Source organism: Empedobacter sedimenti (assembly GCF_030005555.1).
Lineage (GTDB): Bacteria > Bacteroidota > Bacteroidia > Flavobacteriales > Weeksellaceae > Empedobacter > Empedobacter sedimenti.
Genome location: NZ_JASCQG010000013.1, coordinates 57,672 through 112,336 on the forward strand (window position 1 = coordinate 57,672; position 54,665 = coordinate 112,336).

Annotated in this window: 59 protein-coding genes and 1 tRNA gene (1 of these 60 only partly in view); 41 read left to right on the top strand and 19 right to left on the bottom strand. The window is 30.7% G+C overall.

The window, feature by feature from the left end:
• Both QHG34_RS12700 and QHG34_RS12705 read left to right on the top strand, forming a co-directional pair.
• Nucleotides 1-1,572 carry the 3' portion of a T9SS type A sorting domain-containing protein gene (locus QHG34_RS12700; RefSeq protein ID WP_282630581.1) on the top strand. 852 nt of this gene lie to the left of the window's left edge, so 1,572 of the gene's 2,424 nt are visible here — the last part of the coding sequence; its start codon lies beyond the left edge, outside the window; it ends in the stop codon at nucleotides 1,570-1,572.
• 163 nt (nucleotides 1,573-1,735) lie between these two features.
• Nucleotides 1,736-3,067: a metal-dependent hydrolase family protein gene (locus QHG34_RS12705; protein WP_282630583.1), complete on the top strand. Its 1,332-nt coding sequence runs from the start codon at nucleotides 1,736-1,738 to the stop codon at nucleotides 3,065-3,067.
• A 5-nt stretch (nucleotides 3,068-3,072) separates the two neighbouring features.
• Here the strand turns inward: QHG34_RS12705 and QHG34_RS12710 are convergent, their stop codons facing one another.
• Nucleotides 3,073-3,282: a helix-turn-helix domain-containing protein gene (locus QHG34_RS12710; protein WP_282630584.1), complete on the bottom strand. Its 210-nt coding sequence runs from the start codon at nucleotides 3,280-3,282 to the stop codon at nucleotides 3,073-3,075.
• A gap of 3 nt (nucleotides 3,283-3,285) precedes the next feature.
• A complete protein-coding gene (locus QHG34_RS12715; RefSeq protein WP_282630585.1) occupies nucleotides 3,286-3,903 on the bottom strand; it encodes a DUF2975 domain-containing protein in 618 nt (205 codons plus the stop codon).
• Nucleotides 3,904-4,132: 229 nt separating this feature from the next.
• Between QHG34_RS12715 and QHG34_RS12720 the strand changes: the two genes are divergently transcribed.
• Both QHG34_RS12720 and QHG34_RS12725 read left to right on the top strand, forming a co-directional pair.
• Nucleotides 4,133-4,477, top strand: a complete 345-nt coding sequence (locus tag QHG34_RS12720; RefSeq protein WP_282630586.1) for a CidA/LrgA family protein — start codon at nucleotides 4,133-4,135, stop codon at nucleotides 4,475-4,477.
• Nucleotides 4,474-5,172, top strand: a complete 699-nt coding sequence (locus QHG34_RS12725) for an LrgB family protein (RefSeq protein WP_282630587.1) — start codon at nucleotides 4,474-4,476, stop codon at nucleotides 5,170-5,172. Before QHG34_RS12720 ends, QHG34_RS12725 begins: the two co-directional genes overlap by 4 nt.
• Before the next feature lie 213 nt (nucleotides 5,173-5,385).
• On the opposite strand, the gene QHG34_RS12730 is transcribed toward QHG34_RS12725, so the two are convergent.
• Both QHG34_RS12730 and QHG34_RS12735 read right to left on the bottom strand, forming a co-directional pair.
• A complete protein-coding gene (locus tag QHG34_RS12730; RefSeq protein WP_282630588.1) occupies nucleotides 5,386-5,946 on the bottom strand; it encodes a DUF4256 domain-containing protein in 561 nt (186 codons plus the stop codon).
• A gap of 42 nt (nucleotides 5,947-5,988) precedes the next feature.
• Entirely contained in the window at nucleotides 5,989-7,488 is a 1,500-nt protein-coding gene (locus tag QHG34_RS12735; protein WP_282630589.1) for a hypothetical protein, read from the bottom strand.
• Nucleotides 7,489-7,621: 133 nt separating this feature from the next.
• On the opposite strand from QHG34_RS12735, the gene yiaA reads away from it, so the two are divergent.
• The gene (gene yiaA / locus QHG34_RS12740) at nucleotides 7,622-8,095 is read left to right on the top strand and encodes an inner membrane protein YiaA (RefSeq protein WP_282630590.1); all 474 of its coding nucleotides are present in this window, start codon (nucleotides 7,622-7,624) and stop codon (nucleotides 8,093-8,095) included.
• Between the two features lie 36 nt (nucleotides 8,096-8,131).
• Here yiaA and QHG34_RS12745 read toward each other — a convergent pair whose 3' ends face one another.
• Nucleotides 8,132-8,785, bottom strand: a complete 654-nt coding sequence (locus QHG34_RS12745; RefSeq protein WP_282630591.1) for a hypothetical protein — start codon at nucleotides 8,783-8,785, stop codon at nucleotides 8,132-8,134.
• Between the two features lie 226 nt (nucleotides 8,786-9,011).
• On the opposite strand from QHG34_RS12745, the gene QHG34_RS12750 reads away from it, so the two are divergent.
• The 11 genes from QHG34_RS12750 (at nucleotide 9,012) to QHG34_RS12800 (ending at nucleotide 20,209) form a co-directional block, all read left to right on the top strand.
• Entirely contained in the window at nucleotides 9,012-9,584 is a 573-nt protein-coding gene (locus QHG34_RS12750) for a helix-turn-helix domain-containing protein (protein ID WP_282630592.1), read from the top strand.
• Between the two features lie 10 nt (nucleotides 9,585-9,594).
• The gene (locus QHG34_RS12755) at nucleotides 9,595-10,419 is read left to right on the top strand and encodes a DUF3347 domain-containing protein (protein WP_282630593.1); all 825 of its coding nucleotides are present in this window, start codon (nucleotides 9,595-9,597) and stop codon (nucleotides 10,417-10,419) included.
• Nucleotides 10,420-10,439: 20 nt separating this feature from the next.
• Nucleotides 10,440-10,868: a hypothetical protein gene (locus QHG34_RS12760; RefSeq protein WP_282630594.1), complete on the top strand. Its 429-nt coding sequence runs from the start codon at nucleotides 10,440-10,442 to the stop codon at nucleotides 10,866-10,868.
• Nucleotides 10,869-10,880: 12 nt separating this feature from the next.
• Nucleotides 10,881-13,130, top strand: coding sequence for a multicopper oxidase domain-containing protein (locus QHG34_RS12765; protein ID WP_282630595.1), 2,250 nt, complete (start codon nucleotides 10,881-10,883; stop codon nucleotides 13,128-13,130).
• A gap of 36 nt (nucleotides 13,131-13,166) precedes the next feature.
• Entirely contained in the window at nucleotides 13,167-13,754 is a 588-nt protein-coding gene (locus tag QHG34_RS12770; RefSeq protein WP_282630596.1) for a Crp/Fnr family transcriptional regulator, read from the top strand.
• Between the two features lie 89 nt (nucleotides 13,755-13,843).
• Entirely contained in the window at nucleotides 13,844-14,722 is an 879-nt protein-coding gene (locus QHG34_RS12775; RefSeq protein ID WP_282630597.1) for a pirin family protein, read from the top strand.
• A 194-nt stretch (nucleotides 14,723-14,916) separates the two neighbouring features.
• On the top strand, nucleotides 14,917-15,450 hold the full coding sequence (locus QHG34_RS12780; RefSeq protein ID WP_282630598.1) for a YceI family protein: 534 nt from the start codon (nucleotides 14,917-14,919) through the stop codon (nucleotides 15,448-15,450).
• A gap of 67 nt (nucleotides 15,451-15,517) precedes the next feature.
• Entirely contained in the window at nucleotides 15,518-16,207 is a 690-nt protein-coding gene (locus tag QHG34_RS12785; protein WP_282630599.1) for a hydrolase, read from the top strand.
• Between the two features lie 62 nt (nucleotides 16,208-16,269).
• Nucleotides 16,270-18,045, top strand: a complete 1,776-nt coding sequence (locus QHG34_RS12790; protein WP_282630600.1) for an amidohydrolase — start codon at nucleotides 16,270-16,272, stop codon at nucleotides 18,043-18,045.
• A 44-nt stretch (nucleotides 18,046-18,089) separates the two neighbouring features.
• The gene (locus QHG34_RS12795) at nucleotides 18,090-19,463 is read left to right on the top strand and encodes an alginate export family protein (RefSeq protein WP_282630602.1); all 1,374 of its coding nucleotides are present in this window, start codon (nucleotides 18,090-18,092) and stop codon (nucleotides 19,461-19,463) included.
• Nucleotides 19,464-19,474: 11 nt separating this feature from the next.
• Entirely contained in the window at nucleotides 19,475-20,209 is a 735-nt protein-coding gene (locus QHG34_RS12800; RefSeq protein WP_282630603.1) for a M17 family peptidase N-terminal domain-containing protein, read from the top strand.
• A gap of 71 nt (nucleotides 20,210-20,280) precedes the next feature.
• Here the strand turns inward: QHG34_RS12800 and QHG34_RS12805 are convergent, their stop codons facing one another.
• The 3 genes from QHG34_RS12805 to QHG34_RS12815 are packed head-to-tail and all read right to left on the bottom strand — an operon-like array spanning nucleotide 20,281 to nucleotide 22,247.
• Nucleotides 20,281-20,859 carry a TlpA family protein disulfide reductase gene (locus QHG34_RS12805; protein WP_282630604.1) on the bottom strand — a complete coding sequence of 193 codons (579 nt, stop codon included), beginning with the start codon at nucleotides 20,857-20,859 and terminating at the stop codon, nucleotides 20,281-20,283.
• 2 nt (nucleotides 20,860-20,861) lie between these two features.
• Nucleotides 20,862-21,833, bottom strand: coding sequence for a TQO small subunit DoxD (locus tag QHG34_RS12810; RefSeq protein ID WP_282630606.1), 972 nt, complete (start codon nucleotides 21,831-21,833; stop codon nucleotides 20,862-20,864).
• Nucleotides 21,834-21,884: 51 nt separating this feature from the next.
• A complete protein-coding gene (locus QHG34_RS12815) occupies nucleotides 21,885-22,247 on the bottom strand; it encodes a hypothetical protein (protein ID WP_282630607.1) in 363 nt (120 codons plus the stop codon).
• Between the two features lie 85 nt (nucleotides 22,248-22,332).
• On the opposite strand from QHG34_RS12815, the gene QHG34_RS12820 reads away from it, so the two are divergent.
• Genes QHG34_RS12820 through QHG34_RS12830 form a run of 3 tightly spaced genes read left to right on the top strand, consistent with a single transcriptional unit; the run spans nucleotide 22,333 to nucleotide 24,981 of the window.
• Entirely contained in the window at nucleotides 22,333-23,337 is a 1,005-nt protein-coding gene (locus QHG34_RS12820; RefSeq protein ID WP_282630608.1) for a FecCD family ABC transporter permease, read from the top strand.
• A complete protein-coding gene (locus QHG34_RS12825) occupies nucleotides 23,334-24,323 on the top strand; it encodes an ABC transporter ATP-binding protein (protein WP_282630609.1) in 990 nt (329 codons plus the stop codon). Before QHG34_RS12820 ends, QHG34_RS12825 begins: the two co-directional genes overlap by 4 nt.
• Entirely contained in the window at nucleotides 24,292-24,981 is a 690-nt protein-coding gene (locus QHG34_RS12830) for an SDR family NAD(P)-dependent oxidoreductase (RefSeq protein WP_282630610.1), read from the top strand. The genes QHG34_RS12825 and QHG34_RS12830 overlap by 32 nt, the downstream gene beginning before the upstream one ends.
• 49 nt (nucleotides 24,982-25,030) lie before the next feature.
• On the opposite strand, the gene QHG34_RS12835 is transcribed toward QHG34_RS12830, so the two are convergent.
• The 4 genes from QHG34_RS12835 to aroB are packed head-to-tail and all read right to left on the bottom strand — an operon-like array spanning nucleotide 25,031 to nucleotide 28,380.
• Nucleotides 25,031-26,362: an MATE family efflux transporter gene (locus tag QHG34_RS12835; RefSeq protein WP_282630611.1), complete on the bottom strand. Its 1,332-nt coding sequence runs from the start codon at nucleotides 26,360-26,362 to the stop codon at nucleotides 25,031-25,033.
• 9 nt (nucleotides 26,363-26,371) lie between these two features.
• Nucleotides 26,372-26,758 carry a hypothetical protein gene (locus QHG34_RS12840; protein ID WP_282630612.1) on the bottom strand — a complete coding sequence of 129 codons (387 nt, stop codon included), beginning with the start codon at nucleotides 26,756-26,758 and terminating at the stop codon, nucleotides 26,372-26,374.
• Nucleotides 26,759-26,803: 45 nt separating this feature from the next.
• Nucleotides 26,804-27,340, bottom strand: coding sequence for a peptide-methionine (R)-S-oxide reductase MsrB (gene msrB, locus QHG34_RS12845; protein ID WP_320416884.1), 537 nt, complete (start codon nucleotides 27,338-27,340; stop codon nucleotides 26,804-26,806).
• Nucleotides 27,328-28,380 (bottom strand): 3-dehydroquinate synthase, encoded by a 1,053-nt coding sequence (aroB, locus tag QHG34_RS12850; RefSeq protein ID WP_282630613.1) that lies wholly within the window; start codon nucleotides 28,378-28,380, stop codon nucleotides 27,328-27,330. The genes msrB and aroB overlap by 13 nt, the downstream gene beginning before the upstream one ends.
• A 161-nt stretch (nucleotides 28,381-28,541) precedes the next feature.
• Between aroB and QHG34_RS12855 the strand changes: the two genes are divergently transcribed.
• The 7 genes from QHG34_RS12855 to QHG34_RS12885 all read left to right on the top strand — a co-directional run bounded on the left by QHG34_RS12855 (nucleotide 28,542) and on the right by QHG34_RS12885 (nucleotide 36,437).
• Nucleotides 28,542-29,696 carry a GlmU family protein gene (locus QHG34_RS12855; protein WP_282630614.1) on the top strand — a complete coding sequence of 385 codons (1,155 nt, stop codon included), beginning with the start codon at nucleotides 28,542-28,544 and terminating at the stop codon, nucleotides 29,694-29,696.
• Nucleotides 29,697-29,824: 128 nt separating this feature from the next.
• Complete coding sequence (locus tag QHG34_RS12860; RefSeq protein WP_282630615.1) at nucleotides 29,825-30,862, top strand: PLP-dependent cysteine synthase family protein; 1,038 nt, start codon at nucleotides 29,825-29,827, stop codon at nucleotides 30,860-30,862.
• Between the two features lie 102 nt (nucleotides 30,863-30,964).
• A complete protein-coding gene (locus tag QHG34_RS12865; RefSeq protein WP_282630616.1) occupies nucleotides 30,965-32,224 on the top strand; it encodes an aminotransferase class I/II-fold pyridoxal phosphate-dependent enzyme in 1,260 nt (419 codons plus the stop codon).
• Between the two features lie 161 nt (nucleotides 32,225-32,385).
• Nucleotides 32,386-33,456, top strand: a complete 1,071-nt coding sequence (gene serC, locus QHG34_RS12870) for a 3-phosphoserine/phosphohydroxythreonine transaminase (protein ID WP_282630617.1) — start codon at nucleotides 32,386-32,388, stop codon at nucleotides 33,454-33,456.
• An 87-nt stretch (nucleotides 33,457-33,543) separates the two neighbouring features.
• Nucleotides 33,544-34,494: a D-2-hydroxyacid dehydrogenase gene (locus tag QHG34_RS12875; RefSeq protein WP_282630618.1), complete on the top strand. Its 951-nt coding sequence runs from the start codon at nucleotides 33,544-33,546 to the stop codon at nucleotides 34,492-34,494.
• Between the two features lie 32 nt (nucleotides 34,495-34,526).
• Nucleotides 34,527-35,774 (top strand): DUF1015 domain-containing protein, encoded by a 1,248-nt coding sequence (locus tag QHG34_RS12880; protein WP_282630619.1) that lies wholly within the window; start codon nucleotides 34,527-34,529, stop codon nucleotides 35,772-35,774.
• A 3-nt stretch (nucleotides 35,775-35,777) separates the two neighbouring features.
• Complete coding sequence (locus QHG34_RS12885; RefSeq protein WP_282630620.1) at nucleotides 35,778-36,437, top strand: YggS family pyridoxal phosphate-dependent enzyme; 660 nt, start codon at nucleotides 35,778-35,780, stop codon at nucleotides 36,435-36,437.
• Between the two features lie 70 nt (nucleotides 36,438-36,507).
• On the opposite strand, the gene QHG34_RS12890 is transcribed toward QHG34_RS12885, so the two are convergent.
• Nucleotides 36,508-37,443, bottom strand: a complete 936-nt coding sequence (locus QHG34_RS12890; protein WP_282630621.1) for a pyridoxal-phosphate dependent enzyme — start codon at nucleotides 37,441-37,443, stop codon at nucleotides 36,508-36,510.
• A gap of 2 nt (nucleotides 37,444-37,445) precedes the next feature.
• The gene (locus tag QHG34_RS12895; protein ID WP_282630622.1) at nucleotides 37,446-37,823 is read right to left on the bottom strand and encodes a RidA family protein; all 378 of its coding nucleotides are present in this window, start codon (nucleotides 37,821-37,823) and stop codon (nucleotides 37,446-37,448) included.
• A gap of 105 nt (nucleotides 37,824-37,928) precedes the next feature.
• On the opposite strand from QHG34_RS12895, the gene QHG34_RS12900 reads away from it, so the two are divergent.
• Nucleotides 37,929-38,426, top strand: a complete 498-nt coding sequence (locus tag QHG34_RS12900; protein ID WP_282630623.1) for a MarR family winged helix-turn-helix transcriptional regulator — start codon at nucleotides 37,929-37,931, stop codon at nucleotides 38,424-38,426.
• A gap of 57 nt (nucleotides 38,427-38,483) precedes the next feature.
• On the opposite strand, the gene QHG34_RS12905 is transcribed toward QHG34_RS12900, so the two are convergent.
• A complete protein-coding gene (locus QHG34_RS12905; RefSeq protein WP_282630624.1) occupies nucleotides 38,484-40,892 on the bottom strand; it encodes a TonB-dependent receptor domain-containing protein in 2,409 nt (802 codons plus the stop codon).
• Between the two features lie 83 nt (nucleotides 40,893-40,975).
• A complete protein-coding gene (locus tag QHG34_RS12910; RefSeq protein ID WP_282630625.1) occupies nucleotides 40,976-42,223 on the bottom strand; it encodes a MutS-related protein in 1,248 nt (415 codons plus the stop codon).
• 73 nt (nucleotides 42,224-42,296) lie between these two features.
• On the opposite strand from QHG34_RS12910, the gene QHG34_RS12915 reads away from it, so the two are divergent.
• The 5 genes from QHG34_RS12915 to QHG34_RS12935 all read left to right on the top strand — a co-directional run bounded on the left by QHG34_RS12915 (nucleotide 42,297) and on the right by QHG34_RS12935 (nucleotide 46,338).
• Nucleotides 42,297-43,334, top strand: coding sequence for an o-succinylbenzoate synthase (locus QHG34_RS12915; RefSeq protein ID WP_282630626.1), 1,038 nt, complete (start codon nucleotides 42,297-42,299; stop codon nucleotides 43,332-43,334).
• Nucleotides 43,331-43,936 (top strand): DUF1684 domain-containing protein, encoded by a 606-nt coding sequence (locus QHG34_RS12920; protein ID WP_282630627.1) that lies wholly within the window; start codon nucleotides 43,331-43,333, stop codon nucleotides 43,934-43,936. The genes QHG34_RS12915 and QHG34_RS12920 overlap by 4 nt, the downstream gene beginning before the upstream one ends.
• Before the next feature lies 1 nt (nucleotide 43,937).
• On the top strand, nucleotides 43,938-44,960 hold the full coding sequence (locus QHG34_RS12925) for an AMP-binding protein (protein ID WP_282630628.1): 1,023 nt from the start codon (nucleotides 43,938-43,940) through the stop codon (nucleotides 44,958-44,960).
• 96 nt (nucleotides 44,961-45,056) lie between these two features.
• Nucleotides 45,057-45,929, top strand: a complete 873-nt coding sequence (locus QHG34_RS12930; RefSeq protein WP_282630629.1) for a tetratricopeptide repeat protein — start codon at nucleotides 45,057-45,059, stop codon at nucleotides 45,927-45,929.
• Nucleotides 45,930-45,957: 28 nt separating this feature from the next.
• Nucleotides 45,958-46,338 (top strand): hypothetical protein, encoded by a 381-nt coding sequence (locus QHG34_RS12935; protein WP_282630630.1) that lies wholly within the window; start codon nucleotides 45,958-45,960, stop codon nucleotides 46,336-46,338.
• Nucleotides 46,339-46,407: 69 nt separating this feature from the next.
• Here the strand turns inward: QHG34_RS12935 and QHG34_RS12940 are convergent, their stop codons facing one another.
• On the bottom strand, nucleotides 46,408-46,746 hold the full coding sequence (locus QHG34_RS12940) for a hypothetical protein (RefSeq protein ID WP_282630631.1): 339 nt from the start codon (nucleotides 46,744-46,746) through the stop codon (nucleotides 46,408-46,410).
• Nucleotides 46,747-46,890: 144 nt separating this feature from the next.
• Entirely contained in the window at nucleotides 46,891-47,649 is a 759-nt protein-coding gene (locus tag QHG34_RS12945; protein ID WP_282630632.1) for a tetratricopeptide repeat protein, read from the bottom strand.
• 77 nt (nucleotides 47,650-47,726) lie between these two features.
• On the opposite strand from QHG34_RS12945, the gene mce reads away from it, so the two are divergent.
• The 5 genes from mce to QHG34_RS12970 all read left to right on the top strand — a co-directional run bounded on the left by mce (nucleotide 47,727) and on the right by QHG34_RS12970 (nucleotide 52,031).
• Nucleotides 47,727-48,125, top strand: a complete 399-nt coding sequence (gene mce, locus QHG34_RS12950; protein WP_282630645.1) for a methylmalonyl-CoA epimerase — start codon at nucleotides 47,727-47,729, stop codon at nucleotides 48,123-48,125.
• Nucleotides 48,126-48,214: 89 nt separating this feature from the next.
• Nucleotides 48,215-48,288, top strand: a tRNA-Ile gene (locus QHG34_RS12955).
• Between the two features lie 138 nt (nucleotides 48,289-48,426).
• Complete coding sequence (locus tag QHG34_RS12960; protein WP_282630633.1) at nucleotides 48,427-49,698, top strand: hypothetical protein; 1,272 nt, start codon at nucleotides 48,427-48,429, stop codon at nucleotides 49,696-49,698.
• Between the two features lie 335 nt (nucleotides 49,699-50,033).
• A complete protein-coding gene (locus QHG34_RS12965; protein ID WP_282630634.1) occupies nucleotides 50,034-50,204 on the top strand; it encodes a helix-turn-helix domain-containing protein in 171 nt (56 codons plus the stop codon).
• Nucleotides 50,205-50,531: 327 nt separating this feature from the next.
• Nucleotides 50,532-52,031 carry a hypothetical protein gene (locus tag QHG34_RS12970; RefSeq protein WP_282630635.1) on the top strand — a complete coding sequence of 500 codons (1,500 nt, stop codon included), beginning with the start codon at nucleotides 50,532-50,534 and terminating at the stop codon, nucleotides 52,029-52,031.
• A 38-nt stretch (nucleotides 52,032-52,069) separates the two neighbouring features.
• Here QHG34_RS12970 and QHG34_RS12975 read toward each other — a convergent pair whose 3' ends face one another.
• On the bottom strand, nucleotides 52,070-52,321 hold the full coding sequence (locus QHG34_RS12975) for a helix-turn-helix domain-containing protein (protein WP_282630636.1): 252 nt from the start codon (nucleotides 52,319-52,321) through the stop codon (nucleotides 52,070-52,072).
• 169 nt (nucleotides 52,322-52,490) lie between these two features.
• On the opposite strand from QHG34_RS12975, the gene QHG34_RS12980 reads away from it, so the two are divergent.
• From QHG34_RS12980 to QHG34_RS12995, 4 genes are all read left to right on the top strand, one after another.
• Nucleotides 52,491-53,180, top strand: coding sequence for a hypothetical protein (locus QHG34_RS12980; RefSeq protein ID WP_282630637.1), 690 nt, complete (start codon nucleotides 52,491-52,493; stop codon nucleotides 53,178-53,180).
• Between the two features lie 52 nt (nucleotides 53,181-53,232).
• Nucleotides 53,233-53,613: a lysozyme inhibitor LprI family protein gene (locus QHG34_RS12985; RefSeq protein WP_282630638.1), complete on the top strand. Its 381-nt coding sequence runs from the start codon at nucleotides 53,233-53,235 to the stop codon at nucleotides 53,611-53,613.
• A gap of 30 nt (nucleotides 53,614-53,643) precedes the next feature.
• The gene (locus QHG34_RS12990) at nucleotides 53,644-54,402 is read left to right on the top strand and encodes a hypothetical protein (RefSeq protein ID WP_282630640.1); all 759 of its coding nucleotides are present in this window, start codon (nucleotides 53,644-53,646) and stop codon (nucleotides 54,400-54,402) included.
• A gap of 30 nt (nucleotides 54,403-54,432) precedes the next feature.
• Nucleotides 54,433-54,665 (top strand): transposase (locus QHG34_RS12995; RefSeq protein ID WP_282630641.1); only part of this gene is annotated, 233 nt, incomplete at its 3' end.

Sequence of the window (54,665 nt, forward strand, 5' to 3'; positions counted from 1 at the left end):
AATGTGTTTGTATCTTTAAAAGATGTCGTAAATAATGTTAATTTAGGAGCGAGATATTCTAATTTAAATTGGATTAGTGATCGTACAGGCGTAGTTAGATTGTATTTGCATTCGAACGAAAACTGTGAGTTATTTACAGAAAAAACGGATCTTACATTATTAGTCAGAAATCCAAATAGAAATCCAATAAACGAACCATGTAATTTAGGAATACCGAGTGTTAATTTTCAATTAACAAAAGAATTAGGTGGAACAACCAATCAAGAAATTGCTTTAGATTTAAACGCTTATTCTGGACGAGGAGCAACAATTTCTGGTATAAAACTTAATCTTCAAGGTGATGCTACTAAAGTGGATTTTGAGCTATTAGAGGATACAAATGGCTTGCCTTCTACAACAACAAATAAAATTGTTGGTAAAATAGTTTCAAAGAATTTAATCGGTACTTTTAATGGAAAGAAAAGTTATCAATATGACATAGATTTTGATAAACCAATAGTCTTAGACGCCTTAGAATCTGAAGCTCCTGTAAAAAAATGGTTAAAAATTGTGACTGATGCACAAGCTTTAGAAGTTAATACTAACTTTGTTATTAACTCAACTTTAGCAATCAAAAATTCTAAAGATAGCCAAGGTAAATGGAGTTTAGATGTAAATAGTGAAGCCGTTTATCAATTAAAATCTGAGTGTCAGTATAATATGTGTAAACAAACTGTGCCAGATAGCCCTAACATTGTTGAGAATGGAATAGATATGCCATATCTTGAGATAACGCCTGACAGACCTGTGGTAATAGATGTAATTGCCAAAAAAGGTAGTAAACTAGAAATTACAGGAATGGACATTTCAGCTTGGAATATGCTTTCTTCTATATTTGGAGGATCTATTACAGATGGACCTTCATCTTTTAAGTTAAAATTATTAAGCATTGACCCTAAAACAGGAAAAATGCATAATATGAATGATGTTGGAGCATTAAAGGAAATAGAAATAGCTTCTACAGAGAACGAAAAAATACAATCATTAGTTTATAACATAGCTGAAGGAGCAATAGCTGTTCTTATAAAGAAAAAAATTAAAGTGAAATTTTCTCAGCCATTAATTTTAGATGGAGATAAAAGTGAAAAATATTGGTTGGTGCTTAATGATACTCAAAATATTTCATTTTGGGATACTAATGCAAATGTTGATGCTGTAATAGGTGATTATCCTAAAAAGTTTGTTTTAGAAGCTTCGCCACCAGATAGACCTACTGATGATTATCTTGATCAAAATAGTGAAATCGTTTATAAATTAAACACAGTATGTGGCAATTTAGGAACTACAGAACTACAAAAATTAGAGAAAGTAAAAGTATCTCCTAATCCGTTTAAAGATCAAGTTGTAATAGAATCTTTTGATAATATTAAACAGTTAGAAGTTTACAACATGGCAGGACTTCGCGTTACTACAAAAGAAACGAATAGCAAAACTGTTCAGTTAAATCTAGGTCATTTATCACCAGGTGTTTATATTGTTAAAATAGTTGATGATAAAGGAAAAGTAAATACTCAAAAAATAATAAAGAAATAAGAGTAATCTTAATTCTCATATCTATGTTAACAAGAGGAGTGAATAGTCACTCCTCTTTTTTTGTGTTTGATAAAATTAAATTTCAGTTATATTAAGATATAAAAAAGTTTAATAAGTATTTATAATCGTATATTGCTGATTCAAACTAATAACCTTGTATAAGATGAATTTTAAATTTATTGTTTCATTTATACTCTTCTCTACCTCATATACATTCGCACAAACAAAACAAATTTTAATCGAAAATGTTCGAATTTTAGATCATAAATCGGCTTCACTCACAACTCCGATGAATGTTTTAATCTCTGATCAAAAGATTGAAAAAATTAGTTCTACATCTATTTCAACAAAAAATCAAGATGTTGTAAAGATTAACGGAAAAGGAAAAACATTGATGCCAGGACTTATAGATGTCCATGTACACATGGTTTTTGGTGCTCTAACAATGCAACAAATGATGTCGGCAGATATGACTGAAGAAATGTTGATGAGCAAAGTTGCTGAAGGTTCTCAGAAGATGTTAATGAGAGGTTTTACAAGTGTTCGTGATGCCGGTGGACCAATTTTTCCACTCAAAATGGCAATTGATAAAGAAAAAGTTGTAGGACCACGTATTTGGCCTTCTGGCGCTACAATAAGTCAAACAGCTGGTCATGGAGATTTTAGAACTCCTGATGAACGATCTCGTCGATTTTTCGGAAAACCATCTCGCGCAGAACTATTAGGAGCTACTTTTATTGCTGATGGTCGAGATGAGGTTTTGACAGCAACAAGAGAAAATTTACGTTTCGGAGCAAGTCAAATTAAATTGATGGCTGGTGGAGGAACTTCTTCTGCCTATGATCCGATTGATGTAACACAATATACTTTTGATGAAATGAAAGCAGCTGTAGATGCAGCAGAAGATTGGGGAACGTATGTAATGGTGCATGCTTATACTCCAAGAGCGGTACAAAGAGCAGTAGAGGCTGGAGTAAAATCAATAGAGCACGGACAAATGTTGGACGAAGAAACTCTTAAAATTCTTGCTAATAAAGGTGTTTGGTTAAGTCTTCAGAATTTGATGGACAATAATGATAACATGGATGCTCAACGTAAAGAAAAGCGTAAACCAGTTTTAGATGGACAAGATAAAGTATGGCCTTTAGCTAAAAAACTAGGTGTGAAATTAGCTTGGGGAACAGACTTTTTGTTTGAACCTGAACTAAATGATGAGCAAAATAGTTATATTTTACGTTTACAAAAATGGTTTACAAATGCTGAAATCCTAAAAATGATCACGCAAGATAATGGTGAATTATTGCAGTTATCAGGTTTGCGTAGTCCATATCCAGGGAAATTAGGTGTTGTAGAAGAGCAGGCGTTAGCCGATTTGCTATTGGTTGACGGAAATCCATTAAAAGATTTATCAATCATCACAAATCCTGAGAAAAATTTTCTGGTTATTATAAAAGACGGTCGTATTTATAAAAACACAATGAAAACGAATAAATAACCTGTTTACGAGATATTTTCGTAATCTATAATATCACCAGGTTTACAATCTAATGCTTTGCAAATGGCATCTAATGTCTCGAAGCGAATTGCTTTTGCCTTTCCATTTTTCAGAATGGAAAGGTTAGAAAGCGTTATACCAACTTTTTCGCTCAACTCGTTTAATGACATTTTTCGTTTTGCCATCATTACATCCAAATTAATAATAATTGCCATAATCTAAATTGTTAAGTCGTTTTCTTCTTTGATATCTAAACTTTGTTTCAAAGCTACGGCAAATGCAAGAATTATTAATCCCGTAATAATAGAAGAAATATCAATCATATTATCCGTCGCTAAGGTATAATTTGAGTTTTGAATATATTTTTCCAATTGATAATTCTTGATGAAATTTAGACTCGAATCAATCAATGTAAAAGCAATTAGCGAAAAACCATTATACAATAATGTGTTATAAGTGCTTTTTTCAAAAAGTTGTCCTTTAATAAAACGTTTAACTAAACGAATAATAGAAACAAGGTAGAAGATAAATGCAAAAGCAGCTAACATATATAAAACCCAAATGTAAAAAGGGTAAATATTCAAGCTTTTGTCTGTGTGAACTTCTAAATCAATTTTACTTGCCGTAATATCTCCATTGATATTCGGGATTTGAATAGTTGAAGTTTTGTCTGAGTTTGGGACAACACTAAAATATACATAAGATTCTTTTGAGTTTCCCTCGTTATACCCTCTTTCAAAATCACTGTAATGCCCATTAACGACAAGATCTGCAAATGGAAGAAGAATTAATAATAATCCAATTATTTTTAAGTACAGCTTAGAGTTTGTTTTCATATTAGATGTTTTTGTTGTACAAATATAAAAGTAAATTTTTCGTAATTCAAAATAAATTTATTGTAAAACGATAAATTTATTTTGAATTGCAATATTCATGTTTCATCTTAACTATCAACTAAATCGAATAATTTCTACAAAAATTATAAAGAAGAATGATCAAAATAATGCCTAGATAGTTATTCAGAAAAGTCAATTCATTGTAACTTTGCAACACAAATTTAGAACAATGAATTTAGTAAAACAGGTTGCAATTATCTTTGGTTGCTTGGCATTTGGCGAGCTTGTTGTTTACCTTACACATATTAAAATGCCTTCTAGTATTATTGGTCTTATTTTACTTTGGACGCTACTAAAAACCAAAGTGATAAAAGTAGAAGACGTAGAATCTATCAGTAATTTTTTGATTAAGAATATGGGGATATTTTTCGTGCCGCCTTGTGTTGCAATGCTAAATTATTTCGGAATTTTAAGTCAATCCATTGTTCCTATTTTAGTAGCTACTTTAGTAAGTACAATTTTAGTGGTTTTATTTACTGGATTAACACATCAATTTTTAAGAAACAGAAAATGATATTCTTCTCAAATCCAACGTTTTTATTATTCTTGACTTTAGCATTATACGCTTCTGGAGTTTATTTGAGCGAAAAATACAAATGGATTATATTCAATCCAATTATTTTATCAATGTTTGTATTAATCGTTTATTGTTTAGTTCTCAATGTATCGTATGACCAATATGAAAAAGCTGGTCAATACATCGATTTTTTTCTAAAACCTTCTATTGTTGCTTTAGCAATTCCGTTGTATTCGCAATGGGACAAAATTAAAAAACAATTAGTGCCAATACTTACAAGTCAGATAGTTGGTTGTTTGGTCGGTATTTTATCTGTAGTGATAATTGCTAAATTATGCGGAGCAGAAAAAGAAATTATTTTGTCTTTGGCACCAAAATCTGTAAGTACTCCAATTGCATTAGAGGTTTCGAAATCTGTGAACGGAATACCGTCAATAACTGCTGCAGCTGTTATGATTACAGGTATTTTTGGAAGTATGGTAGGCTTCAAAATTCTAAATCTTTCACGTATTACAAAACCAATGTCGCAAGGTATTGCAATGGGAACTTCTTCTCACGCAATGGGAACGATGCGAGCGTTAGAAATTAGTGATAAATATGGTGCTTTTGCTTCTGTCGGAATGATTTTTAATGGAATTTTAACTGCAATCTTAGCGCCAATAATTCTTCAGATTTTGAGTGATTATTTGTAGAGTATTATAAATTCAGAAACTTTCTTAAAGCTGAACTTCTTATCAATTTGATGAAGAATAAAAGTATTGCGCTAATTTTTATTACACTACCAATAAACAAAATCAGATTTGCGGAAATAAAGGGATTATAATGTGTGATTTTACATAAAGCGCCAATTGTAATAACAATAATTCCTGTTATAAAAAGAAGTAGAATGTATTTTATCTTCATGTTTATAATTTTAATTTTCCTCTAAAACCACGAGCAGCATAGTAAGATTGAGCTCCGTTGTGGTAAATAAAAACGGTCCCGTAACGATAATCGCCAAAAATAGCACCGCCTAGTTTGCGGATATTTTCGGGTGTTTTTAACCAACTTGATGTTTTTTGATCTACAACGACAACTTTTTGTAAAGCGCGATAATCTTGTTCTGTTAACAATTCAATTTTCATGGTTTTAGCTAAATCTATTGCGTTATTTTTGGGCTGATGTTCTTTACGAGAAATCTGTCCTTCGTAATCATAAGAAAAGCTTCGTCTTTCTTTTGGGCTTTCTGCAGAACAATCTGCAAAGTAAATTTCGTTATTGTTTTCAAGAAAAATAACATCAGGTTCGCCTCCTGATATTTCCATTTCATTCAGAGACCAAACTTTTTCTGGTTGATTGACTATTTTTTCTTCTACAATTTTCCAGTCCAAACCTTCATGTCTAGATATGTTTTTTTCGAATCGTTGTTTCAGAATTGAGATTAATTCAGTTTCCTTTTCTTTGGTCAATATTTGATTTTTTGCCATAAAATAACTTTGTATTAAAGATATAAAGTTTAATTCTATAAATTAATCTTCATTGTTAATTAACTTCATAGTAGCTTCGTATGGCGTAACATTCTGTTTTATTGCAATCATCCATCCCAAGAAACTTTTCAAGAAAATATCACCTTTTTGTTCATTATTAATCAAGTTATTTAGTTTTTCATTAAAAGAATGATGTTGAATAATTTCTGGTTTAAGTAAGTATTTCTCGATAATTAAGATGTAATCCATTACAATTTGTTCTTTGGTTTGATATAAATAATTTTTGTAACGACGCTTGAAACTTTTGATGCGAGATAAAGCATAATCAGTGTGTTCGAATTGCGAGTGTATCAAAATTTCCATCATATTTTTTCTGATTGTCCACAGCATTCCCATTTTTTTCTCGTACCAAGCATCTGTGTGAGAAAGTTTAGCAATTATTTTTAAAGCATTTTTGTCTAAAAGTTGACCTAAAATCATAGCTTGCGTTGCGACTAAATCGTCAATGTCTTCTTGTTTTGTGTTTTTATTTTTCGTTTTTAAAGTATTTTCAATTGTTTTAATAGCTAAAAACGAATTGTTTGTAAAATGATAAAGTAAACTGAAGAGTAGTTGGTAACGAGGGTTATAAACAGAAAAATAAATATTGTTTTGTTTTTGCATTAATGTCAACATTTCATTTAAGTAAGTTTTACATTCGTCAAATTTTTGACTTCTAAAACTATAATTAGCTAAGTAATAAATTATCTGAATGTGGTAAAAAAGATGATTGTCAGCAGAATCTTTTTTGCTTTCAATAAATTGTTGAGCGGTTTTAATGAAACTTTCTATAAGTTGATAATTTTGTTTGATTGAGGCATATTCATTGGCAATGAAAAGTATCTGAACCAAGGATTTGTATGTCAAAATATCTTCTAAAGAATGGTTGAATTGTCGTAATGTTGAAGAAAGTAAATCATTCAGGTTAGTAATTTTTCCTTTTAACTGAATTTCCTGAAACTCTTTTCTCAATAAAGCATAAATAACATTTAATTTTGCTTCATTCTTAATTTGTTTTTGATTAAATTCAAACTCTATTGTTAATTTATTCAAATCCTCTGCAGGATTGAGATGAGCGTATTGTAATCGAGTTAAATAGATCTCGTTCAATAAGCTGTATTGTTCTAGTTTTTTTGCAAATTTTTCCGCTTTTTGTAAAGATTTGAAAGCAATTTTATTCCACTCATTCTCAAAAAAATATCTACTTACAATCAATAATCGTAACGCTTCGTTTCCTTCAGCATTATTTTTCTCAAAAGTTTTGTTTGAAAGGAATAGGATTAATGCATCTGATAATCTTTTTCGTAAAGCATGGTAAGCATCATTACTAATTTTTGCTTCAGCTTTAAACTTGTTTTTATTATTTATATCATCAGTTTTTAAATATTTTAATAACTGAATATTTTTAGTGTCATTTCGTTTATTCTTCTTTTTTAAAAACGTTTTAAATTCTTTTATATCAGTTTTATTTAAGCTATTTATTAAGTCAGATAATGAATCCATTTTGATGTAGTTGAATGTATATTTAAAAATAATAAATATTATTTAATCGTCAGTTTTTAATTGAAATTGATTTTGAAGAATTGTTTACTTCTCAGAAATTTGCTTCATAATTAATCATTAAAAAACTGAACTTATGGAAACAATTCAAAACACAAATGAAACTGAACAAAAAGTAAAATCTACAAAACGTGATAATGGTAGAAGTCCTCTAAAACCTACGCCTGCATTTATTGGTGCGTCTTGGTTAGCCTTGTTTGCTGGTACAATTGGTTATTGTGTCGGATTATGGAATGCAACAATGCAATTGAATGAAAAAGGATATTATTTTACAATTCTACTATTTGGATTATTTTCGGTAATTTCTGTACAAAAAAGTGTTCGAGATAAGGCGGAAGGTTTACCTGTAACAGAAATTTATTATGGTTTGAGTTGGTTTGCTACAATTGCATCAATTGTATTATTAACGATAGGTTTATGGAACGCAGATTTATTGTTGAGCGAAAAAGGATTTTACGGAATGTCTTTCGCATTGAGTGTCTTCTCTGCGATTGCAGTTCAAAAAAATACACGTGATTCAAAAGTAATTGATTCAAAAGAAAAATTATAAGTCAAAAAAAGCAAGTTTTTACAACTTGCTTTTTTTTTATTTTGCTACAACAGGTTCTTTTTGCAAAATCTGTATTGCACCACTTGCTGTATTTCCGTAAAGTTGAATAAAAACATCGTCGCCATTTGTTCTTCTAATAGCATAAACTCTGTATGGTCCTCCCCAATAATCAATAGATCCTTCTTCGCCTAAATATCTAGCATTTTCTTTCAAGAAATTTGTTTGCTGATCTGTTGCTTTTCCCTCGTAGATTAATTTCCCACCCAATTTTGTAATCGCTTCGTCGTACATTTTTTCAAAATAAGGTAATGACCAATCTGAGGTTGAATCATCGCTTTTAACTAAATAAGTTTTGAATGATTTTCCTCCAACTTTTACAAAATTATTGTTTGGTCCAAGTGGAAAAAAAATTTCATCATATTCTCGTAAAAGTGGTTTGTTTTGAAATTGAATATTTTTTGGAAGTGCTAAGAATGGAAATTCTCCTAATTCTGCATTCGAAACTGGAATTGTTGAAATATCAAATGCTATTGTATCCGTTTTTAACGGAATCTTTGTTGTGATAGTATCATTTGTTTGAACATTTTCAACAGAATTTTCTTCAATTGGTTTTTCATCTTTTTTTGAACAAGAAAATACGAAGAAACAGAAGCTAATTAGTGTAATTACTTTAATTGAGTTTTGGTTCATTTGGATAGTTTTAAGTGTTATTGTATCGAATTTATGAAATATTTTATTGATTATTAATGGTTTGGTAAATATTAATGATTTGATAATTTTGAGAAACTTGATTTTTAAGAATCTGTAAATTTTATACAAGCTCTTGCGAATTGTATAAACTTTTCTAACAAAAGAAGAACGAAATTTGTCTCAGATATTTTGTAATTTTAATATACTCTCAAAAAAAATAATTCAGATGGAAACAATAGATAAACTATTCATAAAAAATATGGTGTGTCATCGCTGTAAAGTAGTGGTTGGACGAATTTTGAAAATGAATAAAATCGAAGCAAACCATATTGAATTAGGCGAAGTTGAGTTGAAAAATCCGATTGATTCGAGTCAATTAGAATTAATTCGAAATGAATTAGAAGAGGTTGGTTTTGAGTTAATTGATGATAAAAGAAGTAAATTAATTGAACAAATTAAAACATTGATTATTCAGTTGGTTCATCAAGAAAATAATGAACTTAAAGTTAATTTATCTGATTATTTGAGCGAACAAACGAAGTTAGATTATAAATATATTTCGAATCTTTTTTCGGAAATGGAAGGACAAACAATTGAGAAATATTTTATTCAACAAAAGATCGAAAAAGTCAAAGAATTAATGATTTATGATGAATTATCATTGAGTGAAATTGCTTTTCAATTGAATTATTCGAGTGTGGCACATCTTAGTGCGCAATTCAAAAAAGTAACTGGTTTAACGCCTTCTGTTTTTAAACAATTGAGCAAACATACGCGTCGACCAATTGATAAAATCTAAATTAAAAATCATGAAAAAGTATAGTTTTTTAATCATCGGAAGTTTTCTTGCTTTTGCTGCAAATGCACAATTTAAAAATCAAGAAACCAAACAATTTCAAGTGAAAGGAAGTTGTGCAAATGCGAAAGAATTAATCGAAAAAGCTGGAAATCAATCTCGAATTTCGAAAGTAGATTTTGATGCTTCAACTCAAACAGCTTCTATTTCGTACAATAAAGCAAAAACAAATTCGAACGAAATCTTGAAAAACATCGCGCTAGCAGGTTTTGATAATGCAGAATATATGGCGCCTGATGAAGCTTATGCGAAATTGGGAAAAGATTGTCAATATACACGTGATAAAAAAATGACAATGAATCATCAAGAAATGGATCATTCTAATCATAATCAAACTGAAAATTCTCAACAAAAAAATCAATTATCACAGGTTTTTGATACGTATTTTTCGTTGAAAGATGCTTTTGTAAAAGCAAATGAAAACGAAATTTCGAAACAAATAACAGCTCTTTCGAAATCTATTTCTACAGTAGAAATGGGTAAACTTTCACATGAATCGCATATGGTTTGGATGGAAGTTTTGAATGATTTAGAAACAACTTCGAAACAATTATCGCAAGAAAAAAATATTGAAAAACAACGAACAACTTTTGCAAAATTGTCACAACCAATGCACAAATTAGCGCAGAAAGCAAATCTTGGTTACACAATTTATTATCAAAATTGTCCAATGTATAATGGAGGATCGAATTGGTTGAGTAAAGATTCGGATATTAAAAATCCTTTCTACGGTAATATGATGTTGACATGTGGAAGCATAGTTGAGACTTTGAAATAAAATAAATAAAAAGAAAGAAAATGAAGAAGTTAACGATAGTTTTAAGTGTTTCAATATTAAGTTTTTTTGCATTAACATCTTGTCAAAATAAAACAGAAGAACCAACAGTTACTGCTCACGAAGAGCAGATGTCGGGTATGATGCAGCCATCGCAAACAATGGCTTACAACGTAGGCGATAAAGTTCCGAATAAGCAAGTTTGTATGGTGAACAATGCATATATGGGCAAAGATCAGTTTGAAGTTCCTTATGATGGAAAAACATATTATGGATGTTGTAATATGTGTGTTGAAAGAATTCCGAATGATGAAACAGCTCGTAAAGCAAAAGATCCTTTTACAGGAAAAGAAATTGATAAAGCGAATGCGTATATCGTTTTGAAAGATCAACAAGGAAATGTAGATTATTTTGAAAACGAAGAGAATTACAAAAAGTTTAGTCAGTTATAATAAATCATTCGCATGAGGAAATTACTTTGTTTACTTTTTGTTCCGTCAGCAATCGTTTTACAAGCACAAAAACGTGTTGAATATGACTTGTATGTGCGTGATACGATTGTTAATTTTTCTGGAAAAGACAAAAGAGCCATTTCGGTGAATGGTCAAATTCCGATGCCGACTTTAGAGTTTACAGAAGGCGATACGGCTGTTATTCGAGTGCATAATAAATTGAACGAAGACACTTCGTTGCATTGGCATGGCGTGTGGTTGCCAAACAAAGAAGATGGTGTACCGATGTTAACGCAAATGGGTATCAAACCTGGTGAAACATATACTTATACATTTCCCATAATTCAAAACGGAACGCATTGGTATCACAGTCATTCGGGGTATCAAGAACAAATCGGGATGTATGGTTCGATGATTTTGAAGAAGCGCGAAAATGATCCAACTTTCCGAAAAGGAATTGATGATTTACCTACAATTCCTGTGATGTTGAGTGAATGGACGGATTTAAAACCTGAAAATATTCAGCGAATGTTACACAATGCAAATGATTGGTCGGGAATTAAAAAAGGTTCCACACAAAGTTATGCAGAAGCGATTCGTGAAGGTCATTTCAAAACAAAATTGACCAACGAATGGAAACGTATGTTGGCGATGGATGTGAGCGATGTTTATTACGAGAAATTCTTGATAAATGCAGCAAACGAAAGTCAATTGAAGCAATTCAAAGCTGGTGATAAAGTACGTTTACGAATTTCGAATGGTGGTGCGTCAACTTATTTTTGGTTGCGTTATGCAGGTGGACAAATCACCGTTGTAGCAAATGATGGAAATGATGTTGAGCCAATTGATGTAGACCGTTTGATTATTGGCGTATCCGAAACCTATGATGTGGTTGTTACAGTTCCTGAAGGTGGTTTATCTTACGAGTTTCAAGCAACTTCTGAGGATAGAACAGGTTCAGCTTCGTTGTTCATAGGTGAAGGAAAGAAACAATTGATGGAACCGCTTCCGAAATTGAAGTATTTCGAAGGTATGAAAATGATGAACGACATGATGAATATGGACGGAACAATGAACGATATGGGCATGAAAATGAGCTTGCAGCAAATGGACATGAATACCGTAATGTATCCTGAAATTTCTGGAGAAGCGAAAAAGAAATCTAAAAAATCAAAGAAAGATTCTGCTGAAAACCATTCAGAAATGGGTGAAATGGATCATTCTTCGCACGGAAATTCATCGTCTAATATTACAACGTTGAATTATGGAATGCTAAAAGCGCCTGAAAATACAACATTTCCGCAAGATGCTCCTGTAAAAGAAATGCGTTTCGAATTAACGGGAAATATGAGTCGTTATGTGTGGAGTATGGATAACAAAGTGTTTTCAGAAACGGATAAAATTCCTGTCAAAAAAGGCGAAATTCTGCGTATTACCTTATATAATAATTCGATGATGCGTCATCCGATGCATTTACATGGTTTCGATTTTCGTGTGATTAATAAAAATGGTGAATATTCTCCGCTGAAAAATGTGTTGGATATTATGCCAATGGAAACAAATGTCATCGAATTTGAGGCAAATACAGAAGGTGATTGGTTTTTCCATTGTCATATTTTGTATCACATGATGGGCGGAATGAATAGAGTTTTTGAGGTTGGAGATTATCAAAATCCTAATTTACCAAATAAAAAACATGCGTATAAAATGTTGCAAATGGAAAGCAATATGAAGCATGTAATGGCAGAAAATGATTTTGCGACAAATGGTTTAGATGGTATGTTAATGGTACAAGATGCACGTTGGGCGTTAACATCTGAATGGGGAATTGGATATAAATCAGAGCACGGTTATGAAGTTGAAACTCATTTAGGACGTTTTATCGATCGAAATCAATGGTTGCAAGTTTTTGTAGGATTTGATTGGAATCAACACAAAATGTTAGCGGAACACGGAAATGTAGAGAAGAATATTTTTGGTCAGAAAACAGATCGTAATAAAGGATTATTTAGTGCAGGTTTTGTTTACAAATTACCGATGTTAATTGATTTTCAGACCGAAATTTATCATACAGGAAAAGTGCGTTTACAATTTATGCGCGAAGATATTCCAATTTCAAAACGTGTTCGCGCAGGTTTTATGTGGAATACAGACAAAGAATATATGGGAGAACTGAGTTATATTTTGAACAAAAACATGCACATCAGAACACATTACGATAGCGATATGGGCTTTGGTGTAGGATTGCGATTAGTGTATTAAAATTTCATACTTTTGTGGTATCTCTAATACCAAACAATGGATTTTAAAAACATTTTACAAAATGTAAATAAGTATGTAGATCTTACGGAAGAAGAAGAACGTGGATTTACATCTTATTTAACCAGGAAATCATTTCCTAAAAAAACAATCTTACTAAGAGAAGGTGAAATATGCCAATTTGAAGGTTATATAATAGAAGGATGTATTCGTATCTATTATATAGGTGAAAATGGGCAAGAAGTAACCTTGTCATTTGCTGTAGAAGATTGGTGGGTAAGTGATATAGCATCATTTTCTAATGAAATAGCCTCACGTTTATTTATTGAAACGATAGAAGATTGCGAAATGTTTTTATTGACATCTGATGCTAAAAATGAATTATTAAAAGCTTATCCTAAGTTTGAGCGTATGTTCAGAATTTTAGTTCAACGCAATTTATCAGCGCTTCAGAATAGGTTAATTAATACAATTTCGCAGACTGCAACTCAGCGTTATCAAGAGTTTTTGAAATTGTATCCAACAATTCCGCAAAGAGTTCCACAATATTATATAGCTTCTTATCTTGGTGTTTCACCAGAATTTGTAAGTAAAATCAGAAAAAAAATATTTAATCAAAAGGATTAAGCACTTGTGTTTAATCCTTTTTTTATTGAACTAGTTCAATGTTAAATTTGTTATAACACTTTAATTTCGAGAAATTAAAGTGAGAAACTATGAATAGAAAAGATTTTATAAAAAAGGGATTATTAGGAACAGGAATGTTTGCAGCAACAGCATCTTTGGCGAATGTATTAAAGAATGAAATTGACGAAATAACTCCACTAAAACCAATTGGTTTTAATCATTTACCAAACGAAGATGATAAAATTGATGACAACTCTGTTTTGCATAAAGCCGATACAAGAGGTTTGGCTAATCATGGTTGGTTGTTGAGTAGACATACATTTAGTTTTGCAAATTATCATAACCCCGATCGTATGCATTTTGGTGTATTAAGAGTATTGAATGACGATCGTGTAGAAGCAGGAAGAGGTTTCGGAACACATCCACATGATAATATGGAGATTATTAGTATTCCACTAGAAGGTGATTTAGAGCACAAAGATAATATGGGTAATACGGCGATAATCAAAAATGGTGATATCCAAGTAATGAGCGCTGGAACGGGAATAACACACAGTGAGTTTAATAAAAACGAAAATCAATTAGTAAGGTTTTTACAAATCTGGGTTTATCCCAATAAACCAAATGTTACGCCACGTTACGGACAAATCACATTAAACATAAATGAAAGACACAATAAGTTGCAACAAATCGTTTCACCTAATCCTGATGATGATGGAGTTTGGATAAATCAGAATGCATGGTTTCATTTAGGGAATTTTGAGCAAGATGTAGAAACGACTTATCAGATAAAGAGAAAAGGAAACGGTGTGTATGTTTTTTTATTAAAAGGTAATCTTATAGTAAATGGGCAAGAGTTAGCAGCAAGAGATGGTTTTGGTCTGTGGAATATAGATAAGCTTACTATAAAGAGTACAACAGCAGATACAGAAGTATTGTTAATGGATGTACCAATGACGCTGGCTTAAAAGAGATAAAAAAGGATTTGACAAATAAAGTTGAATCCTTTTTTAATTTTTTTTTAGTTTTTTTTCACTTCTTGAACTAGTTCAATGAATAGGTTATCATCTCACTCTAAATTTGTCATATCAAAATAAGAGAAATAAACAATTCACAACTCAAGTTTTGAAAAATAGAAATTAAAAATTTAAAAATAAAAATTATGAAAAATTCAACTTGGACAATTGACCCAACACATTCAGAAATCGGATTCAAAGTAAAACACATGATGTTTACAACTGTTAACGGAAAGTTTAATGACTTCCAATCAACAATCGAAAATGAAGGAGAACAATTTACAGATTCTAAAATCTCTTTCTCAGCAAAAGTAAACTCAATCGATACAAACAATGCAGATCGTGACAATCACTTAAAAAGTGGAGATTTTTTTGAAACAGAAAAATTTGAAGATTTAAAATTTGATGTAACAAATATTTCAAAAATCAACGATCAAAATTATACAGTAACTGGAGATTTAACAATTAAAGATGTAACAAGACCAGTAGAATTAAAAGGAGAGTACAGCGGTTTGTTACAAGATCCATGGGGAAACACAAGAATTGGTTTATCATTAAATGGAGCAATTAATCGTAAAGACTTTGGGTTAGGATGGAACACAGCTTTAGAAACAGGAGGAGTATTAGTTGGAGAAGAAATCAAATTATTTGCAGAAGTACAATACGTAAAACAAGCATAATCATAAAGAATACATAAAAACATTATCAAAATAAAATTATCAAAATAACTTACAAAATTTAATTATCATGAAAAAAGCAATCTTATCTTTCGTAATCGGAATCGCATCTATCACTGCATCAGCTCAAAAACCAAGTCCAGAGCTATTAAATCCAACAAATCACTCATTAGTATTAATTGATCACGAAGGTCAAATGGCTTTCGCAACACATAGTATTCCAATGAGCGAATTAAGAGACAATGTAGGAATTGTTGCAGGTGCATCAAAAATCTTTAAAATTCCGACAGTTGTAACTACAGTAGCAGAAAAAACATTTTCTGGACCAGTTTTCCCTGAAATTTTAGAATTCTATCCAGAAGCTACTTCAAAATTTGTTGACAGAACAACAATGAACACGTGGGAAGATGTAAATGCATACAAAGCAATTACAGAAAAAGGTAAAAAGAAAATCGTAATGGCAGGTTTATGGACAAGTGTTTGTGTGGTAGGACCAGTAATGTCAGCTTTACACGACGGATATGAAGTGTATGTAATTACAGATGCGTCAGGAGATGTAACAAAAGAAGCACACGATCAAGCGGTTACTCGTATGGTGCAAGCTGGAGCAAAACCAATTACATCAATCCAATATTTATTAGAATTACAAAGAGATTGGGCTCGTCAAGATACTTACAAAGCAGTTAATGACTTAGTTGTAAAATATGCAGGATCTTACGGTATTGGAATTCAATATTCAAGAGAAATGTTAAAACATTAATAAAACTATAATTAAGGCAGGTTTTTTGCGCCTGCCTTATTTTAATAAAACCTATATATATTATGAAAACATTACAAAAACTCATACTTACTTCTATTGTACTTGGATCTTCTTTTATGTATGCACAAAAAGCAGATATAATTGTAACCAATGGTAAAATTACAACTTTAGATCAGTTAAACCCAGAAGTGCAGGCTGTTGCAATTAGCGGAAACAAAATTTTGCAAACAGGAACAAATGCTCAAATTTTAAAATTAAAAGGTAACAATACAAAAGTTATTGATGCAAACGGAAACCGTGTACTTCCGGGATTATTTGATAGTCATTTACACGTAATTAGAGCTGGTAGATATTATAATGCAGAATTGCGTTGGGATGGTGTAAAGTCTCTCAAAAAAGCATTGCAAATGTTAAAAGAGCAAGCTGCTCGTACGCCAGAAGGACAATGGATAAGAGTTGTTGGTGGTTGGAACGAATATCAGTTTGAAGAAAAAAGACTTCCTACGTTAGAAGAAATCAACGAAGCAACAGGTAATGTACCAACTTTTATCTTGTATTTATACGGAAAAGCTTGGATCAATAAATCAGGTTTAAAAACGCTTAATATCAATGCTGATACACCAAATCCGGCACAAGGATTAATCGAAAAAGATACAAATGGAGATCCAACAGGATTATTGGTTGCAGAACCAAGTGCATTCATTTTGTACTCTACATTAGCAAAATTACCAGAATTATCTAAAGAAGAAAAAATTAACTCAACTCTTCAATACATGACAGAGTTGAATAGGTTAGGAGTTACTTCTGTAATGGATGCAGGAGGAGGATTTCAGAATTTTCCTGACGATTACGGAATTACAGATGAGTTGAATACGCAAGGAAAAATAACAGTACGTTTACCTTATTTTTTATTCGCTCAGAAAAAAGGAACAGAATTAGCAGATTATACAAAATGGACAGGAATGGTTGAGATTGATAATCACAGTCACAACGGTCATAACGAAGTAGAATATCATGTAGCAGGAGGTGGAGAAAACTTAGTTTCTGATGCAGGAGATTTTGAAAACTTCTTATTTCCTCGCCCAGAACTTCCTTCAACAATGGAAGGTAGTATGAAAGATGTTTTGAAATTATTGGTTAGCAAAAGATGGCCATTCAGAATTCATGCAACGTACAACGAAAGTATTACACGTGATTTAAATGTTATCGAAGAAGTAAATAGAGAAACGCCATTAAATGGATTAGTTTGGTTTTTTGATCACGCAGAAACAATCAGTGAAGAAAACATGAAACGTATCAAAGCGTTAGGTGGAGGTATTGCAATTCAACACAGAATGGCTTTCCAAGGAGAAACATTCATCAGACGATATGGTAAAAAAGCAGCGCTTAATACACCACCAGTTAAAAAAATGTTAGAGATGGGGCTACCAGTTGGTCTTGGTACTGATGGTACACGTGTAGCAACATACAATCCTTGGATTTCTTTGTACTGGGTAACAACAGGGAAAAGTGTTGGAGGAAACCAAATTATGGACAAATCAAATACTGTAGATCGTAAAACAGCTTTAGAGTTATACACGCACAGAGGTTATGATTTGATCAAAGAAAAAGACAAAGGTAAATTAACAAAAGGTTATTACGCAGATTTAATTATTCTTGACAAAGATTACTTCAAAGTTGATGACGAACAAATCAAAACAATTACTTCTAAATTAACAATCGTTGATGGAAAAGTAGTTTACGGTGATAACGATTACCAAAATGTCGCACCAAAACCATTAAAAGCATTACCAGAATGGTCTCCAGTAAATTATTTTGGAGGTTATCAAACAAAATAAAAACAATAATAAGTACGCCATACTTAAATTTAAACTCTCCACCGATGAAAAACCTTTTAATAAAAATTTCAATGTTAGTTCTTTTATCACCCAATTTATTTGGGCAAGATGAAGGTTTTAAACTAATGAGATTTGATGAAGATTATACATACTTAAAAGACTCGACAAGAAATTTCTACGAATCTTTAAAATATATTCCTTTATCAGAAGATAAAAATATAAGTTTATCAATAGGAGGTGAAGCACGTGGAGAGTTTATTCATTTTAATAACGAAGATTGGGGAAAATCTAATATCGGAACCAATCCATTTTTCTTGCAACGTTATAGCTTGCATGCAGATTTAAAGTTAGGAAATAGAGTTCGTCTTTTTACACAAATAAGAAGTGCTTGGGAAAGTGGTCGAAAAAATGGACCACGACCAATTGATGAAGATCATGCAAACATTCAGAACTTATTTGTTGATGTAGATGTTATCAAAAATGAAGAGCAACAATTAACAGCTCGTGTAGGTAGACAAGAATTAAATTACGGGAGTGGACGATTAATTTCTGTTCGAGAAGGTCCAAATTTACGTTTGTATTTTGATGGAGCAAAAGTGATGTACAAACGAGGTAATTTTAGTTCAGATGCTTTCATTATGGCGCAATCTACAGTTACAGAAGGTGCTTTTGATAATACTTCGACAAAAAAAGCAAATTTGTGGGGAAGTTATAACACATTCACTTTACCAAAAGAAACTAATTTAGACTTATATTATATTGGTGTTCATCGAGATGAAATACGTTACGAAGACGAATTTCTGAAAGAAACAAGACACACTGTTGGAACAAGAATTTGGCGTGATGCAGAAGGATTTATTTATAATTTCGAAGCAGCTTACCAATTCGGAAAAGTAAGCAGAGGTAGAATTAATGCTTATACAGTTTCTATGGATGCTGGCTACTCATTTGCAAATGCAAAAGGATCTCCAACGGTTAGTTTACGAGTTGATTATATTTCTGGAGATAAGAAAACAGGCGACGGAAAATTACAATCATTCAATCCATTGTTTCCTAAAGGAGGATATTTTGGTTTTAGCCCACAAGTTGGTCCAGTCAATTTATTTGATATTCATCCATACGCAACATATAGTCTTAATGATAAGATGACTTTACAAGGTGATGTTGTTTTCAATTGGCGAGCTTCGTTAAATGATGGAATTTACAGACCAAGCGGAACGTTAAGTTTAGCATCAAGCAATTCAAGAAAAAGATACATTGGTACAGCTTTTTTAGGAAGTTTTACTTACAATATAAACAAACACTTTACCTCAGTTACGGGGATTCAATATTTTAAAACAGGAGATTTTATCAATGATGTAATCGAAAATCATAAAGATGGAGTCTTCTTTAATACCAAATTAACATTCAAATTTTAAAAAATAAAATCATGAAAAAAATTAATCTTATCTCTCTAAGAACCGCATTATTAGTATTAGGTTTAACATTTGGAACAAATATTACTTATGCTCAACAAACTGTAACAGAAGCTAAAACAACAGCAATTGGTACTCAAAAAACATGGGGAACTGTTGACGGAATTCAAATCGTTGGATTAGTACAAGGTCCATCTGCTGCAGATGCAGAATTACAAATTGCCTGTGTATTTGAATATACTGAAGGTGATATTTTTAACGAGCCTGCTTTACCAGCTGCATTAAATGGTTTAGTTCATTTGGATGAAGCATTAAAGGGTAACTTAACATCAATCCGTAAAACAGGAAAATTTGACGGTCGTGCTTTAGAAACATTTTTAATCTCGCCAGATAACAAAACATTAGGAGCAAAGAAATTATTGTTAATCGGTTTAGGAGATCGTAACAATTTTACACCAGAATTAATGACACAAGTTGGTGAAATAGCAACAAGAGAGGCGTTAAAATTAGGTGTAAAAAACTTCGCTTTTGCAAGTGATTTGAAGGATGCTGGGATTGATTCGCCAACAGCCTTGGTTGCAGGAAATGTAGTGAAAGGAATTATAAGTGAGTATCGTGTACAAAATGAATTAAAAGGTTTACGTTTAGCAAAGTTTAAACCATTGACAAAAGTATATTTATTAGCAGGACCTGCTTTTTTTGAAGTTGCTGGTGGAGGAATTTCAGATGCGATAAAAGAGGTGCAATAAATTAGTTATTTTGATAATAAAACGGGGAAGTTAGCTTCCCCGTTTTTTTTGTATTAAGAATTGAGTAATGACTAATTCATCGCTTTTAGCTCATTCAAGAAATCAACAATATCTTGTCCAGAATAATCTGCCATTCCCATTGTTGTATGTGCAATATTTCCTTTCTTGTCCAAAATAACAGTTGTTGGTAACGAACCATTAAAAAACTCAGTTGGAATACTAGAATTTGGATAAACCACAGGTAACGAAAGTTTTTTGCGTTCCATAAATTTTGCCACTTTATCACGTTTTCCTTCTACTTCAACCGTCAAAATTACGATGTCTTTATCATCTTTTACTTTATCATACAATTTCTGAATTGATGGCATTTCCGCAATACAAGGCGGACACCAAGTTGCCCAAAAATTCATGAAAACAACTTTACCTTTCAAATCTTCCATGTTGACAGCTTTTCCATCAGCATATACCATTTCGAATCTGTAATTGGCTTCAGATTTTGGTTGAGTTGTTGGTTCAACTTTTTCTAATTTCGGTTCAAATAAACCTAATTTCATTAAACCTTGTTGCATTATTGCTTTAGCTTCTGGCACAAAAAGTAAGACCAAAGCCAGCGCTCCTATGATAATTGTTGAGTAATTTCTTTTTAACATTGCTATAAATTTATTGTTTGTTCCCATTGTAATCCGCTTATATCGGTTAAAACTACTTTGTGAATTTTGTCTGAAATATCAAAATTCAGATTTGCTTTTGCACCCAAAGGTAACACCAAACTGTGTTTGTGCGGTGTGACTTTTGCTACATAATAATTCGAAATTTGTTGTTTGTCCAAAGTGGATAACTCTTTCATATCCAAACTTTCAATTATTTCATTTTGATGATTATGAAAATCAATTCTGATCAAAAAAGAACCATAAACATCCGCGCCTTCTATTCGCATTACATCAAATGAAACCTTGTTTTGATGTTGTTTCAAATTCGTGATTTCTACTTTTGGTTTGACAGATTTATTGTGCAAAGTCCCGTAAACTCCACCATGAAAAACCTGATTTGTAAACAAAGTAATGAATAAAATAAAAAAACTAAAACCTATAAAATGAGGTCTGTATTTTTTGATTGAAATTGAATTCCAGTTATTTTCTTGTTTGATAAATTGATTTTTATTGAAGAAATAATCCAACGAGATTTTTCCCGAACCTGCCTGAAATAGTGTAAAACCTCCAGCTAATCCTAAAACACCAATTTGCCATTCGTCTAGACAAGTTGTACCAATCCAGCCCGAACCAAGTAAAATTCCCATCGCCAAAAAGAAAACGGCAATACTCATGATTCGTGTTTTGTAACCAAGCATTAAAAGTAAGCCAACAACGCCTTCTACGATGGTGAAAATCCACATATTCCAAAGCAACGCTTCAGGATTTTCGACTAAATATTGAATAAGTGGTTTAATGAAAAGGGCATTTGGTAAAAAATGATTGAATTTTTCGCCAATATAACCCGCAGCTTCTGGATCGAGTTTATTTTCTAAAATTAAACGTCTCCAAAAGGCAGAAAAGTACGTCCAACCAATGACCAAACGTAACGCTAATACAGCATTACCCATTGATAAAACAGATTTATTTTGCATGAATTTTTATATAAGTGATTGAATATTGTTGTCTAAATTAATTAAGAAAAATTAAGACATCAACGAATATTTCAATTGCTTATACAACAGATAAAAAGGTATTTTTGGTGATTGAATTTCATTCGAATCAATATCTTCTTCGATTAATGAAGAACGTGCTAATCCAATGAAATGAATAGATGAATCTGGTAAATCAAAATTCGGAACATCAAGATTCTTTGTTGATTTTTTAACTGTTTCAAACTTAACAATCGTACACGAATTCGAATGATTTTGATTGATTTTGACTTGAGAAGTTTTTGTTTGATGAACATTTTCTACTTCCAAAATCGTATGAATAGAAGCTTTGATGCTACATGGCGTAAGTAGCACAAAAATCGAAGAGATGATTAAAACGAAACTTCTAAAATTCATGAAACGAAACTAATCATTAATTTTCAATAAAAACCAATTCACAATTAAACTTTAAGAAATTATTAGAATTTCTATCTTTGTCTTGATGAAAGAAAAACCACTATTTTTTGTTTTAATAATTCTAACACTTTTACTTTTTGTTTTGAGTTTAAGTGTTGGAAAAGTCTCGATTTCTTTCACCGAAATTTTTAATGTATTTTCTGGTCATTCAGACGAAATGTTGCATAATCTTGTGCTCAATTTTCGATTACCAAAATCATTAACAGCTTTATTGGTCGGAATTTCGTTACCAATTTCAGGTTTTTTGATGCAAGAATTATTCAAAAATCCTCTAGCAGAACCTTCTGTTTTGGGAATAACTTCGATGGCAAGTTTAGGCGTTGCGATTGTGATTTTTCTTTTTTCGATGATTGGTTTTGACGAATTTCTCAACAATCCTTGGATTACAATTATTGCCTCATTTTTAGGTGCAATTGTCGCCTTGTTTTTGGTGATTTCGTTATCATTTCGTGTCAAATCATCCGCATCTTTGGTGATTATCGGATTTATGATTGCTGGTTTAGCAGGCGCATTAATTGGCATGATGCAATATTTTGCTCCTTCCGACAAAATCAAAGCCTATTTAGTTTGGGGATTCGGTTCGTTGAGCGGATTGTCATGGGAACAATTAGGTGTTTTTGGTTTATTTGTTTTGAGTGGAATCATCGTTTCATTATTTACTTTACGTGGAATTACAGCTTTATTATTGGGTGAAAAATATGCACAATCTTTAGGAATTAATATCAAAAAATTACGTTTTACAATTTTAATTTCAACCGCATTATTAACCGCATCAGCAACGGCATTCGCTGGTCCGATTAGTTTTATTGGATTGGCAGTTCCACATATTTGCAGAACATTGTTACGAACAGGTGACATGAAAGTTTTGTACCGATGGATTTTCGTTTCAGGAATATTTTTCATGTTATTATTTTCAATTTTAACAGAAGTTTTTCCGTTTGGAACGTTACCGATTAATATCATTACCGCGTTGTTTGGAGCGCCGATTGTCATTAGTATTTTGTTGAACAATAAAAACGAAGTGCGATGAAAAATGCTATTTTGAAATTAGAAAATGTTTCGGTTGGATATGGTTCAAAAGAAATTGTTTCTGCTATAAATGCGACTATAAACTCGAATGAATTGATTGCTGTTTTAGGTAAAAATGGTGCAGGAAAATCAACGTTGATTAACTCAATTTTAGGCTTTCAGAAAACATTGAATGGTGAAATTTATTTAGAAAATTATTCGATCAAAAAATTATCTTCTCAAGAGATTGCGCAGCAAATTGCAGTTGTTTTACCACGTTTGTCGATTGTTCCAAAAATTAAAGTTTCGGAATTGGTTGCGATGGGACGTTTGCCTTATCACAAGGTTTTGAAAAAGATTTCTAACGAAGAACAATACTTAATTGATGACGTTTTAGAATTGGTAGGAATTTCGAATTTGGTAAATCAATTTGCGAATGAAATTAGCGAAGGTCAATTGCAATTGGTGATGATTGCGCGTGCGTTCTGTCAAGATGCGAAATTGGTGATTTTGGATGAACCAACTTCTAATTTAGATTTAGCGAATCAATATCGTATTTTCAATTTGCTGAATGAGTTAAAATTGAAAACGGATAAATCATTTCTGATGATCACACACGAAGTTGATTTTGCATTGGAAAAAGCGGATAAAATTTGGTGGATAGAAAATGGAAATCTTTTCGAAAATATTCCTGAGCAAATGGCTTTTGAGCATCAAATTATTCAGAAATTATCTAACCAAAATCTGATGTATGATGAAAAAAATAATCGTTTTTCAACATCGAGAAAATTCTCAAAAACCATTGGTGTGAAAGGGAATTCTGAATTGGCTTTTTGGGTAAAAAATGCCTTAATTCGTAATGGGATATCTGTTGAAAATAATGCGGAAAATCATATTGAAATCACAGAAAATAACATCATCTTTGAAGGAATTAAGTTTGAAACGATAGAAGAAATTGTAAATTTTGTACAACACAATGAAAAATATAATTGTAACAGGAGCGAGTAGAGGAATTGGTTTTGAATTGGCAAAACAACATTTAGAGTTAGGAAATCGAGTGTTGACAGTCTCTCGAAATGTAGATAAATTGAAGGAATTAACAGCTTTTGCAAAAGAAAATCAATATCAGTTTATCGGTGTTGATTTGTCTAATTTTGATGAGATTTCAGAGGTTTTGAAAGCTGTGGAATCTTGGAATAAAGTAGATGTTTTGTACAATAATGCGGGAGTTTGTATCAACAAACCATTTGTAGAAATGCAACAAGAAGATATGTTGACTTCTTGGCAAATTAATTTTATGGCGCCATATCGCTTGATACAAGTTTTGATGCCAAAATTTGATACATCTTCTCATGTGGTTAATATTTCGACAATGGGAGCTGTACAAGGTTCGGTGAAATTTCCTGGCTTATCTGTTTATTCGTCTTCAAAATCTGCAACGGTTAATTTGACTGAATTGTTGGCAGAAGAATTGAAAGACCACGGACCAAGAATAAATGCAGTAGCTTTGGGAGCGGTACAAACAGAAATGTTAGAAGAAGCGTTTCCGGGGTATATTGCACCATTGCAACCAGATGAAATGGCAGAATATTTAGTTGATTTTGGATTGAATGGTTGGAAATATTTCAACGGGAAAATTCAACAAGCGTCAATTTCTACACCTTAGGAAAATAGAATTTAGATGAAATAATAAAAGTCGCTTTTGTGCGACTTTTTTATTGATTAGAAACTCGTTTTCTAAAAATGTACATTAATGGAAAACTGCGTAAAAACATCCAAATGCCAAATGCAATCCAAATTCCATAAATATTTAAACCAAAGTAATCTGCAAGATAAATGGTTGGTAGAAAACCAAGGAATGTTGCGACAATTAAGTTGTTTCGTAAGAGTTTTGCATCGCCCATTCCTTTGAAAAATCCATCAAAAATATAAGCCAATGTGTTGATTGGTTGCATTAATAAAACCATCCAAAATACAGAATTGAAAATCGTCAAAACATTTGGATCTTGGTTGAAAATTTGCCCAATTTGATTGTAGAAAATGAAACAAATCGCAATTAAAATACACGCAATTAAAACTGAATATTTGGAAATATCTTTGCTCAGAATCCAAAGTTTAGGATAATTCCGTTCACCTTGTAAACGACCTGCCATAGCATTTCCAGCACCTGCATATCCATCAATAAAAAAAGAAAAGAACAACCAAATATTCATCAAAATACTTTGTGCGGCGATGTAGTCTTTTCCATAATCGGTGGCGTAAGAGTTGGCAAGAAAAAATGCAACATTAAGCGAAGCAGTTCGTAAAATAAAATTGAAACTTAAGTTGACATATTTCTTGAAAAAAGGATGAATGATTTTCCCAGGGTTTAATCCAAATGAAGTTTTTGTGAAATAGTAGTAAAACGCCATGATTACCATAATCAATTGCGCAATCAAACTTGCATAGGCAGCGCCTTTGATATGATAAGCAGGAATTATTCCGTCAATTCCAAAAATCAAAATATAATCTAAAAATACATGAACAAACGCAGCAGTTAAACTACATTTCATTGCCCAAATAGTGTTTTGGATTCCTCTAAATGCACCAAAAAGTGTGAGGGAAATAAGTGTTAATGGAAAACCAAATGCTCTGATTTTGTAATAATCAACCGAAAATTGAAGAACCAAATCTTTTGCATTGTACAATTCGAATAGATTTTGCGCAAAAAAATAGGTCGGAACAAAAATAAGTAAACTCAAAAATAGATTGAAATACAAGGCTTGCGGAACTAATGTTTTGATACTTTCCAATTTATTTGCACCAAAACTTTGCGAAACCAAAGATGAAATAGAGGTTTTGGTTTGGGCAACAATCCAAATAATTCCGGAAAGAAAAGAACCAACCAAACCAGTCGCAGCAAGTGCTTCGACCGAATATTCTTTTACATTACCCACCATAGCAATATCGGTTAAGGTAATAAGAGATTCTGCAATTCCCGAAAAAATTGCAGGAATCGCTAATTGATTAATTTGTTTGAATGTAATTCTATCCGAAACCGAATTCATTTCGAAAAATTATTTTTTTACACGTTTGTAAGGAGGTTTATTTTTGATGATTTGATTTAGCATAAATAAAGTAATTGCAACCAATGTGAAATATCCTAAAAGCGGCAATCCAGGGATTTGATAATCATTGTATTTGAACATAAAAATACACGCTAAATATCCCGCAAAAATTAAATAGTAAAATACCTTTTTGAACGATCCGTAATTAAATTTTCCTCGAATATATTCGATAATGTTTAGTAAAATCAAAAAGAAATAAAAGCCAAAAAAGATATAGCGAAGTGGATTAATAGGAGCGTCTGTTGTACGAATATTAATCATTAAATTGTAATTGTAAACGCCATTATAAATTAATAACAATAAGATAAGAAGGATAATAATACGAAGTATTTTCATAAAGTATTTTTACATTAAAAAAAGCTGTTTTACAACAGCTTGATATTATTTAATTTCTGGTTTAAAATCTAAAGATAAAGAATTTACGCAATAACGTAAACCTGTTTGTGTAGGGCCGTCATCAAAAACATGTCCTAAATGACTTCCACAATTCCCGCAAAGTATTTCGGTTCTAGACATACCATGTGAAGTGTCTAAATGTTCTACAATTTTACCTTTTTTTATTTCTTGATCAAAACTTGGCCAACCACAATGTCCGTCAAATTTTGAGGCTGATGAAAAAAGTTCTTCTCCGCAAGCGCCACATGTATAAACTCCATTTTCAAAATGCATATTAAATTTCCCAGTAAAAGGACGTTCGGTACCAGCTTCGCGCATTACATAATATTGCTCTGGCGTAAGTTCCTTTTGCCACTCGGCATCAGATTTAGTTACATTGTACTTAGGCTCGTTCATAGCGATTGTTTTATTGGTTTCTGGGGTTGAGATTTCTTTCTTCCCTTGTGGTATACATGAGATGCTATTTGCACCGATTATTATTGATGAAATTATAAGGTATTTATATTTTATTAGCCAATCCATTGATTATATTTTTCAAAAGCTTGTCTGATTTGTTCTTCAGTACAAACTACATCATAACGACAATTTCCAATCTTATTAATCAAACTAAAGTTGATTGAATGGTTTTGATTTTTTTTGTCGTGCTTCATCCATTCCATTAAGCTAGGAAAAATTTGCATATCAATTGTATTTAAAGCGTACATTGAAGCAAAACTTTCGCAAACTTCTTCTAGATCAGTTTTTGAAATTAATTCTTGATCATAACTCAAGAAAGTCTCAATAATCATACCGATAACAATTGCTTCACCATGTAAAAGTGGAAAATCAGTTTCTAACGATTCACTTTCTATTGCATGTCCAATTGTGTGTCCGTAATTTAGGATTTTACGTTCACCTTTTTCATAAGGATCATTATCTACTACATTTTCTTTAATGTGAATAGAGTCCATAATAAAAGGAACCAAAGATTTTGCATCATGTGTAGGTAACTGAACTAAATTATCCCAATGATCACGATTTTTAATTAAACCATGTTTTAACATTTCTGCTAATCCAGATTTTACCTGACGTTGTTCTAAAGTTAAAAGAAACTTAGGATCAATTAATACCATTTCTGGTTGAGTAAAAGTTCCGATTATATTTTTCATTCCTTCTAAATCAATTCCGTTTTTACCACCAGCAGAAGCATCTACCATTGATAATAACGTTGTAGGTATATTGATAAATTTTATACCACGTTTAAATGTAGAAGCCATAAAACCTCCCATATCAGTCAAAACACCACCACCAACATTAATTACTAATGAATGACGATCTGCACCCAATTCACTCATCGCTAACCATAGATTCGTAACCGTATCAATGTTTTTATTGTCTTCACCAGAATCTATTTCTAAGATTTCGTATGCCGAAAGGTTGTCTAAATCAGCTAGTAATAAAGGTAAACAATGTACATGTGTATTCTCGTCAACCAAAAAAAAGATTGAAGAAAAGGTATTCTTAGATAGGTATTCGTCTAAAATATAGGCGATTGAGCCAAAATGAATCGGAGCTGATTTCAAAATGAAATATGTTTAAATAAATGTGCCTAAAATTACGCAGACCTTTTGATATCAACCAAATTTTTTGAATGATTTATTTTAGCCATTTCAAATACTATAAAGTATAATGTTATGAAAATTGTCTGAAATTATTTTTTTAAATTTGCACAAAATCTAAACAGATGAACATAGTTCTATTTGATGGCGAAGAATGGGAAAATTTTTTGCCTCTAACGTTTACAAAACCTGTTGCGGCTGTCCGTATGGGAATACTAACTTTTGTAGAGCGTTGGGAGAAAATAACAAATAAAAGCGTGTCTTTTTTGACCCAAAATTATTTGTCAGAGAAATTTCCTGCAGATTTCCAATCAGAGAATTTATTTATTAATCCTTCCTTTTTTCCTTCAAAAAAACTGATTGACACAATTCTGAATCTTAATTTAGGACAATCTATCGTATATAAAAATCAATTAGTTGCGGTAAAAACAGTAGAGCAAATACCTACAATTACTGTTGATGTAATAGATTTTGACGAAGAAATTATTCATATTCAACACTCTTGGGATTTATTTACATATAATTTTCAAGCGATAGAGTTTGATTTTGATTTGGTAACAAAAGGTAGAACTTCACAACCTATTTCTTCAACAAATGGAGTGTTAAATCCTGAGAGAATATTTATAGAAGAAGGAGCTTTTGTAGAATTTGCTACTTTAAATGCTACTGATGGACCTATATATATAGGAAAAGATTCATTTGTAATGGAAGGTTCTATGGTGCGTGGAGGAATGGCTCTTTGTGAGCATGCTACAATAAAAATGGGAACCAAAGTATATGCAGGCTGTACAATTGGACCACACTGTAAAGTTGGTGGCGAGTTGAGTAACGCGATTATTTTAGGTTTTTCTAATAAAGGACATGACGGATATTTAGGAAACTCTGTTGTAGGAGAATGGTGTAATTTAGGAGCTGATACAAACAATTCTAACTTAAAAAACAACTACGATATTGTAAAATTATGGAGTTACAAAGAAAAAAGATTTGTAAAAACAGGATTACAATTTTGTGGTGTAATTGTTGGAGATTATGCTAAGGCAGCCATTAATACTCAGTTTAATACTGGTACGGTTGTTGGTGTTTGTGCGAGTATTTTTCAACCAGGTTTTCCACCAAACTTAATTAAACATTATAGTTGGGGAGGAAATTCGGATGCGCCGGTTTATAATCTTGACCGTGCATGTGAAGCTGCAGAAAGAATGATGGCAAGACGTAAAGTAGAGTTTACTTCTGCTGATAGAAAGATTTTAGAACATATTTTTAATTTAAATAACAACTAATTTAACAAAGAAAAAGACACAGGATTTTGTCAAAAAATTGCGATATGATTAATTTAATACGTTAATCTATTAACAATTAATTAAAAAATCCTTAATTTTGCTTTTTGTTAGAAAAGAATAATTGTGAAATGACTGGTAAATATAAAAACGTTTTAGAGTTAATTGGAGATACTCCATTAGTTCAATTAAACAGAATTAACCAAGACATTCCAGGCGAAGTTTATGCAAAGTTAGAGTGTTACAATCCTGGACACTCGACAAAAGACAGAATAGCTTTACATATTATAGAAGAGGCTGAAGAAAAAGGTTTATTACAACCAGGTGCTACAATTGTAGAAACAACATCTGGAAATACTGGTTTTGCTGTAGCAATGGTTGCTATCGTAAAAGGATATAAATGTATCTTGGCAGTTTCGGACAAAACTAAAGCGGAAAAAGTTTCGTTTTTAAAAGCAATGGGCGCAAAAGTTTTTTTATGTCCAGCTAATGTTCCTGCAGACGATCCAAGATCATATTATGAAGTAGCAAAACGTATTGCTGCCGAAACACCAAATTCTCTTTACATTAATCAATATTTTAATCAAGGGAATACTGAAGCACACTATTTAACTACAGGTCCTGAAATCTGGAAACAAACGGAGGGTAAAATTACTCACCTAATCGCTTGTACAGGAACAGGAGGTACATTAACAGGTAGTGCTCGTTATATAAAAGAGCAAAACCCAAATGTAAAAATCATTGGTGTTGATGCTTATGGATCTATCCTAAAATCTTATCACGAAACTGGGGTTGTAGATCAAAATGAAATTTATCCATATAGAATAGAAGGAATGGGGAAAAATTTAGTTCCTGGTGCCTTAGATTTTACTATGGTTGATAAATTTGTTAAAGTAACAGACGAAGAAGCTGCTTATCGTACAAGAGAAATTGCTCTTAAAGAAGGTATTATGGCAGGTTATACATCTGGTGCAGCGACACAAGCTTACAAACAATTAGCTGAAGAAGGAGAATTTGATGAAAATTCTTTAGCCATTATTTTATTTCCTGACCACGGTTCTCGTTATATGACAAAAGTCTTTAGTGATGATTGGATGGCAGAAGAAGGATTCACAAACAGTAGATTAAATGGTTTAGAAGCCAGAGCAACTGTTGAGCGAATTAAATAATGCTTATATTTGTAAAAAATTAAATAACAATAAAGTAGAGTAATGAAATTTATTTCATTTTTCTACTTTTTTTCAATTAATAAAAAAATAAACTATAATAAAATGGACATTTTTGAACGTTTAAAACAAAATCCTGGACCATTAGGTCAATTTGCTGATTATGGTGAAGGTTATTATGTTTTCCCTCAATTAAAAGGAGAAATAGGACCTGTAATGGAATTCCAAGGTAAAAAAGTAATTACTTGGTCTATTAACAACTATTTAGGATTAGCAAATCATCCAGAAGTTCGTAAAGCTGATGCTGATGCTGCGGCTCAATACGGAATGGCTTATCCAATGGGAGCTCGTGCAATGTCTGGTCAAACAGATTATCATGCACAATTAGAGCAAGAATTAGCTGATTTTGTTCAAAAAGAATCTGCTTATTTAATGAATTTCGGTTACCAAGGTATGGTATCTACAATTGATGCTTTAGTTTCTAAAAATGATGTAATCGTTTATGATGCTGAATGTCATGCTTGTATCGTTGATGGAGTTCGTTTACACTTTGGTAAACGTTTTATTTACCAACACAATAATATCGAGAGTTTCGAAAAAACAATTATCCGTGCACGTAAATTAGCTGACAAACAAGGTGGTGGAATTTTAGTGATTACAGAAGGTGTTTTCGGAATGACAGGTAAACAAGGAATCTTAAAAGAGATTGCTGCTTACAAAGACGAATACAAATTCCGTTTATTAGTTGATGATGCACACGGTTTTGGTACTTTAGGTAAAACTGGAGCTGGGGCTGGAGAGGAGCAAGGTTGTCAAGATGCAATTGATATCTATTTCTCAACTTTTGCAAAATCTATGGCTGGTTTCGGAGCATTTATCGCAGGAAACAAAGATATTATTCGTATCTTAAAATATAACTTACGTTCTCAAATTTTCGCTAAATCATTGACAATGCCAATGGTAATCGGAGGTTTAAAACGTCTTGAGTTATTACGTTCTCAACCAGAGCTTAAAGATAAGTTATGGCACAATGTAGAAAAAATTCAGAAAGGTTTACAAGATCGCGGATTTGATATCGGTGGATCTGATACATGTGTTACACCAATCGTATTAAATGGTTCTCCTATTGAAGCGACTGTTTTAGCAAAAGAAATGCGCGAAGAATATGGTATTTTCGTTTCTGTAGTGGTTTATCCAGTTATTCCAAAAGGAATGATTATTTTCCGTATTATCCCAACAGCTGCCCACGAAGATGAGCACATCGAATATACGTTAAATTCATTCGCTGAGATTAAAGATAAATTAGCTGATGGTTATTACAAACGTAAAGCAGAAGAATTGAATGTAGATTTCGTTCAATACTAAATATAAAGTTAAAATAACGATATAAAACCCTAAACTATTTCAGTTTAGGGTTTTTTGTTTTTATGTTGATTCAAAACTTAAGGGCGTAATCTCGAAAAAGAGCGTATGATTTACTATATTTGTTACAATTTAATACACACAAACACACAACAATTTTATTTATGAAAATTCACAATTTTAGTGCAGGACCATGCATTTTACCTCAAGTCGTTTTCGACAAGATGGCACAAGCTTGTATCGATTTTAACAATTCAGGAACATCAATTTTAGAAATTTCTCACCGTCGCAAAGATGCGGTAGAAGTGATTGATACAGCAAGAGCGTTGGTAAAAGAATTGATGAATGTTCCAGAAACGCATGATGTTTTATTTATGCAAGGAGGAGCATCATTGCAATTTCCTACTGTGGCTTACAATTTATTGAAAGAAGGAGGAAAAGCAGCTTACACACAAACAGGAAAATGGGCTGAGAATGCCATCAAAGAAGCAAAACGTTTCGGAGAAATAGAGGTAATTGCTTCTTCTCAGGACAAAAATTATAATTATATTCCAAAAGGATACACAATTCCTTCAGATGTCGATTATTTCCACTGTACATCAAATAATACTATTTTTGGAACACAAATGAAGGAGTTTCCAAATTCTCCAGTTCCAATGGTTTGCGATATGTCTTCAGATATTTTATCTCGCACAATTGATGTTTCTAAATTTGGCGTAATCTATGCTGGAGCTCAAAAAAATATGGGACCTGCTGGTTCTGCTGTCGCAATCGTTCAAAAAGATTTATTAGGTAAAACAGGTCGTAATATCCCAGATTATTTAAACTACGAAACACATATCAAAAAAGAATCATCGTTTAATACGTGGCCAGTAATTGCAATTTACGGTGTCATGTTAAATTTACAATGGTTAAAAGAGCAAGGTGGAGTAGAAGCGATTGCAAAAATTAATACTGCAAAAGCGAATGCAATGTATGCAGAAATTGATCGTAACGGATTATTTACAGGAACTGCTGCAACAGAAGATCGTTCTCAAATGAATGCCACTTTTGTCTTAAATAACGAAGATGTTAAAGCTGATTTTGACGCAATGTTAAAAGACGCAGGAGTTGTTTCTTTAGCGGGGCACCGCGATGTCGGTGGATACCGTGCTTCTATGTACAACGCTTTACCATTAGAATCTGTTCAAGTTTTGGTAGAAGTTATGAAACAATTTGAACAAAAATTTGGTTAATCAGCAGATATTAGACGCTAGATATTAGTATTGAGAAATATATTATCTAACATCTAAAATCTCACATCTTAATTCTATAATAAAAACATGAAAATATTAGCAAACGACGGAATCTCTAAGGCAGGAATTGAAGCTTTAGAAGCAAAAGGTTTCGAAGTAATAACTGCTCACGTAGCACAAGAACAATTAGAAAATTATATCAACGAGAACGGAATCGAAGTTCTTTTGGTTCGTTCTGCGACTAAAGTTCGTCAACCATTAATTGATGCGACAAATCTTAAAATTATCGGTCGTGGAGGAGTTGGTATGGACAATATCGATGTTGCTTATGCACGCGAAAAAGGAATTCAAGTCATTAATACGCCAGCATCTTCTTCTCAATCGGTAGCAGAATTTGTGATTGCGCATTTGTTTTCTATCGTTCGTAATTTGCATCAAGCCAATCGTAGCATGCCTTTAGAAGGTGATTCTAACTTCAATGGATTGAAAAAAGCTTATGCAAAAGCAATCGAATTGAGAGGAAAAACAATGGGTGTGATCGGTTTTGGACGCATCGGTGTAGAAGTGATTCGTGAAGCGATTGGTTTAGGAATGAATATTTTAGTATATGATAAATTCCCTGCAACTCGCGACATTGAATTAGAGTTTTTTGATGGTCAAAAATTAACGTTTACCATTACTTCTGTAGATTTTGATGAAGTGATTACAAAAGCAGACTTTATTTCATTGCATGTTCCTGCGCAAGATGGATACATTTTGGGCGAGAAAGAATTTGCAAAAATGAAAGATGGTGTAATTGTTATAAACACTGCACGTGGTGGAGTTGTTGACGAAAAAGCGTTGGTGGATGCTATCGAAGATGGTAAAGTTGCGGGTGCAGCATTAGATGTTTTTGAGAATGAGCCAACACCAGAAATGGGCTTATTGATGAACGAATCGTTATCGTTATCTCCTCATATTGCAGGTTCTACAAACGAAGCACAAGACAGAATTGGAACTGAATTAGCCGCACAAATCATAGAGATTTACGGAAAATAATATTGGTTTTATTCCATTTAAATTTAATTAAAATGCCTCAATTTAAACCGTTCAAAGGAATTCGTCCAACAGAAGAAACTTCTCAAGAATTTGTAACACTTGCTGTTAATCAATATTCTAAGGAGGAAGTTGATTATTATATCAATACAAGAGAAAATTCTTTTTTGCATATTATTTTACCAACTTGGGACGATTCTATTGATGATCCAAAAGAGAAGTTCAGAAAAGTTCGTAAGAATTTAGAAGAATTTATTGAAAAGAAAATATTAGTTCAGGATAAATCATCTTTTTACATTTATCAAGTGATACAGCCTAATGGTCGACAAACAAAAGGACTTTTAGGATTGGTTAATATTGACGATTATAGAAATAACAAGATCAAGAAACACGAAGAAACATTAGAACGTCGTGTTGAATTATTTGCTGAATATTTGAAGGAATCTCATTTTCATGCTGAGCCCGTTTTGTTGACGTATAAACCTGCTCAAAGAGTTGATTTATTGATTGATACAGAGATGAAACGTAAGCCAATTCTGAAAATTGATGAAACAAATGGAACGCAACATTTGTTGTGGAGAGTTGACAATCGTTTGAATTTGAAGCAATTAAAAGATTCTATTGAGAAATTAGATGATTTGTATATCGCAGATGGTCATCATCGTATGGAAAGTTCTGAACGTTATACAAAATTTGCTACTAAAAACTCTGATGAAGAAGTTTATGGTGATGAAGCTTTTAATTATACTTTAGCTCTTTTAGTTTCAAATGAAGAATTAATTATAAATGATTATAATCGTTTAATTAAAGATTTGAATGGATTATCTTCAGAAGAGTTTATTGCTCGATTAGAAGAATATTTTGAGATTATTCCGAAAAATGATGAATTAACTGTTCCAACAAAAAAACATCATTTGGTAATGTATTTAGATAACAAATTTTATAGTTTGTATGTCAAAAATAATTTGTTGAACACAGAAGGTCTAAGTGAATTAGATACTTATATTTTTGAAGAAACAGTATTGAAATCTATCTTAAATATTCAAGATACAAAAAAGGATATTCGAGTTCATTACGAATGTGGAACGAGAGATAAAGAAGGAGTTGAAGCGCTTAAGAATAAAGTAGATCACCACGATTATATTGCCGCATTTGCTTTTTATCCAGTTGATGTAAAGGATTTACAATTGATTGCTGATTTAGGACTTAAAATGCCTCCTAAAAGTACGTATATAGAGCCAAAACCATTGAGTGGTTTTGCAGTATTTGATTTGAAAGAATAAAAAATGAGTATTCAAGAAAATTTAAAAACAATCGAAGCTACAATTCCTGCTCATGTTACATTGGTAGCGGTTTCTAAGACAAAACCTGTAGAGGATTTGAAAGAGGCTTATACAGCTGGTATGCGAGATTTTGGAGAAAACAAAATTCAAGAAATGTGCGATAAATACGAAGTTCTTCCAAAGGATATTCGTTGGCATATGATTGGGCATGTGCAAACCAATAAAGTGAAGTATATGGCACCTTTTGTGCATTTAATTCATGGCGTTGATAGTTTGAAATTGTTGAAAGAAATTCACAAACAAGCCGAAAAAAATAATCGCGTAATTGATGTGTTATTACAACAATTTATTGCTGATGAAGAAACGAAGTTTGGATTAGACCAAGAAGAAATTCAACATATCATGCAAGAAGAAATTCAACATTTACCAAATGTGAGAGTTGTTGGATTGATGGGAATGGCAACGTTTACGGAAGATGAAAATCAAATCAGGGATGAGTTTAAAACCTTAAAATCTAATTTTGAATCGTTGAAAAATAATTTCGAAAATCTAACTATTTTATCAATGGGAATGTCTGGTGATTATCAAATTGCAATAGAAGAAGGTAGTACAATGGTTCGTATCGGAAGTTCAATTTTTGGACATCGTAATTATTCGATATAACAAAACATTTTAATAATACAAAACCCCTAAAATTTATGTTTTAGGGGTTTATTTTTTTATAGAAAGATTTCTAAAAAGGCAAAGTGCCTAAATTCACATTTCCCCCAGAAATAATGATCCCTATATTCATATTTTTATAGCTTTCCTTTTCTTTGATTAATGCAGCTAAAGCTACAGCTGACGATGGTTCGCAAACAATTTTTAAACGTTCCCAAATCAATTTCATTGCTGTAATTATTTCTTGTTCAGTTACACGAATTATTTTTTCGACACCTTTCTGAATGATCGGAAAATTAATGTCACCTAGTTCTGTTTTCAAACCATCTGCAATTGTATTTGTTGTAGTGTTAGATTCTATTTTTCCACTCTCTAACGAACGATAAGCATCATCTACTTCAAAAGGTTCTCCACCGATTACTTTACAATTTGTTCCAAAGTTTTCAGTAGCAATTACAGTTCCAGCAATTAACCCACCACCACCAACTGGTGTAAAAATGTAATTTAATTCAGGATGAGTTTCTAATAATTCTTTCGCTGCAGTTCCTTGACCAAGAATAACATTGAGATCGTTAGATGGATGAATAAACGTTGCGCCTTTTTGTATTTCGATTTCTTTTGCTGTTTTTTCTCTCGCTTCTAAAGTTGGTTCACATTCAATAATTTGTCCATTGTAACCTTTTACAGCATCTTTTTTAACTTGTGGAGCTGTAGTTGGCATTACAATAAAAGCTTCGATTCCTAAGCTTTTTGCTGCAAGCGCTAAAGCCTGTGCAAAATTCCCTGAAGAATGTGTTACAACTCCTTTTTGCTTTTGTTCGTCTGTAAGTTGCATAATAGCATTTGTTGCGCCACGCATTTTAAAAGCGCCCATTTTTTGAAAGTTTTCACACTTAAAAAATAAGTTTGCTCCAATCATTTCATTGAGTAAAGTGGAGGACAAAATAGGTGTATTGTGAATAAAAGGCGCAATGCGTTGATGGGTATCTATAATTTCGTTTTTATACATAATTACGATTTTGTAATTGCGGTTACTTCAACTTCGATTAATGCGCCATAGTGTAATTCATTGGTTGGAATAATGCATCTTGTTGGTTTATGCGTTCCGAAAAAGTCACTGTAAACGGCATTTACTTCATCCCATAATTGAATATTCGGAATGTAAATTCGAACTTGTAAGACATGGTTTTTATCGCTATTAGCTTCGTGTAAAATTGTTTCAATATTTTTCAAAACTAATTCAGTTTGCTCTGAAATTGTTGAAGGAATTTTCTTGGTTTCGCGATCAATTGGTAATTGTCCAGACAAATATAGAATACCATTGTGCTCTATGCATTGTGAGTAATGTCCATTTGCAATTGGCATATTTTCGGTTTGAATAATTTTCATTTTCTTATTGGTTTTAAATATATCTTTATATCAAGATATATTGTAAATGTATGAAATTATCTTTACATCAAGATAATTTGTACATTTGTTTTTCAATCAATTGTGATGAAAAAAGAGAATGACTTAATTGATGCGCTAGTTGCTGATTGGAAAATTGAGCGTCCTGAATTAGATGTAGATGCGATGCAGATTGTTGGACGAGTGCTGAAATTAGGAAAGATTATGGAAAATAGAGCAAGTTTGGCTTTAAAGGAAAATGGAATCTATTATACTGATTTGGACGTATTGGCAACACTTCGTCGTTCAGGGAAGCCTTATCAATTATCACCAAAACAATTAATGCAATCAGTTGTGATAACATCTGGAGCGATGACAGCACTTTTGAATCGGTTAACTAAATTAGATTTAATTTATCGTTCGACAGATGAAAATGATGGACGAATAAGTTTGGCTGGACTTACAGATAAAGGAAAGGAAATTATTGATGAAGCCATCCAAAAAAGATTTGATGAGGCTAAAAATTCGATTCAAATTTTGAATGAAAAAGAGCAACAAGATCTATCCATTTTACTAAAAAAACTATTGATAGAATTAGAAGAATAATCTAAAAAAAATCCCTGAACAAAAGCTGTTCAGGGATTTATAATTCAGGAATAAATTTTAACCATTTCCTCCACCGCCTCCGCCGCTTTGTTCTTGGTTAGATTTTGATCGTTCAATTTTAAATTGTTTTCCGAAGTTGTAACTAATTCCAATTCGGTACATTCTGAAAGCTTGGCTATTACCAGAACTTATAATATTATTAGAAATGCTAGTAAATGTTCCGTTTTTATTTTCGAAAACATTCGATACATTAGCCGAAATCTGCAGCTTTTTCTGGAAAACCATTGCTCTAATACCTATGTTATGACGCATAAAGTCTCCATATTTATCCAATCCATCTGTACTCTTTGTATAATACATAAATGAATAATTGGCAAAAATGGTTTTCTTTTTATTTAAGTCTAAATTATTGGTCAATCTAAACTCACCATTTATACCATCTACACTATAATTCATTTCTGGTATTTTACTCGTTGTTTTACGATAAAAAACATCTGCAGAAGCGTTAATTTTCCACCATTTATATGGTTTTACATTAATGTTTTCACTAAAACCAATACTATATGTTTTTCCGATATTGAATGGTTTTGAAAGTGAAATTTTTGTAGCTGGATCATAAATCGTCACTTGTTCAAAAAGATCATTAGCATTTCGGTAATATATACTTGAAACAAACAAATCTTTATATGTATGCTCTAATTCGAAATTGTTTGAATTAGAAGGTGTTAAGTTTGGATTTCCTTCTGTGTAAAAATATTCATTTTGCTTGATCGTTCTTGGGTTTAGGTACCAAATAAATGGACGATCGACACGGCGACTATAATTTAAAGTAAACGAATGATTTTCTGAAGCTTGATACATTAAATAAGCTGTTGGATAGATACCATCATAATCTTTTTTATAATTATCTTTTGGATCTTCCATAATGCTTTTAGCTTGCGCATGCTCGTAACGCAAACCAGCTTTTGCAGTTAATTTTTCACTCAATTGTCTTTCTATCGAATAGTATAAAGCATATACGTTTTCGTTGTATTGATAACTGTTTGAAAAATTAGTATCTTCTACGAAGTTTCCATTTGGATCATTTTTCGTAAAACGATTATTATCCGCTTTATCTGTTGCCCAACGTAAACGCGTTCCATAGTTCATTTTCCACTTATCTACCGGATGTTCCATGTCGATGCTTATATTGAAACGATTAGAAGAACCATCAGTTAAATTGTAGTTATTATCGTATTTACCTGCAATAGGGTTCCAGCTTGGATCAAATTCGTTACTTATATTTTTGCTGTTATTATCGTTGCCATTTTTAGAGTAATCAAAATCAAACGTTAACTTTTTACCTTCTTGTTTAAACTTTTTAATAATGTGATAATTCAATCCAAGATAATTCCAATTCCATGTACTTCCGTCACGGTTTGTGGTCATATAACGGTTTATTTGATTATTTGCTACATCAAAAATACTTGTCTTAGAGTTCCCTGTGTTTTTTCCGTCTCCATTCGAGATGTCAAAATTAAAACCAGTAATTAAGTTGTCATTAACTTGATAATCAACACCAATTCTTCCTCCGTAATAATTGTTTTTATTTTTGTTTGATCCTACAGAAGTCCATAGTTGATCAGGATAAATCGTTTTATTTTGATTTTCGTTGTACCAATTACCAATTCCAGTATAAATGTTAGATGTTAACGTCCATTTACCTTTACGATAATTGATGTTCCCATTTAAACTAAAACCTGGATGTTTTTGTTGACTATATGAAGACGAAATTGATCCATTCAAACTTTCTTGCTTTGCATTTTTAAGAACAATGTTAATGATTCCACTGTTTCCTGTAGCATCATATTTTGATGGAGGATTTGTTATGACTTCTATTTTATCAATATCTTCTGTACGGATTGTCTTCAGATAATTAGCTAATTGTTCGCTACTCATCTGCATTAATCGATCGTTAATCATCACATTTACAGAGCCTTTTCCAATGATAGAAATAGCATCTGTTGCCTCTTCTACCTTGATACGTGGCGCAAGTTTTAATGCATCTAAGGCATTACCACCTTTTGCACCTTCGGCTTGATCTACATTAAAAACAAGACGATCTACTTTCTTTTCAATCATCTTTTTTTGTCCAGTAACAACAGCTTCTTTTAATGTAACATTTTCTGTTTTTGGAACAATAATCAAACCAATGCTTTGATTGTTGTCGATAACAATTTTTTGAGTGTATAGAAGAGCTCCTGCTTCTTCTACTCTTAACGTGTATGTACCATTTTCTAATGTTGTTGTAAAATTTCCATTTTCGTCAGTAGATGTTTCGTCAATTATCTTTTCTTCATTTAAGATAACAACATCGGCTAAAGCAACAGGAGTTTGATTGTTGTATTGTAGAGTACCTTTAGTTTCTTGCTGAGCTGAAACTTGTAAAGCTATACAGCAAAAAAGTGGTAGGAATATTTTTTTCATTCATGGGTTATTTACAAATAAGACGCATGGAAATGAGAAAAGTTACAAACGTATATGTGAAATAATTCTTAAAGAAGTATTAATCAGCTTTCTAATAATTCATCTAAACCTTCATTTCTGAATATAAGTTGACCTACTTTGATGTTTGACCAACCTTTTTTTATTTTGTAAGTGTAAAGAGGTAAATCATTTTCAATGATACAATCAAGATGAATAAAATCGACAGCCTCTAATTGATTTAATTCATTATGAGTTTCATTTAAATGAGTCGAAATAAATGTCAAAGTATTGTCAAAAGAATTTAATCCTTTTATCGTTTTTCTTAATAGATTATTTGCATCAACAGAGTTTGTTCCACTAAATAACTCATCAAAAATAGCAAAACCAGAACTATCATTTTTAACTTCGAGTACATAGTTTTTTAGATTGACTATTTCATTCATAAAATGACTATATCCTTTTAATACATTATCTGTATGGTCGATATTTATGCTAATTGATTTGTAAAACGGAATTTTAGCTTGTGTAGCCGGAATTGGTAAACCTAAATTACCCAAAAAACTACAAAAAGCGATGGCTCTAAAAAATGTTGACTTACCTGACATATTTGCTCCAGTTAAAACAATTACATTTTTTGTAGTTTTAAAATCATTTTTGATTGGATTTTTAAGTAATGGATAATAAAACTCGCTTAGTTCAAATTCATTCTGATTGGAGATTTCAGGAAAAGTAAAAGTACTATTCAAAGTTTTTAGGCTGATTGATAAGTAAACTTCGAAAATATTTAGGTTTTTGAAAAATAGAAATAGTTCTGATTTTTGATCAATTAAAAGTTGGTTATACTCAATTATTTTTTTGAGATTTAATTTACCTTTTTTCTTTAAGTGTAGAAAATCACTCACATTCAAAATCTCAAGTATTTCTTTTAAATTTTGTAGTAATTCAGTAAACTTATGAGGAAAAAGCGTTATATCAAATGAATTGATATAATCTGAAATTTTGAATAAGAAAGTGTAAATCTGAATTATTGTACTTTTTAAAGCTGTTTTGGCTCCAGAAAAAAATGCAATATCCAAATAATAAACAGTTTCTAAGTTTTGTATTTTTTGATAAACTTCGTTGTAAGTTGTTTTAGAATAATAATAGTGTTCTTTTGTTGGTAATTGATTGATGAAGGTCTTTATAACAGATTGATTATACAATACTTCATTAAGATTTTTCGGTTTAGTATTTAAAAAATCGATTAAATGAAATTGAGTATGTTGATTCAACGTTGCGTCAAAAAAGGGTAGTATATCTTTCTTGAGATTTAAATTTTCAATATTGAGCATCTAGACTTTCTTTTACAATTAATTTCTTCTAAAACTACTTTCCAAGATAATCATATTTACCTAAATTTGAAGTATGAAAGCGAGTTTTGAATCATATAATTTAATTTTTAAAAAGCCAAGTGGTACTTCACGTGGTGTATTAACAGATAAATTAACGTATCTTTTTGCAATTGAAGAAGATGGGAAAGAATATGTGGGTGAATGTGGATTGTTTAAAGGACTGAGTTTTGATGATCGTTCTGATTATGAAGAAAAACTGCATTGGGTTTGTGACAATATTGAATTAGGTGTTGATAAATTGTGGAGTGAATTACGTGAATGGCCTTCTATTCAGTTTGGTGTAGAGCAAGCTTTTCAGAGTTTATCAGCGAATCGCTACAATGACAATTACACAGATAAACTGAATCCAGATTTGTATGAATCCTCTTTTTCTAAAGGAGATGAAGGTATTCAAACAAATGGATTGATCTGGATGGGGTCAATCGATTTTATGCGCGAGCAAATCAAAGAAAAGTTAGCGATTGGTTTCAAATGTATCAAGCTGAAAATTGGTGTTGATTGGGAAAATGAGTACAAAATTATTCAGCAATTAAGACAAGATTTTTCTGCAGATCAATTAGAATTAAGAGTGGATGCAAACGGAGGTTTTACGTTTGAAGAAGCGAAAGTTGTCTTGGAACAATTGGCTGAATTAAAAATACATTCGATAGAGCAACCTATCAAAGCAGGACAAGTAGATTTAATGACCGAATTATGCGCTTCAACACCAACACCAATTGCGCTGGATGAAGAGTTAATCGGAATTGTTCATCAAGAAGATAAATTCAAATTATTAGAAAAGATTAAACCACAATATATTATTCTAAAACCAAGTTTGGTTGGTGGGATTAGAGGTTCTTTAGAATGGATAAATGCGGCAGATACATACGAAATTCCGTTTTGGATAACTTCTGCATTAGAAAGTAACATCGGGTTAAACGCTATTGCACAATGGACGGCAATTCTTTATCCAGAAATGCCACAAGGATTGGGAACAGGAGGTTTGTTCACAAACAATTTCCCGAGTAGATTAGAATTAAAAGGTGAATTTTTATACAGAAATAAACAATGATAAATAGATTATTTTTAGCGCTTACTTTTTTAGTTATTTTGGTAGGTTGTAATACTTCAAAGCAATTGGTTAAAAAAGCAGATATTCAGCTTTATCAAACGAAATTAGCAGAAGAATATACGAATCCTAAAACAACTCCTTTAGTTGATGAAGAACGCACAAATTTTAAAGGAATTACATTTTTCTCCATTGATTCTAAATATACGGTTAAAGCAAAGTTTACTGCAATAGAAAATGGACGTGTTATTCCATTTCCTACTTCTGCTAATAAAATCAAAAATTACAAAGAATACGGAACGGTGACATTTAGGTTAGATAATGTTGAGCAAACCTTGACGATTTATCAATCTTATCCAATTATGGAAAAATATGCTGATAGCTTGTTTTTACCTTTTATGGACGAAACAAATGGCGTGACATCTTACGGAGGCGGTCGTTATTTAGATCTGAGTACAAAAAATATAGGAAGTGAAATTATTCTGGATTTTAATCAAGCATATAATCCGTATTGCGCATATAGTAAACATTACAATTGCCCGATTCCGCCCGCAAATAATGTGTTGGATGTTGAGATTAATGCAGGTGTAAGTTATCATAAATAAGATGTTGTATTTAGATTTTTCTCAACCTAATTTTGATGTTAATTCTATTCAAACTATCAATGAGTTTGAAGAATCTGTAAAAGATTTTTTAGTTGAATGGTTTTCTGATTCTGAAATTATGATTGCGCATACTTCGGGTTCTACTGGAACTCCGAAAGAGATTATTTTGACCAAAGAAAATATGCGTAAAAGTGCTAATATGACGGGAAAATATTTGCAATTAAAGAAAGGGAATTCGGCTTTATTGGTGATGCCTGTTACTTATATTGCTGGAAAATTGATGTTGGTTCGTGCAGTAGAAATTGGTTTGAAATTGATTTGTATGCAACCAACTTCTCATATTTCTCTGGATGAAATTAATCGTGGAATTTCACAAGACTTTACTTCGATTGATTTTGTTGCGTTAACACCTATGCAAGTCGAAAATTCGTTAAATTTTGTTTCGAAGTGTCAAAAGTTAATCATTGGAGGGGCGCCACTTTCGGAGAAAGTAAAACAAGAATTGTTTGCTTTTGAGAACGAAGTTTACGAAACGTATGCGATGACCGAAACAATTACGCATATTGCTTTTAAGCAAGTTGCAAATCAAAAATTTCCTAATGCAGAACAAGTTTTTGAAGCGTTTGATGAGGTGAAAATTTCACGAGACGACCGAGGTTGTTTGGTGATTGATACACCTTACGATGATTTACAAGTTGTAACAAACGATATAGTAGAATTACTTGATGAGCGAAAATTTAATTGGATTGGACGAGCTGACAATGTGATAAACTCGGGAGGAATCAAACTTTTTCCCGAACAAATAGAAAATAAGCTGAAACCTTTCATCACATCTGATTTTTATATTACCTCAAAAACAGATGAATTATTAGGTCAGAAATTAATTTTAGTTGTAGAAGGAGAGGAGAGGAGCTTGGATTTTTCTTCCGCGGATTTATCCAAATATCAAGTTCCGAAAGAAATAATTTTTATCGAAAAATTTCCTCGAACGGAAAGTGGTAAAATAAAAAGACAGCAGTTTTAAAAATAGAAGAAATCATCAAGAAATTGATGATTTTTTTGTTGAATAAAACAAAACTGCTCAAAAAACCTTAATTTTAGCATTACTAAAACCAATACTGTGGATTATAATAGATTATTTAATGACATATTTTTTCTAATTTTAGATGATCAAGTAGATGAAAATCAATATCCAATTTGGAAAAATTTTTCGTTTATTCATAATCCTATTCAGCAATTAATCAAAGCGCAAGATTTACTTAATCAAATTTTGCATGAATTTCCGCGTGATAAAAAAGCGTTGTTTCTGAAAGGTGTTGTACAACGCAATTTAAATTTTAACGAAGAATCAATTTTATATCTTTTAGAAGCAAAAAAAGAAGACGATTATTTGTTTGCTGCTAATTTTTACATTGCCGAATATTATATTCAGAAACTTAAATTTGAGGAGGCGTCAAAGTATTTGCAAGAATTGGAAATTGTTTTTCCAGAAAATAAACGCTTTTTGTTTCTTTCAGCTTTGGTCAATCTCGAATTATTTCATTTTGAAGAAGCGAAACGTTACCTTAATCTTTTGTATCAGATAGAAGAAGATAAATTTGTATTGGAAATTTTGAGTAAAAATCTACAAATTACAGAAGAAATTGTTTTGAATACTTCAAATCGTTTGGTTCTGAAGAATTTCAAGTTAAAAAGTTTTAATTATAATCTACAGCTTAAAACGAATTTGATCGCTTTTTATAAAAACTTTGCAGATATTGGTGTTAATTTTAATGGTATAAATTGCTTTATTTCTGCATTGCTTTTAAAGCAATTAACACTTTATCCGACTTTTGATCATCTTGAAACGTATAATGTACAAACCATTTTAGATTTTATAGATGTTGATAAAAAAACAGTTAAAATGAGATTAGAAGATATCGATTTTAGACATGATTTTGTACAAAATTATAATGAATATTTAACGGTAGAAGCTTTATTAAAAGAGGATTAATTTCTTTATTTTTGCAAAAAATAATAGGATGGAATTTGTACTAGATAAAGAAGATATTTTTGATAATGTTGAACTTTTTTTGGAAAGTTTGGAAATGGGAACGCCAGAAGAACAACAAAAATCGGTTCAGTTAATTAAAAAGTCTAAAACTTTTTTAGTGATTGATATTGATGAGGTTTTGGTATTTGTTCCGAGTAGTTTTGCGGGATGCAAAGATAATTCTATTCTAAATTTTAAAGGAAAATTAGTTGAGAATGAAACAAACCCTGTTCTTACTAAAATAATAGGTTCTACTCCGAAAATAGATAAAACATTAGATGAATCATTTTTAGATTTTTGTGACGAAATTGAAATTAGTCGTAATGATGTTGGTATTTCAAGAGATTATTGGATTATAAAATCAATGTAATAAAAAAATCCCTTCCGAATACTAAATTCAAGAAAGGATTTAACTAACCAACCTATGTAAAAACCTATTTTATTCTATGGCGTTTAATTCTAATTTATTGATAGAATTAATACCAGATAATGTACTATTTATTTCGCAATATAATAATCCGCTTCCTCCACCAAAGTGATGAATTTCGTGGATTTCAGGATAATTAACATTCATCCATTTTTCAAGATTATCTAACTCTCTTTTTCCAATTCCACTGCTATACAGTAAAATCTGAATTGGTTTAGATTCTAAAACCGATTGTAACTCTCTTTCTGTGCTGCTGCAAAATGCTTTCCACATTTCGTTTTTATTAATCACACGTTCTAGTGTATCAACAATTTCTTTATTTTTTCCAAATACGGCTATATTAACTTGCATAATTCATCTCTTTGTTTTACAAATTAAGGGCAGATTTGTAAGAATAAAATTGATTTATGTTAAGAAAATTCCTTTTAAGTAATTGAATTAAAGAAAGGTATGTTTTTTTATAATGAAAGCCGCTTTTAGAAACGGCTTTTTATATTAATTCTGGATTTGTTGATTAAAAAATGCTAAGCGCTCCGCTGCCAGATGAAATTCAGGATTTAGTTGCAAAGCTTTCTTATATTCTTCAATAGCTTCAGGTTGTTTTTCTAATTTTTCAAGAATAGCACCTCTGTTGTAATACGATAAGAAATGGTTCGGATTAAGTTCAATCGATTGATTGAAATCTTCTAAAGCCTTTTCTAGATTGCCAATCACAAAATATGTATTTGCTCTATTATAGTATGATAAGAAATGAGGTTTCACTTCAATAACCTTTGTATAATCAGCTATCGCTTTATCAAATTCTTTTAGTTGATCATAACAAAATGCACGATTATGGTAACACGATTCGTAATCAGGATTAATCTCTAACGCTTTATTGAAATTAGCAATTGCATCATCATACTTGTTCAAGTTCATTAAAACATATCCTTTTTGATGATATGCTACAAAACTTTCAGGATCAATCTCGATGACTTTGTCAAAATTTTCTGCTGCTTTTGTTGGATTATATTGATTAAAATTTGCCATTCCTCTATAGAAATAGAAATTTGGGTTTTTAGGATCCAAATCAATTGCTTTATCAAAATCTTTGATTGCATCTGTATTTTGTTTCATATAATATTGGCTCAATCCACGTCCAAAATATGAATTTGCTACCTCTATTTGTCGCTTAATCGATAATGTAAAATAATCGATCGCTTTTCTATACTGACCTTTGTGGAGATATCTACTCCCATCTTCATAAAAACTCATACTTCAATATTACAACAAACTCTTGAAATTTTGAATAAAAAATGCAGAAAACTCTATCTTTACCAAAACAACAAGTGATGAAAATAGAACATTTAGGTATTGCTGTAAAGGATTTGGGTATTTCGAATGATTTGTTTACTAAATTATTGGGTAAATCGCCTTATAAAGAAGAGTCTGTAGATTCTGAAGGAGTTAAAACATCATTTTTTGAAGTAGGAGATTCAAAGATTGAGTTGGTTGGTTCTGAAAAAAATGATAGTGCAATTGAAAAATATTTAGAAAAAAATAGAGAAGGTATACATCATATTGCTTTTGGTGTAGAAAGTATAGAGAAAGAAATTGAACGTCTTAAGAATGAGGGGTTTATTTTTATTAATGAAACACCAAAATTAGGAGCAGATAATAAACGTGTGGTTTTTTTACACCCAAAATCTACGAATGGTGTATTGGTAGAGCTTTGTGAAGATGTAAAATAATTTTGATAATTAAAAAATAAGCTTTAATATTGCACTCGAATTAAGCGATAAACCTCAGCTATGAGGAGTAATTTTAAGCTATAAATTCAGGTCCTATAACTCAGCTGGTTAGAGTAGCTGACTCATAATCAGCAAGTCCTTGGTTCGAGCCCAAGTGGGACCACAGATATAAACCTCAATCATCTTATTATTAAGTGTTTGAGGTTTTTTTATTTAATAAACTCCCCTAATAACTCCCCTGAATTGATTTTTTTGTATTTAAAGTGTAGTATAATTATCTTTAATTTATAATATGTTAAATATGTATAAAGATATTAATCCAAAAATATTAATTATAGATTTTATTTGTTTTTGTTATCTACAAACTAATAATTCAAATTTAAAGAAAATACCCTTTGGAATAAAAAGACCAAAAGAAATTAATTTTAAAGCTAATTTAAATAATTATAAAAATCTATTAGAGAAAATAGTTATAGATAAGCCTGCAATTTTTAGCAATTTCGATTTTGAAGCCTTTAAAAATAATAGAACTTTTATTAATGATTATCTGACCTATTACGAAATATCTATTAAAGAATTAATAGAAAATAATAATTTGAATAATTTTTTAGGAATTGAAGAAAATGTGTTTATATCTTTTCAAAATACAGATTCTTTTAAAATTTTATTAAAAAATTACATTGATATATCAACTTACATAAAATCTGTTTTTCCTGTAGGATTTATAACATCACTTTTTTATATAAAAGTCAATAAAGCACTTATTGTTAGAGATTTATTAAATAACTTTTATGCAGAATTGCAAAATAGTAATGAGTTTTTTGAAGATTTTACTGATGATTTATATGAATTTAAAAAAAAGGAAATTATTAAGGATTTAAGTGACGCTATTTCAAAGAAAAAATTTCAATACTTTGGAGAGGTAATATATCTTGATAATAGAATAAACTTTAAAATTAATATAGAAAAATCATTTAATTATTGGGTAGGGCTTTTTAATCGCTTGAGCTTTTTGATTTTTCCTTATAATTCAAATGTTTATGAAGAGATTTCTTATTTAAAACTTAAGATCTTAGAAGATATCCAGAATGGTAATAATCTAAAAAGAAATGAGACTACTAAAAATTTATTAAAAGAATTAAATTCATTTAAACAAGATAATTATAAATTATTAAATCATTTACGTGGGTATTTTAATAATGAAGAAATTGACATTATCATTAATTGTTTAACAGGAAACAAATATGAAGAATTAGGTATTCAATTTATTGATTTATCAAACAAAGATTTATTAAAACCTGATTTATTTAAATATTTGTATTTCTTTCAAATTCTGTCGTTTTATAATGAGGAGGATATAATTAAGTTCAATTTTACAAAATCAAAGGGATTTCAAAATTTGAATGAGAAATTTAATTTTAACTGGACTGATTGTAATGAATTGCAAAAACTTTATAAAGGATGTAATAACCAGAATAATACTAAGAATTATCCATTTAAAAAAATGAATGTATTTATAGATAACTTAAAAAGAATTGGATTTAAATCAGTAGATTTTAATTATCCTAAATAAATCCCTTAAATCCCTAAATAGATCCCTTCAATTCCTGCATAGTATTTGTTTCTTTAGTAGAAAATGATTTATATGGAGCAAATTAAAAGAAAAACTATTAATTTATTATTTGATAGTAGTTAAGAGATAAAGCTAAAATATTAAGGTCTTTAGTTTTAATAAACAATATGTGATATAATGTAATAATAATTTTTTTTACAATGTATCATTTTGTTATTTATAAAGAACCTTTATTTAACAACTAATCAAGTTAGTCTTCTTTTTAAGAAGGAACTAATAATTTAATAAATTAATGAACAATAAATTCGCTATAGTACAACTATAGTAAGTAAACTATGAAAGAAAATGTATTATTATCAATGGAAGAAGTGCGTGATGTTTTTAAAGTTACTCGAAAAACGTTATATTCTTGGAATGAAAAGGAGTATTTAAAATTTTTTAAATTGGGAGGTAGAAATTATTATAAAACAGAAGATATAAATAATATTATTAACCAATTTAATTAACTAAAAACCAATAATACACACAGAAATAAAAGAAAATAAAAATTGTGTTGAAGCATAGATGGGTATATCCAATTGCTTGTATTTAAATTGATTATAGATTCAATTTATTTTCTTTTATAAATGTATTATTCATAGAGGTGCTTTAGTTACTTGAATATAGTAATTACTTACTCAGTTATTCTATATTATTTTTGAGGATTTTTTTTCTCAAATCAAAGCTGTTATTTCTTAATAGCTATTTTTTTACCTACACTTTTTAAAGTAAAACAAGAATAGACATAGGTTTCCTATTGTGTAGGGGGATTGCTATGTTTAAAAAACACAAATATGAAAAAAATAAAAAAAATTAATGGGAGATATTCTCCTAAACATGGTTGGAAAATGGTTATTTCTAAAATGATATATGATTATGTTATTAGCTATAAAAACATATTTCCTGAAAATTTAAAATGGGATGAGTTGTTATATATCATTAGTAGAATGGAGTATAAAATTTTTTCTAAAAAATATAGAAATTTAATAGATGATTATATTCCTTTTCCATCTGCTGAATTAAAGAGTTATAAAAGTGATTATAAAAAGTATTTGGATTTTCTTTTGCGAATAGGAGTATTAGATAAGGAGAATTACTCAACAACTCAGCAACGATGCACAAAATATAAATTTGAACATAAAAAGATTTATTCGTTAGGCTATAGGACTTTTGATATTAAAAATCTTGAAATTAAAAGAAGTATTAAACAACCAAAAAATGATTGTTTTTTACAAGGTTATAAAGATAAAGATGTTGAGCATTTGACAAAATGGTTTAATGATGATTTGCAATTTGACGAAAAAAAATATTTGCAATTATTGCCATCCATATTGACAAAAAAAGAAAAAATGTATAATAAAAATGATGATGATTCAGTTAAAAGAAGAAAATACTTAAGAATTCAAAGTTATCATAGGAGTGCTGGGGAATTAACACATCAAAACTTTAGAATGTCGCGAAATAAAAATTCTGATAATAGATTTCATACTAACTTGACGAATTTGTCTAAAAAATTAAGACAATTTGTAAAATATAAAGGAGAAACATTATATAGCTTGGACATAAAAAATTCACAACCATTTTTCATAACAGCATTAATAGAAGGATTAATAAATAATAATAGGAATATAGAAAGAAATATAAATAAAGTATATGGAAATAATAATAATGGTATAATCTCGACAATATCTTCTACATTCCTTTCTGACAAAGGGTTTCAAGAAGAGTTCGAAACGCTAAAAAAATGGACAACAGAAGGTGTTTTTTATAATGAAGTTATAGGGATTTATAACCTTCAAAAAGGAAATAATGGTAAGTATAAAATTAAAGTTTATATAGAAAATAAAAATACAAAGATAACAAAGGATTTTGAGTCAATTAGAGAGGCTTCTAAGGCACTTACTCTAAGATTACTGTATACACCTGCTAAAAAGAAAGATGAACACTATAAGGCGTTTAAAAGTAGGTTTCCCAAAATTTGTGATTTTTTTGTTTTCTTAAAAAATTATTCAGGCAGAAAAGATAGTTATAAAAAATTCCCAAAACTTTTACAACATATAGAATCTGATTGTATTATTGATAATGTTACAAAGAAAATTGCTAAAAAATATCCTCATGCTCCTATATTTACTATTCATGATTCTGTTGTTACAACTGAAGAATATATTGATGAATTTCAAGATTTGATGTATAGCTATATATCCGAATATACGTATGGTTTAGCACCAAAATTAAGTAAAGAATGTTGGTGTGCAGATGACGAAATTACTTACCCTTATTTAGAAGCTGCATAGAATATGAAATCCTAACTGTTATAGTTGGGATTTTTTTATTAAATATTATTTCTCTTAATATTTTCAAATAATTCAGATAATTCTAAATCTAAAGCAAAGGCTATTATAGAAATAGTGACAATATTTGGCTTAACAACTCCTTTCTCTATTTTATAGAGGTATTGTCTATCTTTTCCAACCATTAAAGCTAATTCCGTTTGAGTAAGTTTCTTTAATTTTCTGAACTTTTTTATCTCTTCGCCAATTAGTTTGGGAATAGTTGAGTTAATATTTTTTAAGTCACTTTCCATTTACACGAAAATGAATCAAAAAACACTACATTTTGTAACCTTAAATTACTGCATTTTAATATATTTGTATTTTATTTATCAGGTATAAAAAATATTTAATCCAATTATGGGAAACCGTAATTTATATTAATTAACTAATTATAAGTTTGCTAATTACAAATTGAAAACTATGAGAAGAGCTTTATTAATTATTTCAATACTTTTTATTATAAGTGTAAATGCTCAGGTTACTCCTTACAGTAATCCTTACTCTTATGATGATTTAGATGTAGTTGATAATACAAGATTGATAAAAGGTTTCAATTTAGTTAAAACGAGTGTTGAACAAATTTTCCAATCAATAAACAATGATAATAACTTATCAAATCCTGAGAAAAGAATATTAATGGAAAAAATAAATATAGCATTAAACTATTTAAAAACTTCAAGTCATTTAGATTTGTCAACAGAAAAAGACGTGAATTTTACTTTAAATTATATAAAAAGTTATTATAATCAAGGTATTGAAGAAATTAATAGATTGAGAAAAAATAATACTAAACAATCAAATTTTTCTGATTATTTAAATAAAAAATTTAATGTAATTTTTATTGGTATTTATAATATGAAAGGTGAAATCATAAGATCTGAAAAGATAATTAATGATTCATATGTTATGCTGACAAATGATATGTTGTATTATAAAAATTCGAAAGGTGATGAAATGTTTAGAGATATTAAAAATGTAAGTTTTACAAATGGATTGTTTTTAATCGAATCTTCATATGGTGATTTTGTGATTGATGAAAATTTCACATTTGTTAGATTTTATAATAAAGGAGATTTAGATGAGTATTACGAATATACAATTAGTAAGTAGTGATACTTTGTACACAAACCATTAATTTAAATAAGTCTAATCTATAAAAAATATGAAAAAAAAATTATTATCACTATTAACAATACTTGCTTGTATGAATCTATCAGCGCAAAATTATGATTGTATGAATTTTAATAAAAATAAAGCTATTGAAATTTATAAAGATTCTTTGTTTAAAAAATATAGTATTATTAAAAATGATTTCAATTTCACAACAAGAATGTTAAATGATATGCAATTTGAAGTTTATAGACAACATTGTATTGAGGCTTGGGGAAGAAGTAGATATGAAGATTTAAAAGAATCTCATAAAAATTTTAATAATTATAAATTAACAAATATTTCTCTTGAAGAATATAAAAGAAATACAATGTATTATGAGGTTATAAAGGAAGTTCATAAAAACATTATAAACTACATTAAAAATAATTAACTTATTAGTATTATTTGTTTAAAATTATTTATGGAAGAGAACTTTTGCCCTGTAGAAAACAAATATGATAGATTAGCGATTATCTATATTATAAATTTAATGTCTGATGAATTAGATAAAATAGAAAGTGATAATTTAGATAATCTAATTAACGATTTAAATTTAATAAAAACAGAATGTGAGGATTTTATGTCAAAAAATGATGTTAAATCATTAACTCAATATTCATCTAAGTTTAACAATTTCACTAAAGATTACCTTGTAACTGCTATTAATGAAGTACTCTTTAATAATCTACCACTAAGTATTGAAGATAATGAATTTGTAAATGATTTTTTAGTTGATAATGCATGTTTTACAAACGGAGAATTCAAGAGAAGGAGTAAAAAAATTAATTTAATAGTTAATCATTTTGTATCACAATCAGATTCTAATGAAGTCAAATTAGATTCTAATGAAATTAATGAATCAAACCCAATTGCTAAATTTTTAAAAATTGTAACTTTAATTCTTTTTACATCTTTCATTGGAGTGATGTTTAAAGAATGTTATAACGGTAAGAAATTATTTGAAAATAATACATCTTCTAATTATGAAGATTTCCCAACAGATTCGGCTGTAGCTATAGTTGATTCCGCAGTTGTTGATTCAATGGCGACAGTAGTAGATTCAATTCCTGCATCAAATAATGCTCTGACTGAATATGATTCATCGTTTAATAGATATGATAACTCTGGAATTAATGTTGAATCAAAAAAGTTGGATATCCTAACGAAATTTCCAGAGTAAGAAAAGGTATATAATACTTATCTTACAATTATGAAAGGAATAAAAAATCATTACGATGCTTCATTTAAATTACGAGCGGTAGAATTGAGTTATGAAAGAAGTAACATTTCAGAATTAGCAAGGGAACTTGGAATAAAAGCCTCCTTATTATACAAATGGCGCAAAGATTATCAAGAATACGGATCCAATAGTTTTCCAGGAAAAGGTAATTTAAAACTAACGCCTGAACAGGAGCGAATAGTTGAATTAGAAAGAAAGCTTAA

What these genes read in the sequence shown, in the direction of transcription:
- QHG34_RS12925 (WP_282630628.1), top strand. Translation starts at nt 43,938, where the DNA reads ATGTTGTATTTAGATTTTTCTCAACCTAATTTTGATGTTAATTCTATT.
- QHG34_RS12980 (WP_282630637.1), top strand. Translation starts at nt 52,491, where the DNA reads ATGAGAAGAGCTTTATTAATTATTTCAATACTTTTTATTATAAGTGTA.
- QHG34_RS12830 (WP_282630610.1), top strand. Translation starts at nt 24,292, where the DNA reads ATGAAAAATATAATTGTAACAGGAGCGAGTAGAGGAATTGGTTTTGAA.
- QHG34_RS12775 (WP_282630597.1), top strand. Translation starts at nt 13,844, where the DNA reads ATGAATAGAAAAGATTTTATAAAAAAGGGATTATTAGGAACAGGAATG.
- mce (WP_282630645.1), top strand. Translation starts at nt 47,727, where the DNA reads ATGAAAATAGAACATTTAGGTATTGCTGTAAAGGATTTGGGTATTTCG.
- QHG34_RS12770 (WP_282630596.1), top strand. Translation starts at nt 13,167, where the DNA reads ATGGATTTTAAAAACATTTTACAAAATGTAAATAAGTATGTAGATCTT.
- QHG34_RS12720 (WP_282630586.1), top strand. Translation starts at nt 4,133, where the DNA reads ATGAATTTAGTAAAACAGGTTGCAATTATCTTTGGTTGCTTGGCATTT.
- QHG34_RS12945 (WP_282630632.1), bottom strand. Translation starts at nt 47,649, where the DNA reads ATGAGTTTTTATGAAGATGGGAGTAGATATCTCCACAAAGGTCAGTAT.
- QHG34_RS12975 (WP_282630636.1), bottom strand. Translation starts at nt 52,321, where the DNA reads ATGGAAAGTGACTTAAAAAATATTAACTCAACTATTCCCAAACTAATT.
- QHG34_RS12935 (WP_282630630.1), top strand. Translation starts at nt 45,958, where the DNA reads ATGGAATTTGTACTAGATAAAGAAGATATTTTTGATAATGTTGAACTT.
- QHG34_RS12835 (WP_282630611.1), bottom strand. Translation starts at nt 26,362, where the DNA reads ATGAATTCGGTTTCGGATAGAATTACATTCAAACAAATTAATCAATTA.
- QHG34_RS12790 (WP_282630600.1), top strand. Translation starts at nt 16,270, where the DNA reads ATGAAAACATTACAAAAACTCATACTTACTTCTATTGTACTTGGATCT.
- QHG34_RS12900 (WP_282630623.1), top strand. Translation starts at nt 37,929, where the DNA reads ATGAAAAAAGAGAATGACTTAATTGATGCGCTAGTTGCTGATTGGAAA.
- QHG34_RS12785 (WP_282630599.1), top strand. Translation starts at nt 15,518, where the DNA reads ATGAAAAAAGCAATCTTATCTTTCGTAATCGGAATCGCATCTATCACT.
- QHG34_RS12745 (WP_282630591.1), bottom strand. Translation starts at nt 8,785, where the DNA reads ATGAACCAAAACTCAATTAAAGTAATTACACTAATTAGCTTCTGTTTC.
- QHG34_RS12895 (WP_282630622.1), bottom strand. Translation starts at nt 37,823, where the DNA reads ATGAAAATTATTCAAACCGAAAATATGCCAATTGCAAATGGACATTAC.
- QHG34_RS12730 (WP_282630588.1), bottom strand. Translation starts at nt 5,946, where the DNA reads ATGGCAAAAAATCAAATATTGACCAAAGAAAAGGAAACTGAATTAATC.
- QHG34_RS12965 (WP_282630634.1), top strand. Translation starts at nt 50,034, where the DNA reads ATGAAAGAAAATGTATTATTATCAATGGAAGAAGTGCGTGATGTTTTT.
- QHG34_RS12905 (WP_282630624.1), bottom strand. Translation starts at nt 40,892, where the DNA reads ATGAAAAAAATATTCCTACCACTTTTTTGCTGTATAGCTTTACAAGTT.
- QHG34_RS12875 (WP_282630618.1), top strand. Translation starts at nt 33,544, where the DNA reads ATGAAAATATTAGCAAACGACGGAATCTCTAAGGCAGGAATTGAAGCT.
- QHG34_RS12990 (WP_282630640.1), top strand. Translation starts at nt 53,644, where the DNA reads ATGGAAGAGAACTTTTGCCCTGTAGAAAACAAATATGATAGATTAGCG.
- QHG34_RS12840 (WP_282630612.1), bottom strand. Translation starts at nt 26,758, where the DNA reads ATGAAAATACTTCGTATTATTATCCTTCTTATCTTATTGTTATTAATT.
- QHG34_RS12715 (WP_282630585.1), bottom strand. Translation starts at nt 3,903, where the DNA reads ATGAAAACAAACTCTAAGCTGTACTTAAAAATAATTGGATTATTATTA.
- QHG34_RS12810 (WP_282630606.1), bottom strand. Translation starts at nt 21,833, where the DNA reads ATGCAAAATAAATCTGTTTTATCAATGGGTAATGCTGTATTAGCGTTA.
- QHG34_RS12820 (WP_282630608.1), top strand. Translation starts at nt 22,333, where the DNA reads ATGAAAGAAAAACCACTATTTTTTGTTTTAATAATTCTAACACTTTTA.
- QHG34_RS12725 (WP_282630587.1), top strand. Translation starts at nt 4,474, where the DNA reads ATGATATTCTTCTCAAATCCAACGTTTTTATTATTCTTGACTTTAGCA.
- QHG34_RS12815 (WP_282630607.1), bottom strand. Translation starts at nt 22,247, where the DNA reads ATGAATTTTAGAAGTTTCGTTTTAATCATCTCTTCGATTTTTGTGCTA.
- QHG34_RS12940 (WP_282630631.1), bottom strand. Translation starts at nt 46,746, where the DNA reads ATGCAAGTTAATATAGCCGTATTTGGAAAAAATAAAGAAATTGTTGAT.
- QHG34_RS12735 (WP_282630589.1), bottom strand. Translation starts at nt 7,488, where the DNA reads ATGGATTCATTATCTGACTTAATAAATAGCTTAAATAAAACTGATATA.
- QHG34_RS12885 (WP_282630620.1), top strand. Translation starts at nt 35,778, where the DNA reads ATGAGTATTCAAGAAAATTTAAAAACAATCGAAGCTACAATTCCTGCT.
- QHG34_RS12825 (WP_282630609.1), top strand. Translation starts at nt 23,334, where the DNA reads ATGAAAAATGCTATTTTGAAATTAGAAAATGTTTCGGTTGGATATGGT.
- QHG34_RS12855 (WP_282630614.1), top strand. Translation starts at nt 28,542, where the DNA reads ATGAACATAGTTCTATTTGATGGCGAAGAATGGGAAAATTTTTTGCCT.
- QHG34_RS12880 (WP_282630619.1), top strand. Translation starts at nt 34,527, where the DNA reads ATGCCTCAATTTAAACCGTTCAAAGGAATTCGTCCAACAGAAGAAACT.
- QHG34_RS12710 (WP_282630584.1), bottom strand. Translation starts at nt 3,282, where the DNA reads ATGGCAATTATTATTAATTTGGATGTAATGATGGCAAAACGAAAAATG.
- QHG34_RS12755 (WP_282630593.1), top strand. Translation starts at nt 9,595, where the DNA reads ATGAAAAAGTATAGTTTTTTAATCATCGGAAGTTTTCTTGCTTTTGCT.
- QHG34_RS12805 (WP_282630604.1), bottom strand. Translation starts at nt 20,859, where the DNA reads ATGTTAAAAAGAAATTACTCAACAATTATCATAGGAGCGCTGGCTTTG.
- QHG34_RS12915 (WP_282630626.1), top strand. Translation starts at nt 42,297, where the DNA reads ATGAAAGCGAGTTTTGAATCATATAATTTAATTTTTAAAAAGCCAAGT.
- QHG34_RS12800 (WP_282630603.1), top strand. Translation starts at nt 19,475, where the DNA reads ATGAAAAAAATTAATCTTATCTCTCTAAGAACCGCATTATTAGTATTA.
- QHG34_RS12760 (WP_282630594.1), top strand. Translation starts at nt 10,440, where the DNA reads ATGAAGAAGTTAACGATAGTTTTAAGTGTTTCAATATTAAGTTTTTTT.
- QHG34_RS12910 (WP_282630625.1), bottom strand. Translation starts at nt 42,223, where the DNA reads ATGCTCAATATTGAAAATTTAAATCTCAAGAAAGATATACTACCCTTT.
- QHG34_RS12920 (WP_282630627.1), top strand. Translation starts at nt 43,331, where the DNA reads ATGATAAATAGATTATTTTTAGCGCTTACTTTTTTAGTTATTTTGGTA.
- QHG34_RS12890 (WP_282630621.1), bottom strand. Translation starts at nt 37,443, where the DNA reads ATGTATAAAAACGAAATTATAGATACCCATCAACGCATTGCGCCTTTT.
- QHG34_RS12960 (WP_282630633.1), top strand. Translation starts at nt 48,427, where the DNA reads ATGTATAAAGATATTAATCCAAAAATATTAATTATAGATTTTATTTGT.
- QHG34_RS12780 (WP_282630598.1), top strand. Translation starts at nt 14,917, where the DNA reads ATGAAAAATTCAACTTGGACAATTGACCCAACACATTCAGAAATCGGA.
- QHG34_RS12765 (WP_282630595.1), top strand. Translation starts at nt 10,881, where the DNA reads ATGAGGAAATTACTTTGTTTACTTTTTGTTCCGTCAGCAATCGTTTTA.
- QHG34_RS12860 (WP_282630615.1), top strand. Translation starts at nt 29,825, where the DNA reads ATGACTGGTAAATATAAAAACGTTTTAGAGTTAATTGGAGATACTCCA.
- QHG34_RS12970 (WP_282630635.1), top strand. Translation starts at nt 50,532, where the DNA reads ATGAAAAAAATAAAAAAAATTAATGGGAGATATTCTCCTAAACATGGT.
- QHG34_RS12985 (WP_282630638.1), top strand. Translation starts at nt 53,233, where the DNA reads ATGAAAAAAAAATTATTATCACTATTAACAATACTTGCTTGTATGAAT.
- msrB (WP_320416884.1), bottom strand. Translation starts at nt 27,340, where the DNA reads ATGGATTGGCTAATAAAATATAAATACCTTATAATTTCATCAATAATA.
- QHG34_RS12750 (WP_282630592.1), top strand. Translation starts at nt 9,012, where the DNA reads ATGGAAACAATAGATAAACTATTCATAAAAAATATGGTGTGTCATCGC.
- QHG34_RS12705 (WP_282630583.1), top strand. Translation starts at nt 1,736, where the DNA reads ATGAATTTTAAATTTATTGTTTCATTTATACTCTTCTCTACCTCATAT.
- QHG34_RS12795 (WP_282630602.1), top strand. Translation starts at nt 18,090, where the DNA reads ATGAAAAACCTTTTAATAAAAATTTCAATGTTAGTTCTTTTATCACCC.
- serC (WP_282630617.1), top strand. Translation starts at nt 32,386, where the DNA reads ATGAAAATTCACAATTTTAGTGCAGGACCATGCATTTTACCTCAAGTC.
- yiaA (WP_282630590.1), top strand. Translation starts at nt 7,622, where the DNA reads ATGGAAACAATTCAAAACACAAATGAAACTGAACAAAAAGTAAAATCT.
- QHG34_RS12865 (WP_282630616.1), top strand. Translation starts at nt 30,965, where the DNA reads ATGGACATTTTTGAACGTTTAAAACAAAATCCTGGACCATTAGGTCAA.